The organism is Streptomyces sp. NPDC094147 (assembly GCF_044764265.1).
Classification (GTDB): domain Bacteria; phylum Actinomycetota; class Actinomycetes; order Streptomycetales; family Streptomycetaceae; genus Streptomyces.
Genome location: NZ_JBIWHT010000013.1, coordinates 1 through 56,020 on the forward strand (window position 1 = coordinate 1; position 56,020 = coordinate 56,020).

50 protein-coding genes and 1 pseudogene (1 of these 51 cut by a window edge) are annotated in these 56,020 nt (G+C 71.6%); 14 read left to right on the plus strand and 37 right to left on the minus strand.

The features are described from left to right. The 15 genes from ACIQ8J_RS20235 to ACIQ8J_RS20305 all read right to left on the minus strand — a co-directional run. Positions 1–176 (minus strand): flavodoxin-dependent (E)-4-hydroxy-3-methylbut-2-enyl-diphosphate synthase (locus ACIQ8J_RS20235; protein WP_403273845.1); only part of this gene is annotated, 176 nt, incomplete at its 3' end. A 4-nt stretch (positions 177–180) separates the two neighbouring features. Then, positions 181–1,203, minus strand: a complete 1,023-nt coding sequence (hpnH, locus tag ACIQ8J_RS20240; RefSeq protein ID WP_403273813.1) for an adenosyl-hopene transferase HpnH — start codon at positions 1,201–1,203, stop codon at positions 181–183. A gap of 5 nt (positions 1,204–1,208) precedes the next feature. Beyond that, a complete protein-coding gene (locus ACIQ8J_RS20245) occupies positions 1,209–1,856 on the minus strand; it encodes a 1-hydroxy-2-methyl-2-butenyl 4-diphosphate reductase (RefSeq protein ID WP_403273811.1) in 648 nt (215 codons plus the stop codon). Next, positions 1,856–3,850, minus strand: coding sequence for a squalene--hopene cyclase (gene shc / locus ACIQ8J_RS20250; RefSeq protein WP_403273808.1), 1,995 nt, complete (start codon positions 3,848–3,850; stop codon positions 1,856–1,858). The genes ACIQ8J_RS20245 and shc overlap by 1 nt, the downstream gene beginning before the upstream one ends. Before the next feature lie 107 nt (positions 3,851–3,957). Continuing rightward, on the minus strand, positions 3,958–5,067 hold the full coding sequence (locus ACIQ8J_RS20255; RefSeq protein WP_403273806.1) for a polyprenyl synthetase family protein: 1,110 nt from the start codon (positions 5,065–5,067) through the stop codon (positions 3,958–3,960). Then, positions 5,064–6,437 carry a hydroxysqualene dehydroxylase HpnE gene (gene hpnE, locus ACIQ8J_RS20260; RefSeq protein WP_403273842.1) on the minus strand — a complete coding sequence of 458 codons (1,374 nt, stop codon included), beginning with the start codon at positions 6,435–6,437 and terminating at the stop codon, positions 5,064–5,066. Before hpnE ends, ACIQ8J_RS20255 begins: the two co-directional genes overlap by 4 nt. Before the next feature lie 145 nt (positions 6,438–6,582). Further along, positions 6,583–7,533 (minus strand): presqualene diphosphate synthase HpnD, encoded by a 951-nt coding sequence (gene hpnD, locus ACIQ8J_RS20265; RefSeq protein WP_403273804.1) that lies wholly within the window; start codon positions 7,531–7,533, stop codon positions 6,583–6,585. Continuing rightward, entirely contained in the window at positions 7,530–8,423 is an 894-nt protein-coding gene (hpnC, locus tag ACIQ8J_RS20270; protein WP_403273800.1) for a squalene synthase HpnC, read from the minus strand. The genes hpnD and hpnC overlap by 4 nt, the downstream gene beginning before the upstream one ends. Positions 8,424–8,842: 419 nt before the next feature. Further along, positions 8,843–9,658, minus strand: coding sequence for an ABC transporter ATP-binding protein (locus ACIQ8J_RS20275; protein WP_403273797.1), 816 nt, complete (start codon positions 9,656–9,658; stop codon positions 8,843–8,845). Further along, complete coding sequence (locus ACIQ8J_RS20280) at positions 9,645–10,526, minus strand: ABC transporter permease (RefSeq protein WP_403273795.1); 882 nt, start codon at positions 10,524–10,526, stop codon at positions 9,645–9,647. Before ACIQ8J_RS20280 ends, ACIQ8J_RS20275 begins: the two co-directional genes overlap by 14 nt. 71 nt (positions 10,527–10,597) lie before the next feature. Then, positions 10,598–11,470, minus strand: coding sequence for a glycosyltransferase family 2 protein (locus tag ACIQ8J_RS20285; protein ID WP_403273840.1), 873 nt, complete (start codon positions 11,468–11,470; stop codon positions 10,598–10,600). A gap of 8 nt (positions 11,471–11,478) precedes the next feature. Further along, positions 11,479–12,258 (minus strand): CDP-alcohol phosphatidyltransferase family protein, encoded by a 780-nt coding sequence (locus ACIQ8J_RS20290; protein WP_399052145.1) that lies wholly within the window; start codon positions 12,256–12,258, stop codon positions 11,479–11,481. Further along, positions 12,236–13,297, minus strand: coding sequence for an iron-containing alcohol dehydrogenase family protein (locus ACIQ8J_RS20295; RefSeq protein WP_399052146.1), 1,062 nt, complete (start codon positions 13,295–13,297; stop codon positions 12,236–12,238). The genes ACIQ8J_RS20290 and ACIQ8J_RS20295 overlap by 23 nt, the downstream gene beginning before the upstream one ends. After that, a complete protein-coding gene (locus ACIQ8J_RS20300; RefSeq protein ID WP_403273792.1) occupies positions 13,285–14,022 on the minus strand; it encodes a sugar phosphate nucleotidyltransferase in 738 nt (245 codons plus the stop codon). Before ACIQ8J_RS20300 ends, ACIQ8J_RS20295 begins: the two co-directional genes overlap by 13 nt. Next, on the minus strand, positions 14,019–15,824 hold the full coding sequence (locus ACIQ8J_RS20305; protein WP_403273836.1) for a DUF5941 domain-containing protein: 1,806 nt from the start codon (positions 15,822–15,824) through the stop codon (positions 14,019–14,021). The genes ACIQ8J_RS20300 and ACIQ8J_RS20305 overlap by 4 nt, the downstream gene beginning before the upstream one ends. A 397-nt stretch (positions 15,825–16,221) precedes the next feature. Here ACIQ8J_RS20305 and ACIQ8J_RS20310 point away from each other — a divergent pair, with 397 nt between their 5' ends. Both ACIQ8J_RS20310 and idi read left to right on the plus strand, forming a co-directional pair. After that, entirely contained in the window at positions 16,222–17,163 is a 942-nt protein-coding gene (locus tag ACIQ8J_RS20310; protein ID WP_403273790.1) for a cation diffusion facilitator family transporter, read from the plus strand. 118 nt (positions 17,164–17,281) lie between these two features. Beyond that, a complete protein-coding gene (gene idi / locus ACIQ8J_RS20315; protein ID WP_403273788.1) occupies positions 17,282–17,887 on the plus strand; it encodes an isopentenyl-diphosphate Delta-isomerase in 606 nt (201 codons plus the stop codon). On the opposite strand, the gene ACIQ8J_RS20320 is transcribed toward idi, so the two are convergent. Further along, the gene (locus ACIQ8J_RS20320; RefSeq protein ID WP_403273786.1) at positions 17,862–18,362 is read right to left on the minus strand and encodes an ATP-binding protein; all 501 of its coding nucleotides are present in this window, start codon (positions 18,360–18,362) and stop codon (positions 17,862–17,864) included. The two genes, idi and ACIQ8J_RS20320, sit on opposite strands and share 26 nt — an antisense overlap. Positions 18,363–18,497: 135 nt before the next feature. Continuing rightward, positions 18,498–19,175 carry an HdeD family acid-resistance protein gene (locus ACIQ8J_RS20325; protein WP_403273784.1) on the minus strand — a complete coding sequence of 226 codons (678 nt, stop codon included), beginning with the start codon at positions 19,173–19,175 and terminating at the stop codon, positions 18,498–18,500. Between the two features lie 74 nt (positions 19,176–19,249). Between ACIQ8J_RS20325 and ACIQ8J_RS20330 the strand changes: the two genes are divergently transcribed. After that, positions 19,250–20,017, plus strand: a complete 768-nt coding sequence (locus ACIQ8J_RS20330; RefSeq protein WP_403273782.1) for an enoyl-CoA hydratase/isomerase family protein — start codon at positions 19,250–19,252, stop codon at positions 20,015–20,017. On the opposite strand, the gene ACIQ8J_RS20335 is transcribed toward ACIQ8J_RS20330, so the two are convergent. The 3 genes from ACIQ8J_RS20335 to ACIQ8J_RS20345 are packed head-to-tail and all read right to left on the minus strand — an operon-like array spanning position 19,989 to position 22,330. Then, positions 19,989–20,627, minus strand: coding sequence for a DJ-1/PfpI family protein (locus tag ACIQ8J_RS20335; RefSeq protein WP_403273780.1), 639 nt, complete (start codon positions 20,625–20,627; stop codon positions 19,989–19,991). The two genes, ACIQ8J_RS20330 and ACIQ8J_RS20335, sit on opposite strands and share 29 nt — an antisense overlap. 54 nt (positions 20,628–20,681) lie before the next feature. Next, positions 20,682–21,329, minus strand: a complete 648-nt coding sequence (locus ACIQ8J_RS20340) for a DJ-1/PfpI family protein (protein ID WP_403273777.1) — start codon at positions 21,327–21,329, stop codon at positions 20,682–20,684. Between the two features lie 38 nt (positions 21,330–21,367). Then, complete coding sequence (locus tag ACIQ8J_RS20345) at positions 21,368–22,330, minus strand: GlxA family transcriptional regulator (RefSeq protein WP_403273775.1); 963 nt, start codon at positions 22,328–22,330, stop codon at positions 21,368–21,370. A 123-nt stretch (positions 22,331–22,453) separates the two neighbouring features. On the opposite strand from ACIQ8J_RS20345, the gene ACIQ8J_RS20350 reads away from it, so the two are divergent. Together ACIQ8J_RS20350 and ACIQ8J_RS20355 are read left to right on the plus strand one after the other, a co-directional pair. Next, complete coding sequence (locus tag ACIQ8J_RS20350) at positions 22,454–23,317, plus strand: hypothetical protein (protein WP_403273773.1); 864 nt, start codon at positions 22,454–22,456, stop codon at positions 23,315–23,317. Between the two features lie 66 nt (positions 23,318–23,383). Further along, the gene (locus tag ACIQ8J_RS20355) at positions 23,384–25,828 is read left to right on the plus strand and encodes a Tex family protein (protein WP_403273771.1); all 2,445 of its coding nucleotides are present in this window, start codon (positions 23,384–23,386) and stop codon (positions 25,826–25,828) included. Between the two features lie 79 nt (positions 25,829–25,907). Here ACIQ8J_RS20355 and ACIQ8J_RS20360 read toward each other — a convergent pair whose 3' ends face one another. The 5 genes from ACIQ8J_RS20360 to ACIQ8J_RS20380 all read right to left on the minus strand — a co-directional run bounded on the left by ACIQ8J_RS20360 (position 25,908) and on the right by ACIQ8J_RS20380 (position 32,192). Further along, positions 25,908–27,236, minus strand: coding sequence for a glycosyltransferase (locus ACIQ8J_RS20360; protein WP_403273769.1), 1,329 nt, complete (start codon positions 27,234–27,236; stop codon positions 25,908–25,910). Positions 27,237–27,339: 103 nt separating this feature from the next. After that, positions 27,340–28,467, minus strand: coding sequence for a non-hydrolyzing UDP-N-acetylglucosamine 2-epimerase (gene wecB, locus ACIQ8J_RS20365; RefSeq protein ID WP_403273767.1), 1,128 nt, complete (start codon positions 28,465–28,467; stop codon positions 27,340–27,342). Between the two features lie 190 nt (positions 28,468–28,657). Then, complete coding sequence (locus tag ACIQ8J_RS20370; RefSeq protein WP_403273765.1) at positions 28,658–29,350, minus strand: response regulator transcription factor; 693 nt, start codon at positions 29,348–29,350, stop codon at positions 28,658–28,660. Beyond that, on the minus strand, positions 29,347–30,474 hold the full coding sequence (locus ACIQ8J_RS20375; RefSeq protein WP_403273762.1) for an ATP-binding protein: 1,128 nt from the start codon (positions 30,472–30,474) through the stop codon (positions 29,347–29,349). The genes ACIQ8J_RS20370 and ACIQ8J_RS20375 overlap by 4 nt, the downstream gene beginning before the upstream one ends. Positions 30,475–30,554: 80 nt before the next feature. Beyond that, positions 30,555–32,192, minus strand: coding sequence for an ABC-F family ATP-binding cassette domain-containing protein (locus tag ACIQ8J_RS20380; RefSeq protein ID WP_403273759.1), 1,638 nt, complete (start codon positions 32,190–32,192; stop codon positions 30,555–30,557). A gap of 241 nt (positions 32,193–32,433) precedes the next feature. On the opposite strand from ACIQ8J_RS20380, the gene ACIQ8J_RS20385 reads away from it, so the two are divergent. Further along, positions 32,434–33,228: a thioesterase II family protein gene (locus ACIQ8J_RS20385; RefSeq protein WP_403273757.1), complete on the plus strand. Its 795-nt coding sequence runs from the start codon at positions 32,434–32,436 to the stop codon at positions 33,226–33,228. Between the two features lie 82 nt (positions 33,229–33,310). Next, positions 33,311–34,252, plus strand: coding sequence for an FAD-dependent oxidoreductase (locus ACIQ8J_RS20390; RefSeq protein ID WP_403273754.1), 942 nt, complete (start codon positions 33,311–33,313; stop codon positions 34,250–34,252). Position 34,253: 1 nt separating this feature from the next. Here ACIQ8J_RS20390 and ACIQ8J_RS20395 read toward each other — a convergent pair whose 3' ends face one another. Both ACIQ8J_RS20395 and ACIQ8J_RS20400 read right to left on the minus strand, forming a co-directional pair. Next, on the minus strand, positions 34,254–35,531 hold the full coding sequence (locus ACIQ8J_RS20395) for a M14 family metallocarboxypeptidase (protein ID WP_403273752.1): 1,278 nt from the start codon (positions 35,529–35,531) through the stop codon (positions 34,254–34,256). Beyond that, a complete protein-coding gene (locus ACIQ8J_RS20400) occupies positions 35,528–37,531 on the minus strand; it encodes a Xaa-Pro dipeptidyl-peptidase (protein WP_403273750.1) in 2,004 nt (667 codons plus the stop codon). Before ACIQ8J_RS20400 ends, ACIQ8J_RS20395 begins: the two co-directional genes overlap by 4 nt. Positions 37,532–37,732: 201 nt before the next feature. Between ACIQ8J_RS20400 and ACIQ8J_RS20405 the strand changes: the two genes are divergently transcribed. Together ACIQ8J_RS20405 and ACIQ8J_RS20410 are read left to right on the plus strand one after the other, a co-directional pair. Continuing rightward, positions 37,733–39,265 (plus strand): M1 family metallopeptidase, encoded by a 1,533-nt coding sequence (locus ACIQ8J_RS20405; protein ID WP_403273747.1) that lies wholly within the window; start codon positions 37,733–37,735, stop codon positions 39,263–39,265. 136 nt (positions 39,266–39,401) lie between these two features. Further along, positions 39,402–40,427, plus strand: a complete 1,026-nt coding sequence (locus tag ACIQ8J_RS20410) for a LacI family DNA-binding transcriptional regulator (protein WP_403273744.1) — start codon at positions 39,402–39,404, stop codon at positions 40,425–40,427. A 23-nt stretch (positions 40,428–40,450) separates the two neighbouring features. Here the strand turns inward: ACIQ8J_RS20410 and ACIQ8J_RS20415 are convergent, their stop codons facing one another. Both ACIQ8J_RS20415 and ACIQ8J_RS20420 read right to left on the minus strand, forming a co-directional pair. After that, the gene (locus ACIQ8J_RS20415; protein WP_403273742.1) at positions 40,451–41,329 is read right to left on the minus strand and encodes an oxygenase MpaB family protein; all 879 of its coding nucleotides are present in this window, start codon (positions 41,327–41,329) and stop codon (positions 40,451–40,453) included. A 251-nt stretch (positions 41,330–41,580) separates the two neighbouring features. Continuing rightward, entirely contained in the window at positions 41,581–42,054 is a 474-nt protein-coding gene (locus tag ACIQ8J_RS20420; RefSeq protein ID WP_403273741.1) for a hypothetical protein, read from the minus strand. Positions 42,055–42,473: 419 nt separating this feature from the next. Here ACIQ8J_RS20420 and ACIQ8J_RS20425 point away from each other — a divergent pair, with 419 nt between their 5' ends. Continuing rightward, entirely contained in the window at positions 42,474–43,523 is a 1,050-nt protein-coding gene (locus ACIQ8J_RS20425; protein WP_403273834.1) for an alpha/beta hydrolase, read from the plus strand. Positions 43,524–43,698: 175 nt separating this feature from the next. Next, positions 43,699–44,670 (plus strand): ricin-type beta-trefoil lectin domain protein, encoded by a 972-nt coding sequence (locus ACIQ8J_RS20430; RefSeq protein ID WP_403273738.1) that lies wholly within the window; start codon positions 43,699–43,701, stop codon positions 44,668–44,670. 85 nt (positions 44,671–44,755) lie between these two features. On the opposite strand, the pseudogene ACIQ8J_RS20435 reads toward ACIQ8J_RS20430, so the two are convergent. Both ACIQ8J_RS20435 and ACIQ8J_RS20440 read right to left on the minus strand, forming a co-directional pair. After that, a pseudogene (locus tag ACIQ8J_RS20435) lies at positions 44,756–45,192 on the minus strand (VOC family protein). Beyond that, on the minus strand, positions 45,162–45,686 hold the full coding sequence (locus ACIQ8J_RS20440) for a cupin domain-containing protein (RefSeq protein ID WP_403273736.1): 525 nt from the start codon (positions 45,684–45,686) through the stop codon (positions 45,162–45,164). The pseudogene ACIQ8J_RS20435 and the gene ACIQ8J_RS20440 overlap by 31 nt, the downstream one beginning before the upstream one ends. Positions 45,687–46,272: 586 nt before the next feature. Between ACIQ8J_RS20440 and ACIQ8J_RS20445 the strand changes: the two genes are divergently transcribed. Continuing rightward, positions 46,273–47,007 carry a MerR family transcriptional regulator gene (locus tag ACIQ8J_RS20445; protein WP_403273733.1) on the plus strand — a complete coding sequence of 245 codons (735 nt, stop codon included), beginning with the start codon at positions 46,273–46,275 and terminating at the stop codon, positions 47,005–47,007. An 83-nt stretch (positions 47,008–47,090) separates the two neighbouring features. Here the strand turns inward: ACIQ8J_RS20445 and ACIQ8J_RS20450 are convergent, their stop codons facing one another. The 4 genes from ACIQ8J_RS20450 to ACIQ8J_RS20465 are packed head-to-tail and all read right to left on the minus strand — an operon-like array spanning position 47,091 to position 52,850. After that, positions 47,091–49,265, minus strand: coding sequence for a 3-hydroxyacyl-CoA dehydrogenase NAD-binding domain-containing protein (locus ACIQ8J_RS20450; protein WP_403273731.1), 2,175 nt, complete (start codon positions 49,263–49,265; stop codon positions 47,091–47,093). A 38-nt stretch (positions 49,266–49,303) separates the two neighbouring features. After that, the gene (locus tag ACIQ8J_RS20455) at positions 49,304–50,518 is read right to left on the minus strand and encodes an acetyl-CoA C-acetyltransferase (RefSeq protein WP_403273728.1); all 1,215 of its coding nucleotides are present in this window, start codon (positions 50,516–50,518) and stop codon (positions 49,304–49,306) included. A 42-nt stretch (positions 50,519–50,560) separates the two neighbouring features. Then, positions 50,561–51,703 (minus strand): acyl-CoA dehydrogenase family protein, encoded by a 1,143-nt coding sequence (locus ACIQ8J_RS20460; protein ID WP_403273725.1) that lies wholly within the window; start codon positions 51,701–51,703, stop codon positions 50,561–50,563. Between the two features lies 1 nt (position 51,704). After that, a complete protein-coding gene (locus tag ACIQ8J_RS20465; protein WP_403273722.1) occupies positions 51,705–52,850 on the minus strand; it encodes a CaiB/BaiF CoA transferase family protein in 1,146 nt (381 codons plus the stop codon). Between the two features lie 274 nt (positions 52,851–53,124). On the opposite strand from ACIQ8J_RS20465, the gene ACIQ8J_RS20470 reads away from it, so the two are divergent. After that, entirely contained in the window at positions 53,125–54,306 is a 1,182-nt protein-coding gene (locus ACIQ8J_RS20470) for a saccharopine dehydrogenase family protein (protein WP_403273719.1), read from the plus strand. A gap of 25 nt (positions 54,307–54,331) precedes the next feature. On the opposite strand, the gene ACIQ8J_RS20475 is transcribed toward ACIQ8J_RS20470, so the two are convergent. Next, the gene (locus ACIQ8J_RS20475) at positions 54,332–55,036 is read right to left on the minus strand and encodes an endonuclease V (protein ID WP_403273717.1); all 705 of its coding nucleotides are present in this window, start codon (positions 55,034–55,036) and stop codon (positions 54,332–54,334) included. Between the two features lie 73 nt (positions 55,037–55,109). Here ACIQ8J_RS20475 and ACIQ8J_RS20480 point away from each other — a divergent pair, with 73 nt between their 5' ends. Then, positions 55,110–55,409: a YciI family protein gene (locus ACIQ8J_RS20480; RefSeq protein ID WP_403273715.1), complete on the plus strand. Its 300-nt coding sequence runs from the start codon at positions 55,110–55,112 to the stop codon at positions 55,407–55,409. Between the two features lie 18 nt (positions 55,410–55,427). On the opposite strand, the gene ACIQ8J_RS20485 is transcribed toward ACIQ8J_RS20480, so the two are convergent. Beyond that, a protein-coding gene (locus ACIQ8J_RS20485; RefSeq protein WP_403607910.1) for a WD40/YVTN/BNR-like repeat-containing protein crosses the window boundary here: on the minus strand, positions 55,428–56,020 show its 3' portion. It continues 460 nt past the right edge of the window; 593 of the gene's 1,053 nt are visible here — the last part of the coding sequence; its start codon lies beyond the right edge, outside the window — the gene reads right to left on this strand; the stop codon is at positions 55,428–55,430.

A 56,020-nucleotide genomic window follows, 5' to 3' on the forward strand; every position in this document is an offset into this window, starting at 1 on the left:
TGCAACGTCGCCCCGATGTCCGACGTCCGCGTCGTCGTCATGGACTGCACCGAGACGGGTGCGTCCCCGCCGACCGCCACCGACCCGACCTGGATGCGCCGCGAGGTGCGGCGCACCGCCAGCGGCCGGGCCGGCAGCGCGGGGAGCCCCAGGGAGACCGGCTCTCCGAGGCCCATCACGTCACCCGCGGTTTCCCTGGACGGTCTCGCGGACCGCCCGGAGCGACTCCTTCAGCGACCCCATGGTCACGAGCACGGCGGTCGGCTCGTAGCCGCAGTGCGCCATGCAGTTCGCGCACCGGTCGTCCTTGCCGCGGCCGTACTTGTCCCAGTCGGTCTCCTCGACCAGCTGCCGGTACGTCGGCACGTACCCGTCGCTCATCAGGTAGCAGGGTCGCTGCCAGCCGAAGAGCGAGTAGTTGGGGATCGCCCACGCCGTGCACGGGAAGTCCGCCTTGCCCTCCAGGAAGTCCAGGAAGAGCGGCGAGTGGTTGAGCCGCCAGCGCCCGCGGTTGCCGCCGGCGAACGCCTTCTTGAAGAGCTCCCGGGTCTGCTCGACACCCAGGAAGTGCTCCTGGTCGGGTGCCTTCTCGTAGGCGTAGGCGGGCGAGATCATCATCTCGTCCACCTTGAGGTCGTCATTGAGGAAGTTGAGCACCTCGATGATCGTCTGCGGGGTGTCGGTGTTGAAGAACGTCGAGTTGGTGGTGACCCGGAAACCCTGCCGCTTGGCCTCCTTGATCGCCGCCACCGCCTCGTCGAACACACCCTCCTTCGCCACCGACTCGTCGTGGCGCTCGCGCAGCCCGTCGATGTGCACGGCGAAGGCGAAGTACGGCGACGGCTTGAAATCCTTGAGCTTCTTGCGCATCAGCAGGGCGTTGGTGCACAGGAAGACGTACTTCCTCTTCGCCACCAACTGCCGCACGATCTCATCGATCTGAGGGTGCATCAGTGGCTCGCCGCCCGCGATGGAGACCATCGGCGCACCGGACTCAAGGACCGCTCCGACGGCCTGCGCCACTGGCATGCGCTGCTTCAGGATCCCGGCCGGATGCTGGATCTTTCCGCAGCCCTCGCATTTCAGATTGCAGGCGAAGAGCGGTTCCAGCTCGACGATGAGCGGGAACTTCTCACGCTTGCGCAGCTTCTGTTCAAAGAGATAGGTCCCGACCCTGATGGACTGGCGAAGCGGCATGGCCATCTGGCTCACCTCCTGGGGAGCAGCAAAGAACGGTGCCATTCAAAGAAAGCGGGAAGGACGGCACGAAGAACGCGGAAGGCTGATATTCCACCGCGAACCGTGCCAATCCGGACGAGTTCATGTTCTGGAGCGTCCACGACCACCCGTACGGCCGCAACCGGGCGCGGTCCGGCCCGCTGGGCGGCCCACAGCGTGGCGGCGGACTCCATGTCCACCGCGATGGCCCCGGTCGCCCTCAGATCGGCCCGCTCGGGGCCGCGTACGACGTGGTCGGAGCCGGTGAGCGGGCCGGTGTGGACGGTGCGGCCCGGCAGTGCCTCGGCGAGCGCCTTGGCGAGCACCTCGGTGTCGGTGCACAGAGTGGTGCCCCGCGGGTCGCGGGTTTCCTCGGCGACGACCAGGTCCCCGGGGTGCATCCCGGGGGCGAGGCCGGCGCAGAAGCCTGAGGCGATGACCACCGCGTCGCGGTTCGCGGGCGCGCCCAGCGTGCGCGCGACGGCCCGCTCGGCGGCCCGGGGTCCCATGCCGCTGCGCAGCACGGTCACCGGGGCCTCCGCGCCGGCGCGGGCGGCGCCGCGCAGCGCGAGCCGCTCGATGGTGAGCGCACAGGCGATCACCAGCGGCACGGGCTGCGGGGCCTGGGGTGTCTCCATCAACTCCCCTTGGTGCTGTTGAGGGAGAACGGTTCTCCATGGACGTAGCGCCCCAGCGCGGTCAGCGGGAACACCTGCCGGTAGAGGTGGTAGTTGATCGAGAAGTCCCAGGGGAATCCGGTACCGGTGAAGTACGGCTCGTCCCAGGAGCCGTCCGCGCGCTGGTTCTCGGCGAGCCAGGCGATGCCGCGCTCGGCCGCCTTGCCGTCCCGCTCCCCCGCGGCCAGCAGCGCGAGCAGCGCCCAGGCGGTCTGCGAGGCCGTCGAGGGGCCGCGGCCCATCCACTCGGTCTCGCCGTACGAGCGCAGGTCCTCGCCCCAGCCGCCGTCGTCGTTCTGCACGGATTCCAGCCAGCCCACCGCGCGGCGGATCGCCGGGTGCGAGGCGGGGATCCCGGCGGCGGTGAGCGCCGGCACCACCGACCCTGTTCCGTATACGTAGTTGACGCCCCAGCGGCCGAACCAGGCGCCGTTGGCCTCCTGTTCGGCGAGCAGCCACTCGATGCCGCGCCGGGTGCGCGGATCATGGGACCTGCCCTCGAAGGCGAGCATCTCCACGACGTGGGCGGTGACATCGGCCGAGGGCGGGTCGATGACCTCGCCGAAGTCGCAGAACGGCAGCCGGTTGGGGAAGGCGCTGGTGTTGTCGGCGTCGAACGCGCCCCAGGCGCCGTTCTTCGACTGCATGCCGAGGCTCCAGCGCACCCCGCGGGCGATGGCTGCCTCGGCCTGCTCCGGCTGGGGGTGCTGGACCCGGCGCAGCGCCAGGATCACTTCGGCCGTGTCGTCGATGTCCGGGTAGTTGTCGTTGTGGAACTCGAACGCCCAGCCACCGGGGGCGAGTTGGGGCCTGCGCACGGCCCAGTCGCCGGGCCGGGTGATCTCCTCGCCGAGCATCCAGTCGGCCGCCTTGACGAGGGCCGGATGGTCGGCGGGTACGCCCGCGTCGGCGAGCGCGATGGTGGCCAGGCAGGTGTCCCACACCGGCGACTGGCAGGCCTCGATCATCCGGGCGCCGTCCTCGCGCCACACCGCGAACCGGTCGAGAGAGTCCAACCCGGCCCGCATCACCGGGTGTTGGAGGTCGTAGCCCAGCAGGTGGAGGGCGATCACGGAGTACACGGCTGGCGGCTGGATGCCACCCCAGCAGCCGTCGTTCTCCTGGCGCTCGACGATCCAGCGGGCGGCGCTGCGCATCGCGGCCCGGCGCAGCTTGCGGGGGGCCACCTTGCGGTAGGCGTGCAGCACCGTGTCGAGCCGCTGGAAGGCACCGTTCCAACTCGCCACCGGTGCAAGGGGTTTGGCCGGATTGGGGGTGCGGGCGTCGGTGTGCAGCTCATCCAGCGCGAAGGGTGCGGGCCGTACCGGGCGCTTCGCGGAGACCACGGTCAGCGGCACGATGGTCTGCCGGGCCCAGCAGCCGAAGTCGTAGATGTTGAGCGGGACCCACTTGGGCAGGAAGATCAGCTCGGGCGGCAGTTCGGGCAGGTCGTCCCACTTCCACCAGCCGAACAGCGCCAGCCAGATCCGGGTGAAGACCCGGGCCTCGGCGATTCCGCCCTTCGCTCTGATCCAGGCGGAGGCGCGCGCCATGTGCGGGGCCTCGGGCAGGTCTCCGGCGAGCCTGAGGGCGACGTACGCCTCGATGGTGGTGGAGAGCTCCCCCGGCCCGCCGAAGAACGTGGCCCAGGTTCCGTCGTCCCGCTGCTCGCCCCGGATGAACAGGGCGGCCGCCTGGACGGTCTTCTCGTCCTGCACCCCGAGGAACTGACGCAGCAGCAGGTCCTCGGCGTCCATGGTGACGTTGGTCTCCAGGTCGCCCTTCCACCAGCCCTGGGCGTCCTGCCTGTCGAGCAGGTGCTCGATGCCGCGTTCGGCGGCCTGCCGGGCGGCTTCGAGCACCGCGTCCGCGCCGGGTGTCGTCCCGGTTGGTGCACTGGCCGCGGCGGCCCGGGGCCGCGGGGCCCCGGTGCTTCCGTCGGTCGTCGCTGTCATGGCTTCCCCTTCGTGCAGTAGCTACTTCTGCTGTGCTGGGGTCTCCGTCGGAAGGGGCCCGGTCTCCCGGGCCCTTCCGGCGACTGCGAGTCATATGGGAATAGTGATCATCTCTTTCGTACGACGACGAAGTCCGCCAGCGCGGTGAGCTGCGCGCGGATCCTTTCCGGCATGTCGACAGCGCCGAGCGCCTCGATCGCGATGGCGTGCTGCCTGCGGGCCTCCTGAGAGGTCCACTCGCGGCCGCCGGCCTCCTCGATCAGGGCCGCCCGGGTGGCGAACTCCGCCTCGGAGAAACTGTCGAAGTCGTTGCTCTTGGCGTCGGCGGCGAGCAGCTGGCCGAGCCGTTCGGAGGCCGGGCCGCCCGCGGCGAGGGCCGCGACGACCGGCAGCGACTTCTTGCGCTGGCGCAGGTCGCTCCAGGTCTGCTTGCCCGTGGCGTCCGGGTCGCCCCAGATGCCGAGCAGGTCGTCGACGGCCTGGAAGGCGAGGCCGAGGTGGTAGCCGTACGCCTCCAGGGTGTCGGCGGTCCGGTCGTCGGCGCCGCCGAGGACCGCACCGATGGAGACGGCGCAGGCGAGCAGCGCGCCCGTCTTGTTGCCCTCCATCTCCAGGCACTCCTCGACGGTGACCCGCTCGCGGTGCTCGTAGGAGATGTCCTGGGCCTGACCGTCGATCAACTTCCGCGTGGCGGTGGTGAGTCGGCGGGTGGCACGGCCGGCCTCGACCGTGCCGAGTTCGAGCAGGACCTCGTTGGCGAGGGCGAACAGGGCGTCGCCGACGAGGATCGCCTGCGCCGGGCCGTGCACCTTCCACACCGTGTCGCGGTGGCGGCGCTGCTCGTCGCCGTCCATCAGGTCGTCGTGCAGGAGCGAGAAGTTGTGTACGAGTTCCACCGCGACCGCGCCGGGGACGCCGACCTCGGCGGCGGCGCCCGCCGCCTCCGCGGAGAGCAGGGCAAGCGCGGGCCGTACGGCCTTGCCGCCGTCGCCGTCCGCCGGGCGGCCCTGGGCGTCGATCCAGCCGAAGTGGTAGGCGGCGACGGTGTCCATGGGAGCCGCGAGCCGGTCGACGGCCGCGCGCAGCTCCGGCGTCGACAGCGCGCGCCCCCGCTCCAGCAGGGCGGTGACGTCCACGGTGTCCACAGCCGGATTCGCCGAAGCCGAAGGCACAGTCGGCACAGTCTCTCCTCTTGTTCCAGTACTGCTAACAGTCATGCCGCCTCCTGAAGCGGATGAACATGGGGGCGGCCGAGGGCGGAGAGAGCGGCGCCGGCGGCGCTGAATCCGCTGCGCACAGCGCTCTCCATGGTCGCGGGCCAGCCGGTCGCGGTCCACGCGCCGGCCAGGTACAGGCCGTCCGCGCGGGTCCGCGCCGACGGCCGCAGCCGTCCGACGCCGGGGGTGGGGGCGAACGTCGCTGTCCGCTCCCGGGTGACGAAGAAGTCGAGGATCTCCGCGCCGCGCGCCGCGGGCAACAGCTTTTCCAGCTCGGGGAGATAGCGTGCGCGCAGTTCGGCCACCGGCAGCTCGATCTCGTCCTGCGCGGCCGACTGGGAAATGGCCAGATACTGACCGCCGCCCCGGAGCCCCGAGGAGTCGGTCCGGTCGAAGACCCACTGCACCGGGGAGCCGAGCGCGGCGAAGAACGGCTGCCGCAGGACCTTGCGGTCGTACACGACATGGACGTTGAGGATCGGGGCGGTGCCGATGTCGAGCAGCCTGCCCGGATCGTCCAGCGCGCCGTCGGGCAGCAGGTCGTACGTCTCCCTCTGCGGTACGGCGAGCACGACGACCTCGGCGTCCAGCGTCTCGCCGGCCACCCGCACCTGCCAACTCCCGCTCTCCGTACGGGAGATGGACTCGGCCTTGGTGCGCGTCTCGGTGCGTACGCCCGCCGAGTCGAGGGCCTTGCGGGCCAGCGTGTCGTGGAGTTCGCCGAGCGGCACACGGGCCCAGCCGATGTCGGCGGCGCCCGGCTCGGAGAGCAGTCCGGTCTTGAAGACCATGGCGGCGAGGCCCAGCGAGGCGTGCGGCGCGGTGGCGTTCAGGGTCGCCACGCCCACCAGGTCCCACAGCGCCTCGATGGTGCGCGGGGACTGGCCGTGCCGCCCCAGCCAGGTCGCGAAGTCCACGCCGTCCAGGGCCGGGTCGGTGGGGTCGAGCCGCTTGAGCGCGAGTGCGGCGCGCCCGACGGAGGCCCGCTCGGCGAGCGAGAGGTGCGGGTAGGTCGCGAGGCTCCTGGCGAGGTGCAGCGGCACGGGCAGGGCGGTGCGGCGCAGTCGGCCGAGCCGGGGGCCCCTGGGGTGTGCCACGTCGAGGACGGGGACGTCCAACCGGGCCTGGACCGGGGCCAGTTCGGCTCCGCCGACCCGGTCGAGGAACCACCGGTAGCCGGTGCAGCAGCGCAGGTAGACGTGCTGGCCGTTGTCGACGGTGAGGTCGCCGCGCCGGAAGGAGAACGCGAGGCCGCCGAGGCGCGGCCGGCCCTCGATCAGGGTCACGCTCAGCCCCGCGTCGGCCAGTTCGAGCGCCGCGGTGATTCCGGCGAGTCCGCCGCCGACGACCACCGCGCGTCCGGGCTGCATCCCGCTCACGCGCCCTCCCCTCCGGCCGCGCCGGCGCGGGGCGCGCGGCAGGCCGATGCAGTCAGGGACGCGTCAGGCCGCCTCGAAGTTGCACGCCGGGCCTGCGTAATCGCGCTCAGCCCATCGTCCAGGGGTGCGTCGGGCATCAGGCGCGCCTCCTGGCGGTCTGCCGGGAGACATACCGGGTGTCGAGACCCGAAAGGCCGCGTACCGCGACGTACGCCTTCTCCCGTCCGGGCAGCGAGACCCGCCCGCGCAGAACCGCCTCCGGGTCGCGCTCGATGCGGTCGAGGAGGCGCCGGTAGATTCCGGCCATGGCGGCGACGCAGGCGCCGCTGCGCCGGTCCAGCATCGGCAGCAGCCGGTAGCCCTCGGCGAACAGGGCTCGGGCACGCCGTACTTCGAAGTGGACGAGGCCCGCGAAGTCGGAGCCGGCCGGCGGCACCGGGCCGTGGAAGCCCGCCGAGCAGCCGAACTTGGCGAGGTCGTCGGAGGGGAGATAGGTTCGTCCATTGCCCGCGTCCTCCCGAACATCCCTCAGGATATTGGTGAGTTGGAGGGCGAGCCCCAGCGTATCGGCGTACTCTGCGGCGCGTTCGGTGCCCGGTGCGCCCTGCTGCGTACCGAAAACGCCCAGGGAGAGCCGGCCGATGGCGCCCGCGACACACCGGCAGTAGGCCTTCAGGTCGTCCCAGGTCTCGTAGCTCTCGCCGTGCACGTCCATCAGGACGCCGTCGATGAGCTCGTCGAGCCCGCCGAGCGGCACCGGAAAGCGGCGCGCCGTGTCCGCGAGCGCCACCGCCACCGGGTCGGTGTCGTCCTCGTCGACCTCGCCGTCCCGGATGCGCCCGAGCAGCGCCCGGGTCTCCTCCAGGCGCGTCTTCTTGGCGTCCGCCGCCAGCGTCCCGTCGCCGATGTCGTCGACCCGGCGCGAGAACGCGTACAGCGCCGACATCGCCTGCCGTTTGTCGGCGGGCAGCAGCCTGATGCCGTAGGCGAAATTGCGCGCCTGCTGCCCGGTCACCGCCTCGCAGTAGCTGTATGCGGCCTGTACCGGTGCGGACACGGGTGCCTGTGCCTCCACGGTCCGGCTCACCCCTCTCTACGCGCTTCTCGCAAGACGGCTCCCACCTCGCGCAGCAGGCTGGGCTTGGTGGGCTTGGGCGGTCCCGGGAGTACGTCGTGGCCGGCGGCAGCGACCGCGTCGAGCGCGGCGCGTCCTCCGGCCACGAATCCGGCCAGCAGCAGCTTGAGTCTGCCGTGGACGCTACCCACCAGGGGGGTGCCTTCATTCAGCAGCGACCCGGCGCGTTCCGCTTCGAACGCGACCAGGGCACGCACCGAGGCGCTCCCTCGGGGGGCGGCCAGATCGGCCTCCGTGACGCGGAACCGCGCCATGTCCTCGGCGGGGAGATAGATCCGGTCCCGGCCGAGGTCCTCCTTCACGTCCTGGAGGTGTTCGACGATCTGCAGCGCCGTGCAGACCTCGTCGGAGCGCCGGACGCGCTCCGGGCTCGTGGTGCCGGTGATGGCCAGCACGAGCCGGCCCACGGGGTTGGCCGAAAGCTCGCAGTAGGCGAGCAGTTCCCCGTACGTCTCGTAGCGCCGGACCTGCTGGTCCTGGCGGTTGGCCGCGATCAGCCCGAGGAACGGCTCGGGGGTCAGTGCGCGGCGGCGCACGGTGGGCTGGAGGGCCTTGAGCAGCGGGTGGTGCGGGGTGCCGTCGAAGACGCGGCGCAGATCCGTCTCGAAGGCGTCGAGCAGCAGCAGCCGGTCGTCCGCGTCGGCGGGGTCCACGCCGAGGTGGCGGGCGTCGGCGCCGCCGGGGGCGAGGTCGCCGTCACCGATGTCGTCGACGAGGCGGGCGTAGCCGTAGACGGCCATCAGGTCGTCGCGCCAGGCACGCGGCAGAAAGAAGGGGGCCACCGGGAAGTTCTCTTCCGTGGCCTTGTCGAGCGTGGTGCGCGAGGAGGATCCGGTGCGCACGTCCCGGACTCGGGTCACCGGGTACCGCCCGGCACGGGAACGGCGGCCGTCCCTTTGAGCCGGAGATCTTCCGTAGCCATGGCCGTCACATCTCCCGTTCTACACCGCCGACCCAAAACATCCTATTTCGGACACGCCGCCTGACCTCCCCGGACGGGGTGACCCGTCTCGCGGGGCGCCCGGGGCGTATTACCCCACTTGCCGCGAATCAGCACCGGTACAGCTTACGTTGTACAACGGCCGACAACACGCCGGGGTGTTGAGAGCATTACAAGAACACTCCAATCCGGCCCAACCTTCCCCGCACACTGGCAACTTGACGGGATCTTGACCCTCGGGCCACACCCTAGGACGCGAAAGCCCCCGCCGGGGTTGATCGACAGGGGCTCCGGTTGTGCGGTCCGGAAAATGACTGTGCGTCAGCGGCCGGATTCCTTCTGGTACGCCTTGACGACCTCGTCGGTCGGCCCGTCCATGAGGAGCTCGCCGCGCTCCAGCCAGAGCACCCGGTCGCAGGTGTCGCGGATGGAGCCGATGCTGTGGCTCACCAGGAAGACGGTACCGGCGTGCTTGCGCAGCTCCCGGATCCGCTCCTCGGAACGGATCTGGAACTGCCGGTCACCGGTGGCCAGCGCCTCGTCGATCATCAGGACGTCGTGGTCCTTGGCCGCGGCGATGGAGAACCGCAGCCGGGCCGCCATGCCGGAGGAGTACGTCCGCATCGGGAGCGAGATGAAGTCGCCCTTGTCGTTGATGCCGGAGAAGTCGACGATCTCCTCGTAGCGCTCCTTGACCTCCTCGCGCGACATGCCCATGGCCAGGCCGCCGAGGATCACGTTGCGCTCGCCGGTCAGGTCGTTCATGAGCGCCGCGTTCACGCCGAGCAGCGAGGGCTGGCCGTCGGTGTAGACCCGCCCGCTCTCCGGCGGCAGCAGACCCGCGATGGCCCGCAGCAGCGTCGACTTGCCGGAGCCGTTGCTGCCGATCAGACCGATCGCCTCGCCACGGTACGCGGTGAACGAGACGCCCCGTACGGCGTGCACCCGGCGCATGCCCCGGGAGGCGCCGCCGGTCTTGTCCCGCTTGACTATGCGGCTCAGGGCGGCGGTGGCGCTGCCCCTTCCGCCGCCGCCTCCGTTGACGGTGTACACGATGTGCACGTCGTCGCAGATGACGGTGGGAATGCGCGCGTCGACCGCCGCATCGCGGTCGTTGATGTCCTCAGCCACGGCCATACCGCTCTTCAGCCTTCCAGAAGTACACGAATCCCAGTCCCCCGACGACGACCGCCCAGCCGACCGCGAGGGCCCACACGTGCGGGGGCAGCCCGTGGCCGCCGTAGCCGTCCATCAGGGCGTAGCGCGCCAGGTCCATGTAGACCGCGGCGGGGTTGCACTGAAGGATGTCCTTCAGCCAGTGCGGCTTGCCCTTGAGCACGGTGCTGAGGCTGAACATCACGCCGGACGAGTACATCCACGTACGCATGATGAACGGCATGAGCTGCGCGAGGTCCGGCGTCCTGGCGCCCAGGCGCGCGAAGATCAGCGCCAGGCCGGTGTTGAAGACGAACTGCAGCGCGAGCACCGGGATGATCAGGGGCCAGGTCATGCCCGGCATGAAGCCGGACGAGACCACCACGATCATCAGGACGATCATGGAGAACAGCAGCTGCTGGAGCTGCTGGAGTGCGAAGGAGACCGGCAGCGAGGCGCGCGGGAAGTGCAGGGCCCGCACCAGGCCCAGGTTGCCCGAGATCGCGCGTACGCCCGCCATCAGCGAGTTCTGCGTGAAGGTGAACAGGAACACGCCGGTCACCAGGAAGGGGATGTACGCGTTCGCGTCGATGCCCCGCTTCGCGTTCATCAGAACACCGAAGATGAAGTAGTAGACGAGCGCGTTCAGCAGGGGCGTCGCCACCTGCCAGATCTGGCCGAGCTTCGCCTCGCTGTACTGGGCGGTCAGCTTGGCCGACGAGAAGGACAGGATGAAGTGGCGCCGACCCCACAGCTGCTTGATGTAGGCGATGAGCTGGGGCCGCGCCCCGCTCACCGACAGCCCGTGCTGTGCGGCGAGGTCCGCCGGGGACAGGGTTGTGTCACTCACAAGTGAAAACTTTCGTGTTCATGAAGTACGCCCGATGGTCTCGGAGCCGAGACTTCTCAGAGCCGAGCCTCTCAGATGACGGGAGGACGGCCCAGCCGGGTGAGCCTGAAGACCGTACGCCACTTCATGGGGCGGCGCGGTCCGCAGGGCGTCGTCCAGCCCTCCTTGAAACCGCCGAACCACGCCTTCAGCGCGGGCCCCGACGGCTTGCGGGCGAGGGTGAGCAGCAGCCAGACCCCGAGGTAGACGGGGACCAGCGGCGCGGGCAGGTTGCGCCGGGCGAGCCAGACCCGGTTGCGGGCCACCATCCGGTGGTAGACCGCGTGCCGGGACGGCGCGGTCGCCGGGTGGTGCAGGACCATGTCCGCGCGGTAGTCGATCATCCAGCCGGCGTCCAGCGCCCGCCAGGCCAGATCGGTCTCCTCGTGGGCGTAGAAGAAGTCGTCGGGCAGCCCGCCGACCTCCGCGAACACCTTGGTGCGCACGGCGTTGGCGCCGCCGAGGAACGTCGTCACGCGCGAGGAGCGCATCGGGTCGGCGGCGCGCAGCCTCGGGACGTGGCGGCGCTGGGTGACCCCGGTCTCCGGGTCGGCGATGCGGAAGCTGATGATGCCGAGCTCCGGGTCGGCCGCGAAGGCCTGCCGGCACAGCTCGGCGGTGTCCGGGTTGGCGAGCAGCCCGTCGTCGTCGAGGAAGAGCAGCACATCGGCCTGCGCGCCCGACGGGCCGAACGCCTCGATGCCGACGTTGCGGCCGCCCGGAATGCCCAGGTTCTCCGGCAGTTCCACGGTGCGTACGCCCTCGGGGACGTCCGGAACCGGGGCGCCGTTGCCGACCACGACGACCTCGATCCGGTCGCCGTCCTGCTTGGCGACCGAGTCGAGCAGGGCCCGCAGCTCGGCGGGGCGGTTGCCCATCGTGATGACGACCGCGCCGACCTTCATGGGGGCGCTCACTTCAGCCTGCTCGAAGCGAGGATCGACACGAGGTGCAGCAGCGTCTGAAGGAGCGCGATGCCGGCGAGCACCGCGACGCCCAGGCGCGAGAAGTACAGGTCGCCGCGGATCTGGTCCACGACCGCGAGGACCAGGATCAGCAGGGACGCCTCGATGCCGAGGACCAGCCGGTGGAACTTCAGCGCGGCGGCGGCCCTGCGGGCGAGCGCCATGCCGGAGGAGCGCGGCTCGGCCGCCGCGTCCTTGACCAGCGGCAGCCCGCCCTGGTGCCGGGCGACGCCGACCAGGTCGGTCTCGGCCTTGATCAGGATCGCGCCGAGGGCGGCGAGCGTACCGAGGAAGGCCCACAGCCAGTCGATCCGGCCGGAGCCCCACAGGTCGGCGGCGCGCAGGCCGAAGCCGACCAGGACCGCCGCGTCGCACAGATAGGCGCCGACGCGGTCCAGGTACACCCCGGAGAGCGAGAACTGCTTCTTCCAGCGGGCGACCTCGCCGTCGACGCAGTCGAGCAGCAGGTAGAGCTGGACGGCCACGACGCCGAGGACGGCACCCCAGATGCCCGGGACGAGCAGGGCCGGGGCGGCGAGGACACCGCAGAGGGTCATCAGGTAGGTCAGCTGGTTCGGCGTGACCTTGGTGGTGACCAGGCGGCGGGTGATGCGCAGGGAGATCTCGCGCATGTACAGGCGGCCGCCCCAGTGTTCTCCGCTGACCCGGTCCTTCACACCCGCCGGGTGCACGACCGGGCGGAGCTCAGCTACGGATGGTCTTGGCATAGTCGGCGTACGCGTCCCTGATCTGGTCGGTGGACAGGTCGAGGTGCTCGAGGATGGTGTAGCGGCCGGGGCGGGTCTGCGGCGCGAACTCGACGGCGCGCACGAACTCGTCGTCCGTGAAGCCGATTTCACTCGCGAGGACCGGCAGCGCGTGCCGGCGCAGCACCTCGGCCATCAGCGCGGACTGCTCGGGCGCGCCGCGCAGGTGCATCGCGAAGGCCGCGCCGAGGCCGCACTGCTCGCCGTGGCTGGCGGCCCGCGTCGGGAAGAGCAGATCGAAGGCGTGGCTGATCTCGTGGCAGGCGCCGGAGGAGGGCCGGGTGTCGCCGCTGATCGACATGGCGATGCCGGACATGACCAGGCCCTCGGAGAGGGTGACCAGGAAGTCGTCGTCGCCGACGCTGCCGGGGTGGCGCAGCACCGCTTCGCCGGCGCTGCGCGCCATCGCCGCTGCCAGGCCGTCGACGGGCTCGCCGGTCTCGCGGTGCGACAGCTCCCAGTCCGCGATCGCGGAGAGGTTGGAGATCGCGTCGCCGATGCCCGAGCGCACGAAACGCGCGGGCGCGTCCCGGATCACGTCCAGGTCGATCAGGATGGCGATCGGGGTGGGCACCCCGTAGGAACCGCGGCCGTTGTCGTTGTCCAGGGTGGAGACCGGCGAGCAGATGCCGTCGTGCGAGAGGTTCGTCGCGACCGCGACCATGGGCAGCCCGACCCGGGCCGCCGCGTACTTCGTCACGTCGATGATCTTCCCGCCGCCGAGCGCCACCACGGCGTCGTAGCGCTTGCCCCGCATCGCGTCGGCGAGCTTGACCGCCGCGTCGATGGTGCCGCCGTCGACGGGGTACCACTCGGCGCCGGGCAGCAGCGGGGCGAACTGCTCACGCAGCTTCAGGCCGGAGCCGCCGCTGATCGCGATCGCCAGCTTGCCGTTGGCCGAGATGCGCTGGTCGGCGAGGACGACCGCCAGGTCGTCCAGTGCCCCCCGCCGGATGTCCACGACAACCGGCGAGGGGATGAGCCGAGTCAGTACTGGCACGCGATCTCACGGCCCTTCGCCAGGTCGTCGTGGTTGTCGATCTCGACCCACGAGACCTCGCCGATGGGCGCCACGTCGACGGTGAAGCCGCGGTTGACGAGCTCCTGGTAGCCGTCCTCGTAGTAGAGGTCGGGGTCGCGCTCGAAGGTGGTCTTCAGGGCGTCGGCGAGCTCCTCGGCGGCCTCGGCCTCGATGAGCGTGACGCCGATGTACTCGCCGGTCGCGGTCGCCGGGTCCATCAGCTTGGTGATGTGCTGGACACCCTTGCCGTCGGCGGTGATGACCTTCATCTCCTCGTCGGCGAGGTGCTTCACCGTGTCGAGGGCGAGGATGATCTTCTGGCCGTCGCCGCGCGCGGCGAGCAGCGTCTTCTCGACGGAGACCGGGTGGACGGTGTCGCCGTTGGCGAGGATCACACCGCGCTTGAGGACCTCACGGGCGCACCACAGGGAGTAGGCGTTGTTCCACTCCTCGGCCTTGTCGTTGTCGATCAGCGTGATCGCGACGCCGTACTTGGCCTCCAGGGCCTCCTTGCGCGCGTACACGGCCTCCTTGCGGTAGCCGACGACGATCGCGACCTCGGTGAGGCCGACCTCGGCGAAGTTCTTCAGCGCGATGTCCAGGACGGTGGTGTCACCGTCGACAGGCACGAGGGCCTTCGGGAGCGTGTCGGTGTAGGGGCGCAGACGCCGTCCGGCACCGGCTGCCAGTACGAGGCCAATCATGCTGTTTCTCCTTCGTCATGTACGGCAGGTGCTCCGGAGGACACCCAGAAGCGGATGGACTCCACGAGCACCACGAGCGCGATGGCCGCCGCGAGGGCGGTGAGCGCCAGGGTGAAGTCTGTGTCTCGCGTGGCGAGGACGGCGGCGAGCACCGCCACCACGAGCGTGCGGCCCTCGTGGCCGCCGATCAGCCGCACCAGCCACAGGGGCGGCGCGCCGGAGCCGCCCTTGATGCGGTAGACCGTGTCGTAGTGATGGTAGGCGACTGCGGCCACCAGCCCGAAGGCCGCGGGCAGCGCCCCGTCCACCCCGGAGCGGGCCGCCAGGACCAGGACCGTGCAGTATTCGGCCACTCTGAACAGCGGCGGAACGAGCCAGTCGAGGGCGCCCTTGAGGGGCCGGGCGACGGAGATGCCCGACAGGATCGCGTAAAAGACGGCGGCGACGATCATCTGGCGGCTGCCGACCGGCTGCGTGAGCGCGGTGGTGATGAGGGCCACGGCGCCGACGGCGGCCACCACGGGGGCTCCCGGCACCCGGGGCGCCTTCGCGGCGACCAGCTGCGCGAGCGGCCCGCTGTCCGCGAGGTCGGCGAGTGCTTGAGCTGCCCGGTCGGTGCAGGTGGCCCGGCGGGTCAGCGAGCGCAGCACCCGGCCGGCGGTGGTGTAGCAGGCGGCGAACGCGCAGCCGATGAGCAGCGCGTAGAAGACGATGCGGGGCGTGCTGACGGCGGTCAGCACGGCGATCATCGCCCAGCGCTCGCCGATCGGCAGCACGATCATGCGGCGCACCCAGACCGTCCAGCCCACCGAGTCGAGCTTGTCGGAGAGGGCGGCGGTGGGGCTGGTGTTCGCGGTGGCGTCAGTGCCCACGACGTGCGCTTCGTTGAAGGAGAAGTCCACGACGTGGCGGCAGGTCTGGAGCACCATGGCGCCGAGCGCGAGGGCCCACACGTCATCGCCGCCCCGGGCCGCGCCGAGCGCGAGCCCCGCGTAGTAGGCGTACTCCTTGGCGCGGTCGAAGGTGGCGTCGAGCCAGGCGCCCATCGTCGAGTACTGGAGCGAGTAACGGGCGAGCTGCCCGTCGGTGCAGTCCAGGACGAAGGAGAAGATCAGCAGCAGTCCGGCCGCGACATAGCCGCCGCGGGTCCCGGTCGCCGCGCAGCCGGCCGCGATCAGCGCGGTGATCAGCGAGGCGGTGGTGACCTGGTTGGGGGTGAGTCCCCGGCGGGCGCACCAGCGGGCGATGTAACGGGAGTACGGGCTGATGAAGTGGGTGGTGAAGAAGCCGTCGCGGGACTTGACCGCGTTGCGCAGGCGTACGGCCTCGTCGTCCACGGCGGCGACGGCCCGGCTCGCGGCGGCCGCGGCGGCCGCGTCGGCGGGGACGGTCGCGACCAGCGAGCCGAGCTCGGGGCGGTGCACCGCGACGCCGTCGGCCTCGATGGCCGCGGCGATGTCGTCGGCGAGCACGGAGGCCGTACGGACCCGGTCGTCGGGCCCCACCGGCGCGCCGGCCAGGGCGCGGTCGAGCGCCGGGCGTGCCTCGGCCTGGACCGTCAGCGCGCCGGGCACGGCGGCCGCCGGGAAGCGGGGGTCGGTCAGCGCGAGGCGCAGGGAGTGGAGGTGACCGAGGAAGCGCGGGTCGACCAGCGCGACCCGTTCACCGGCCGGCACCTGGGCGAGCAGGGCGGACACGTCCTCGGGCCGCTGGGCGGAGCGGACGTCGAAGCCCAAGGAGCCCAGCTCGGGTCCGAGCTGCGACCCGGGGACCGGCAGACCGGTCAGGATGGCGGTCGACAGTCGAACTCACTCCTTGGACGGGCAGTACGGATGCGCGGCGGCTGGCCCGGCACGGGGCGGGCGGCACGTCGGCAGAGGCTATCGGATGCACGGAACCGGGAATTCACTGGCCGTTCGCGCCCGAACGGGCCCGGCGGCGCCCGCCGCGGGGCGCCGTGACCATCATTGTCGATCAAGGCCGCAGCCCACAAACCGCGTACCGCGCGCGCTGTGGGCCCGACCGTGCGGCCGGGCCCGCGATGATCTCTGCGGCGCTCTGACCTGCGAGCATTTCCGCAGGTCAGAGCACATGACAACGGTGTTCAGTCCCGTGTTGCAGATACCCCCTACCCGTAGTTCACTGACCCCTCGTACACAGATGTCACCATCGAACGAGACCGAATCCGGGAGGGCCTTCATGGGGGCTGGGCACGACCACGGACACACACACGGCGGGCCGCCGCCGACCGGCACCGCCGCCGCCGCGTACCAGGGGCGGCTGCGGATCGCGCTCGGCATCACACTGACCGTGATGGTCGTGGAGATAGTCGGCGGTCTGCTCGCGGACTCGCTCGCGCTCGTCGCGGACGCCGCGCACATGGCGACGGACGGCCTCGGGCTCGCGATGGCGCTGCTCGCCATCCACTTCGCCAACCGGCCGGCCGGCGGGAACCGCACCTACGGATACGCCCGCGCCGAGATCCTCGCCGCGCTCGCCAACTGCCTGCTGCTGCTCGGGGTGGGCGGCTACGTCCTGTTCGAGGCGGTCTCCCGGTTCGTGGAGCCCGCCGACACCGCGGGCGGCACGGCCGTCGTCTTCGGTCTGATCGGCCTGGTCGCCAACTCGGTGTCGCTGTCCCTCCTCATGAAGGGTCAGCAGGACAGCCTCAATGTGCGCGGCGCCTTCCTGGAGGTGCTCTCCGACGCGCTCGGCTCGGCGGCCGTCGTGGTCGCCGGTCTGGTGATCATGACCACCGGGTGGCAGGCGGCCGACCCGATCGCCTCGCTGGCGATCGGCCTGATGATCGTGCCCCGTACCGTCAAGCTGCTCCGCGAGACCCTCAACGTGCTCCTTGAATCGGCTCCCAAGGGGGTCGACATGGGCGAGGTGCGGGCGCACATCGTGGAGCTGCCCGGCGTCGAGGACGTACACGATCTGCACGCGTGGACGATCACGTCCGGGATGCCGGTGCTCTCGGCGCACGTGGTGGTCAGCCAGGAGGTCCTCGACACGGTGGGGCACGAGAAGCTGCTGCACGAGTTGCAGGGGTGCCTGGGCGATCACTTCGATGTCGAGCACTGCACCTTCCAGCTGGAGCCCGGCGGCCACGCCGAGCACGAGGCCAAGCTCTGCCACTGACCCTCCGCGGTTCCCGGCGCCCTTCGCGGGGCAGGGACATGCGGGTGCCCGTGGAAGTGCGGACACGCCGCTTTTGTACGGCAGACTGGGCAGCCGAGGACCGAAGCTAAGGATGGTTATGCCGAGCACACCAGCCACCACGGCGAACAACTCGTCGAACGGGACCACGGGCGCAGCCGCGGAAGAGATCATGCTCGAACTGGTCGACGAGAGCGGCAACACCATCGGAACGGCGGAGAAGCTCTCCGCCCACCAGGCGCCAGGTCAGCTGCACCGGGCGTTCTCCGTCTTCCTCTTCGATCCGGCGGGCCGGCTGCTGCTCCAGCGACGGGCGCTCGGCAAGTACCACTCCCCCGGCGTCTGGTCCAACACCTGCTGCGGCCACCCCTACCCCGGCGAGTCCCCGTTCGCCGCGGCCGCTCGGCGGACCTATGAGGAGCTGGGCATTTCGCCGACGCTGCTCGCCGAGGCGGGCACGGTCCGCTACAACCACCCGGACCCGGAGTCGGGCCTGGTGGAGCAGGAGTACAACCACCTCTTCGTGGGCCTCGTGCAGTCGCCGCTGCGGCCGGACCCCGAGGAGGTCGGCGAGACGGCGTTCGTGACGCCCGAGGAGCTCGCCGAGCGGCACGCCCGCGCCACGTTCTCGGCGTGGTTCATGACGGTGCTCGACGCGGCGCGGCCCGCGGTCAAGGAGCTCACGGGGCCCGACGCGGGCTGGTGATCCCCGGCAGTGGGGCCAGCGGGAGTGCGGCCCAGACGATCTTTCCGCCGTTCGCGGTCTGCTCGACGTCGCACACCCCCCCGGTCTCCTCGGTGATCTCCCGCACCAGGAGCAGGCCCCTGCCGCCGGTCTGGGCGTAGTCGGCCTCCAGGGCCTTGGGGCGGTAGGGGTGGTTGTCCTCGACGGCGACCCGGATCCACTCGGCGCCGATCGCCACCTCGACGGCGACCTGCGGAGAGAGCAGCGCCGCGTGTCTGACCGCGTTGGTGACCAGCTCGGAGACGATGAGGAGCAGCCCCTGCACGAGCTCGTCGTGCGCCGGTACGCCCTGGCGGGCCAGCAGGTCGCGCACCGCGTGCCGGGCCTGCGGGACGGAGGCGTCGACGGCGGGGGCGGTGAACCGCCACACCCCCTCGTACGACCGGGGACCGGCCAGAGCGGCGGGGTCGGGCGGCAGGCTCCCGCGGATCTCCATGTTCCGGCACCCACCCTCGCGGCTCGACTGCACACCCGTCTAGTGAAGAGTGTCGGGAGTGCGTTGGTCCGGACCGGCCGACTGAACAGAAGTCAGCACCAATCGCCGCTTTTTGCTCCCCGATGCCAGGGAAAGTCACTTCTCCATGGGGTTCTGATCCTCGCCTGAGGGCTTTGGCATGGCTTGCGGGGGTGTCGGAGACATCGGAGGTGTGCGTTCCCCGGCCTCCGCGGGGGCCGCCGCTTCATTCACCAGCGTGACGATTCTGCGTCCGCCCACTCCGATGGCGATCAGACCGAGTCCGTCGAAGAGCAGGGCGAGCGAGAAGAAGAAGCCGATGACGTAGCGGCTGTTGCTCGGCCAGCTCCCGAGCACCAGCACGCCGAGCAGCAACCCGAACGCGCCCTGCACCAGCGTCCAGCCGAACTGCGGCCCGCGCACCACCGCACTGCCCACCAGGCGGAACACTCCGCCGGTCAGGAACAGCAGGGCGGCGAACATGGTGAGCGCCTCCGCGCTGCCCTCGGGCCGGCGGATCACCACCACGCCCGCGGCGAGGTTCAGCGCGGCGACGACGACACCGAGCCAGAAGAAGCTGGACCCGCGCGACTGGATCGCGTGCGCCAGACCGACGACGCCGCCGACGAGCAGCAGCCAGCCGAAGAGCAGCATGGTGGTGAGGGTCGCGAATTCCGTATAGGCGAGGCCCACGAGACCGGCCACGACCAGGATCACACCGAGCAGGGCGAGCCGTCCGAAGCTGCGGCTCAGTTTTCTGCCTTCATGCCCGACGTGCTGAGTCCGTTCGGCCATCGGCGTCTCCTCACAGATCCGCGTGCGGCCCCCTGACGATCATAGGTTCCGGGTCCCCGGATAGCATCCGGCGCATGCAGCCGCAGCTGGAGCAGAGCCTTGACCAGGGCGTCGCCACCGTCGTCATCAGCAACCCCGCCAAGCGCAACGCGATGACGTCCGCGATGTGGCGGGCGCTGCCGCCGCTCCTGGCGCGCCTGGCGGCCGACCCGGACGTACGGGCGCTGGTACTGACCGGGGCCGGGGACACCTTCTGCGCCGGGGCGGACATCTCCTCGCTGCGGGAGCCCGGCGAAGACCCCAAGTCCCTCGCGGTACGGGCCGAGGAGGCCCTGGCGGCCTTTCCGAAGCCGACGCTGGCCGCGGTGCGCGGCTACTGCGTGGGCGGCGGCAGCCAGCTCGCGGCGGCGTGCGATCTGCGGTTCGCGGAGGAGGGCGCGTCGTTCGGTATCACTCCCGCGAAGCTCGGCATCGTCTACCCGGCCTCCTCCACCCGGCGGTTGGCCGCCCTGGTGGGACCCGCGACCGCCAAGTACCTGTTGTTCTCGGGCGAGTTGATGGACACCGGGCGGGCGCTGCGGACCGGGTTCGTGGACGAGGTGCTGCCTGCGGGCGAACTGGCCGGGCGGGTGGCCGAGTTCACCCGCGTACTGGCGTCGCGTTCGCAGCTCACCCAGGCGGCGGCGAAGGAGTTCGCGGACGGCGGGACCGGCCGGGAGGCCCACTGGGCGGAGCAGGCGCGCGGCAGCGGCGACGCCGCGGAGGGGGTCGCCGCCTTCCTGGAGCGCCGGGCTCCGCGCTTCACCTGGCGGGTCAGTCCTGAGGGAAGCCCTTCGTCCTGAACTGCTCCACGAGCTCGGCGGGCGCCTTGTCGGGCGAACCCGCGTCGTAGGGCGGCTGCGGGTCGTACTCGATGAGGAGCTGTACGGCCTGCGCGTACCGGTCCCCGGCGATCAGGCCGAGCAGCGTGAGCCCCATGTCGATGCCGGAGGAGACACCGGCCGCGGTCACGTACTTGTGGTCGAGCACGACCCGCTCGCCGGTCGGCGTGGCGCCGAGGCCGCGCAGCCCGTCGAGGGCGAGCCAGTGCGAGGTGGCTCGGCGCCCGTTCAGGAGCCCGGCGGCGGCGAGCAGCAGCGAGCCCGTGCACACCGAGGTGGTCCACGTCGACGTGACGTCGGCGGCGCGCAGCCAGTCGATGAGCGGCCCGCCCGCAAGGTGCGGTTCGACGGCCTCGGGCGGGGCGCCCGGCACGATCACGATGTCGGGCCGGGCCACCTCGGCCAGGGACTTCTCGGCGACGAGCGTGAGACTCCCGCTGTCGTTGCGTACGGGTCCGGCCTGCTCGGCGACGAACACCGTCTCGGCACCGGGGAGCCGGCTGAGGGTGTCATAGGGGCCCACCGCGTCGAGCGCGGTGAAGCCGGGGTAGAGGACGATGGCTATCTGCATGAACTGCCTTTCGGGACAGGAGAGTTGACTGACGGGCCGGAGTCCTTGCCGCGGTCAGCGGCCGGCTTTGGTGCGAAAGCGGCTCGTGCCGCGGAGCTCCTCGACCAGATGGGCCGGGGCCCTGTCGGGCGAACCCGCGTCGTAGGGCGGCTGGGGGTCGTACTCGATGAGGAGCTGCACGGCCTGGGCCCGCTCGTCGCCTGCGATCCGGCCGAGCAGGGTGAGCCCCATGTCGATGCCGGAGGAGACACCGGCGGCCGTGACGTACTTGCCGTCGGTCACGACGCGCTCGCTCGTGGGCCGCGCACCGAACGTCGCGAGGTGGTCGAGGGCGAGCCAGTGCGAGGTGGCCCGGCGGCCCTCCAGGAGCCCTGCCGCGGCGAGCAGCAGGGAGCCGGTGCACACCGAGGTGGTCCAGGTCGATCCGGCGTCCACGGCGCGCAGCCAGTCCAGGACGGCCGCGTTGTCCATCTGCGCGTCCTGTCCGGGGCCGCCGGGCACCACCACGATGTCCGGCCGCGGGACTTCGCCGAGCGTGCGGTCCGCCAGGATGCCGAGGCTGCCCCGGTTGTCGTTGCGCACGGGTCCGGCCTGCTCGGCGACGAACACCGTCTCGGCACCGGGCGTGCGCCCCAGGATCTCGTACGGTCCGACGGCGTCCAGGGCGGTGAAACGGTCGTACAGCAGGATGGCGATCTGCATGGGCTGCCTTTCGACGGGCTGGGCAGACGTGACGGGGGCTATACGGAGGTGGGGCGGAAGCGGCGGCGGTATTCGGCGGGGGCCGTACCGAGGCTCTTGACGAAGGCGCGCCGCATCGCCTCAGGGGTGCCGTAGCCGGACGCGCGGGAGACCTCCCGCACGCCGTCCGGGGTCTCTTCGAGGAGGCGCCGGGCATGTTCGAGGCGGACGCGCTCGACGTAGCGGCCGGGTGTCGTGCCGGTCTCGGCGTGGAAGGCGCGGGCGAAGTGGCGCGGTGAGAGCCTGGCCCGCCCGGCGAGCGCCTCGACGGACAGATCGCCGTCCGGATGCTCGGTGATCCACTGCTGGAGCTCGCGCAGCGGCTCGCGCCTGGCCGTCTGCGCGGCGAGTTGCGCGCTGAACTGGGCCTGATTGCCGGGGCGGCGCAGGAACACGACCAGATTGCGGGCGATGGCCAGGGCCGCTTCCCGGCCGTGGTCCTCCTCCACCAGGGCGAGTGCGAGGTCGATCCCCGCCGTCACCCCGGCGGAGGTGGCGATGCTGCCGTCCCGTACGAAGATCGGGTCCGGGTCGACGCGCACCGCCGGGTAGCGGCGCGCCATGTGGTCGCAGGCCACCCAGTGCGTGGTGGCCCGGCGCCCGTCGAGCAGCCCGGTCTCGGCGAGCAGCAGCGCGCCCGTACAGACCGAGACGAGGCTTGCGGCGCGCGGGCCGTGCACCCGCAGCCAGTCGATCAGCCGGGGGTCGGGGCGGCGGGTGCCCTCGCCGCCGGGGACGAGCAGGATGTCCGGCGGCTCGGCGTCCGCGAGCGCGGAGTCGGCCATGAGGCGCAGCCCGCAGTGCGAGGAGACCGGGGCTCCGTCGAGCGAGGCGAAGCGCAGCCGGTAGGCCGTGGGGTCCCCGAGGAAGTGGCCCGCCCCGGCGAACACCTCGGCGGGGCCGGTCACATCGAGACTCTGGACGCCGTCGAAGAGGACGACGAGCACGGAGCGCTTCTTCATGCCCTCCATCCTTGGCCTGCGCCGCGATGGCCGCAATGACGAGAATCCCACCTATCCTGCCATCGCCACATCGTGCCGCCCCGCCTCTTCACGGCGTACCGACCAGTCGGTAACGTGCCGGGTATGAGTTCTCTCCCGCCGCGCGCCGGACGCCACTGCCACAGCCCCCTCAACTCGCTGCACGCCACGGTCTACTTCTCGCCGGACTTCACCAAGGAGCTCGCCGGGCTCGGCGTCGAGGACCCCAGCGCCGCCTACTTCGCGGGGCGCGCGGCCGCGATGGGCGCCGTGGGCCCCGGTGTTGTGGCGGCCACGTTCTACAACTTCCGCCACGAGCTGATCGCCCGGCACCTGCCCGCGGTGTGGCGGACCGCCTCCCCCGAGGCCGTCCTGGCCGCGCGCCTGCGGGCCGTCGACAACACGCTGCGCCGGCTGCTCGGCGAGGAGGCCGTGGCCTCGGACGAGATGGCCGAGTCCGCCCGCCTCGCGCTGCGCGCCGCCGAGGGCTGCACCCGGCACGCCCGGCCGCTGTACGCCGCGCACGCCGATCTGCCCGTGCCGGAGCAACCGCACCTCGCGTTCTGGCACGCGACGACCCTGCTGCGCGAGCACCGGGGCGACGGCCACCTCACCGTCCTGCTCGACCTGGGCCTGGACCCGCTGGAGGCCCTGGTCAGCCACACCGCGACCGGCAAGGGCATGGCGCCCCGCTGGATCCTCGCCACGCGCGGCTGGCAGCGGTCGGACTGGGACGCGGCCGCCGGGCGGCTGCGGGAGCGCGGACTGCTCGACGCCGAGGGCGAGTTGACGGAGGCCGGGGTGACGCTCCGCGCCGAGCTGGAGGACCGCACCGACCGCCTCGACCTTGCCCCGTACGAACTCCTCGGCGAGCAGGGCGTGACCCGGCTCACCGAGCTCGCCAAGGGGTTCCTCGTGACGGCGGCCCTGGCGGGCGGCTTCCCCGCGGACCTCATCGGCAAGGGCTGATCGTCGATTGTCGGTGCCTCCTGCCACAATGGCGCCCCAGGCTCAGCGAGAAGGCGGTACGGCAACGTGACGACGTCCATCGAAGGCAGGATCGCCGAGGAACTCGGCGTACGGGAGCGGCAGGTGAAGGCCGCCGTCGAGCTGCTCGACGGCGGGTCCACCGTCCCGTTCATCGCGCGCTACCGCAAGGAAGCGACCGAGATGCTCGACGACGCGCAGCTGCGCACGCTGGAGGAGCGGCTGCGCTACCTGCGGGAGCTGGAGGATCGGCGCACGGCGGTCCTGGAGTCCGTACGGGAGCAGGGCAAGCTCACCGAGGCTCTGGAGGCGCAGATCCGGGCCGCCGACACCAAGGCCCGCCTGGAGGACATCTACCTGCCGTTCAAGCCGAAGCGGCGCACCAAGGCGCAGATCGCGCGCGAGGCGGGCCTGGAGCCGCTCGCCGACGGCCTGCTCGGTGATCCGTCGGTGGAGCCGCTCGCCGCGGCGGCCGCGTTCGTGGACGCCGACAAGGGCGTCGCCGATCCGGCGGCCGCCCTGGAGGGCGCCCGCGCCATCCTCGCCGAGCGCTTCTCGGAGGACGCCGACCTGATCGGCGAGGTGCGCGAGCGCATGTGGTCCAAGGGCCGCCTCGCGGCGAAGGTGCGCGAGGGCAAGGAGGAGGCGGGCGCCAAGTTCGCCGACTACTTCGACTTCACCGAGCCGTTCACCGCGCTGCCCTCGCACCGGGTGCTCGCCATGCTGCGCGGCGAGAAGGAAGAGGTCCTCGACCTCGTCCTGGAGCCCGAGGAGCCTTCGGCGGAGCCGGGCCCCTCGACGTACGAGAACATGGTGGCGCGCCGTTTCGGTGTCGCCGATCGCGGCCGTCCCGGTGACAAGTGGCTCGCGGACACGGTGCGGTGGGCCTGGCGCACCCGCATTCTGGTGCACCTCGGCATCGACCTGCGGCTGCGGCTGCGTACCGCCGCGGAGGACGAGGCGGTGCGCGTCTTCGCGTCGAACCTGCGGGACCTGCTGCTGGCCGCCCCGGCCGGCACACGCGCCACCCTCGGTCTGGACCCCGGTTTCCGTACCGGCGTGAAGGTGGCAGTGATCGACGCGACGGGCAAGGCCGTGGCGACGGACGTGATCTATCCGCACGTCCCGGCGAACAAGTGGGACGAGTCGCTGGCGAAGCTGGCCCGGCTCGCCCAGGAGCACGCGGTCGAGCTGATCGCCATCGGCAACGGCACGGCGTCCCGCGAGACGGACAAGCTCGCCGGTGAACTCATCGCGAAACACCCGGAGTTGAAGCTCTCCAAGGTGATGGTGTCGGAGGCGGGCGCTTCGGTGTACTCGGCTTCGGCGTTCGCCTCGCAGGAGTTCCCGGACATGGACGTGTCGCTGCGCGGCGCGGTCTCCATCGCCCGGCGCCTCCAGGACCCGCTGGCCGAGCTGGTGAAGATCGACCCGAAGTCCATCGGCGTCGGCCAGTACCAGCACGACCTGTCCGAGGTGAAGCTGTCGCGCTCGCTCGACGCGGTGGTCGAGGACTGTGTGAACGGCGTGGGTGTGGACGTCAACACCGCGTCCGCGCCGCTGCTTTCGCGGGTCTCGGGCATCGGGTCGGGTCTCGCCGAGAACATCGTGGCGCACCGCGACGCGAACGGCCCCTTCCGTTCGCGCAGGGCCCTCAAGGACGTGGCGCGGCTCGGCCCGAAGGCGTACGAGCAGTGCGCGGGCTTCCTGCGGATCCGCGACGGCGAGGACCCGCTGGACGCGTCCAGCGTGCACCCCGAGGCGTATCCGGTGGTGCGGCGGATGGTGAAGACGGTGGGCAGCGAGGTCGCATCGCTGATCGGCAACACCGGGGTGCTGCGCTCGCTGCGGCCCGATGACTTCGTGGACGAGTCCTTCGGTCTGCCCACGGTCACGGACATCCTGCGCGAGCTGGAGAAGCCGGGGCGCGATCCGCGTCCGGCGTTCAAGACGGCCGTCTTCAAGGAGGGCGTCGAGAAGATCGGCGACCTGGCGTCCGGGATGGTGCTTGAGGGGGTCGTCACGAACGTGGCGGCGTTCGGCGCGTTCATCGACATCGGTGTGCACCAGGACGGGCTCGCACATGTCTCGGCGCTGTCGAAGACGTTCGTGAAGGACCCGCGCGATGTGGTCAAGCCGGGCGACATCGTCAAGGTGAAGGTCCTCGACGTCGATGTGCCGCGCAAGCGGATCTCGCTGACCCTGCGGCTGGACGACGACGCGGCGGCGCCGGGCGGCGCGCCCAAGCGGGAACGCGGCGAGCGGGGCGGCCAGGGCCGGAGCCAGGGCGGCCGGCCTCCGCAGCAGCGCCAAGGGCAGAGTCAGGGTCAGGGTCAGCAGCAGCGCCGTGGAAACGGCGACGGCGAGGCCCGTGGCGGCAGTCGGCAGGGCGGCCAGGGCCGCGCCTCGGCCCCGGCTCCCGCCAACAGCGCGATGGCGGACGCCCTGCGCAAGGCGGGCCTGCTCGACCCGAAGGGCCGCGGCGGCCGCTGAGCACGGGCCTGCGACGAGGGGCGGGCGCCGCGTCAACCGGCGTGCGCCCGCCCCTCGTTGGCCTGTTACGGGGGGGGTGTCAGGCCTCCAGGGCAACCGGGCCCGTCGTGACCGGCTCGGCGTTGCGCCGAGTCTTGGCCCAGCCGGTGCGGCCGCGCAGACTGCGCGCGAATCCGCGCGCCGAGACCACGAACAGGTGGTACGCGTACAGCCACAGCGCGAGGCCCCAGAGGAGCGCCGTGAGCCGGGAGGCCTCGGGGGCGTGGTCGCGCCGGTAGACCGGGCCCCACAGGACGAACGGGCCGATGGAGAGCGCCGCCAGGACCAGCGTGAGCGGCCAGACCGCGAGCGAGCCGAGTCCGCCGAGGACCAGCATCGCGGCGCACAGCACGAGCGTGAGCAGGTGCGCGACGGGCTGGAAGAAGGTGTACAGCGTCTCCAGGACGCCCGCGCCGGTGTACTGGCGCGAGGAGACGATGCGGCTCGCGTAGCGCACGCACTGGAGGTTGCCCTGGGCCCAGCGGGTGCGCTGGGTGAGCAGGCGTCGGATGTGCGGGAGGCCCTCCTGGGAGACCCAGGTGTCGGCGATGTGCGTGATGCGGTAGCCGGCGAGGATCATCTGGAGGCCCAGCTCGTAGTCCTCCAGGAGCGCGCCCCGCTGCCAGGGGCGCCGCTCGGCGGCGGCGATCCGGTCGAGCGCGGAGAGCCGGGTGAACTGGCCGTTGCCGCCGAGCCCCACGGAGCCGGTACGGCCGCGGAGCAGCTGCATGCCCGCGTTGGACACCGAGAACTCCATGTCCTGGACGCGGACCAGGAGCCGTGCGAAGGCGTTGGCCAGGCGGCCCCGGCCGGGCAGCGGGCGCTCGTCGTCGACATTGCGCATCCGTACGCCGACCTGGACCCCGCCCACCTCCGGGTCGGCGAACGCGGCCGGTCCCGAGACGAGTTCGAGGGCGCGCGGGTCGAGCCTCCCGTCGGCGTCGACCACGCACACCACGGTCCGGTCGCGGTCCGCCCCGGCCGGCAGGAAGTCGCCGAGCTGCTCGTAGGCGGCGTTCAGGGCGTCGCCCTTGCCGGTGCGCGCGTCGGGCCGCACCCGGCGTACGAGGTGGACGCGCCGGTCGTCCTCGGCGAGGGCGGCGACGATGAGGCCGGTCCGGTCCTCGCTGTCGTCGTCGATCACCCACACGTGCGCGCCGGGAAAGTCGGCGCGCAGCTGGGCGACGGTGGTGGCGACGACGGCCTCCTCGTCCCGGCAGGGCACGAAGAAGTGCCAGTCCAGGGCGCCGGGGTCGCCGGGCTCGGTGCGCGGACGGCCGAGGTAGGCGCGGCGGGCGCCGGCCCAGTAGAGCAGGAAGCAGCCGAGGAGGAAGAAGGGGAAGAGGAAGAGCAGGAGGCTGTTGGGCATGGCGGGGTCCTTGGCGGTCGTTTGCCGGGCGGTGAAGCGCCCCTTGGGGCGCGGGGAACTGCGCGACCGGCCACGGACAGCCCGCGGCCGGTCGATGGCCCCCTCAGGCAACGGCCGCGTATGCCTCCCGCGCCGCGAGCCCGGCCAGCAGCGCGATGATGCGCCGCGAGGCGAGGCCGTCGCCGAAGGGGCTGGGCAGTGCCGCGAGCCGGGCCCGGCCGGGCGCGCCTTCGGCCAGTATCCGGCGGGCCGCCCGCCCCAACTGTGGCCCAGGACGCGCCAGTTCGGCGAAGTCGGCCATCGCCTCGGGGCGCTCGGTGGAGTTGCGTACGACGACGAGGGGGCGCCCGAGGACCGTGACCTCCTCCTGGACGCCTCCGGAGTCGGACACCAGCAGGGCCGCGTGCTGGGCGAGGGCGAGGAAGGCGCGGTAGCCCAGCGGCGGGGTGACGAGGAGGGGTTCGAGGAGTCCGGCCAGGTCCGCGGCGTCGATGCGGGCCCGGGTGCGGGGGTGCAGGGGAAGGACCACCGGCAGTTCGGCGGCGAGGGCGGCGAGTTCGCTGAGGACGGCGCGCAGCGCGGCCGGGTCGTCGGTGTTCTCGGGCCGGTGGACGGTGGCCAGGACGTACTCGTCGCTGGTGAGTCCGTGTCGCTCCAGCTCGGCGAACCGCTGGGCGCTGGTGGGGAGTTGGCCGCGTACGGCCTCGACGACGGTGTTGCCGGTGACTTCGATGCGGCCCGCGGGGATGCCTTCGGCCAGCAGGTTGGCGCGGTTCTCGGGGGTCGCCGCGCACAGCACGTCCGCGATCCGGTCGATCAGCACCCGGTTGTGCTCCTCGGGCATGTTCCAGTCGTGGCTGCGCAGGCCCGCCTCGACGTGCACGAGTGCGATGGCCCGCGCGTTGGCGGCGAGCGCGCCGGCCAGTGCCGCGTTGGTGTCGCCCTGGACGACGACGGCGCGCGGCGGCTCGGCGGTGAACACCGCGTCCAGCTGGGCCAGGGCGGCGGAGATCTGGACCGCGCGGGGCTCGCCGCCGATGCCGGTGAGGTAGGTCGGCTCGGGGATGCCGAGGTCGGTGAGGAAGCGGCCGGAGAGCTCCTCGTCGTAGTGCTGCCCGGTGTGCACGACGTGTGCGGCGGGCCCGAGGAGGCGGATCAGCTCGGTCAGCTTGACCAGCTCGGGGCGGGTGCCGAGGACGACGGCGATGCTGCGGGGCGGCAGGGCGGGCACACGAACTCCAGGAACGGACCGGCGGGACGCCCATGAGGGTGTCCGCTGTCCGTTGCGCCCCCGGATGGCCTTCGGTTGCCCGACGGTTGCGATGGCGGCAACCGGACATTCCCGGGCCTTTCGACCGGCTCCGGCCGGGACCTTGGCCCTCTGGGCGCCGGGCCCTTCAGCCCGTGCGGGGCTCCTCGCGTCAGGATTCCCGGTCGCCGCGGTAGCGGTAGCCGAGGCCGCGCACCGCTTCGAGGGGGTCCGATTCGAGGCTGCCCGCGGCCTGCTGGAGCTTGCGGCGTACGCGCAGCACCGCGAATTTCACCCGCTCGCGGCCGATGCCCTGGGGATCGTCCCAGACCTGGTCGAGCAGCTGGTCGGTGGTGACGACGCGGCCCCGGTTGCGTACCAGCACCTGGAGCAGCCGGTACTCGATGTCGCTGAGCCGGACCTCCTCGCCGCGCCAGACCGCGGAGCGCCGCTCGGGCACGAGCCGCAGGGCCTCGTCGTGGGTGGCGCCCGCCCAGCGCGCGGGCGCGGCGCGGCGCAGGAGCGCCTCGACCCGGGCGAGCAGCTCCTCGTTGCCGAACGGTTTGGGCAGGTAGTCGTCGGCTCCGGCGCGCAGGCCGCGCACCCGGTCGCTCTCGGCGCCGCGCGCGGTGAGCAGCAGCACCGGAAGATCGGTCATGTCGCGGGTGCGTTCCAGCACCTGCCAGCCGTCGAGTCCCGGCAGGCCGATGTCGAGGACCATCAGGTCGGGGCCGTCCGCGAAGAGCCGCCGCAGCCCCTCGCGGCCGTCCGCGGCGGGCACCACCTCGTACCCGGCCCGGGTGAACAGGATGCGCAGGGCCATCGCCACGTCGGGGTCGTCCTCGACCACCAGGATCCGCGTCACCGCCCTGCTCCTTCGGCGGGCGGCCCTGCCACCGGGAGCCGGATGCTGAAGACCGCTCCCCCGCCGTCCGCTTCCGAGACGGTGAGTTCGCCGCCGTGCCGGCGCACGATCTCGCGGCTGATGGTGAGGCCGAGGCCGGTGCCGGGGAAGCCGCCGGTCCGGGCGTTCGGGGCGCGTACGAAGCCGGAGAAGATCTCTTCGCGGTACTGCTCGGGCACGCCGATGCCGGTGTCGGCGACGTCGATGTGCCACTGCTCGCCGTCCGGGGCCGCGTCGATGTCGATGCGGCCGCCGGGAGGGGTGAACTTGGCTGCGTTCTCAAGGAGGTTGGCCAGAACGTGCTCCAGGCGGTGCTCGTCGCCGTGGAGCAGCGGTCCCTCGGCGCAGCGCAGCACCACGAACACACCGGCCTGCGAGGTGGTGGACATCCGGTCGAGGACCGCGTGCTGGAGCATCCGCGCGATGTCCACCCGGCCGAACTCCAGCTTGAGCTGCGGGCTGCGCAGCCGGGCGGTGTTCATGAGGGTGGTCATGACGCGTTCCATGCGTTCGGCGTTGCGCCGGATCGCGGCCAGGAAGTCGCGCTGGTCGGCCTCCAGCGGGCCCGATGCCGGGTCGGCGAGGAGCTCGCAGAAGCTGAGGATGGAGGTGAGCGGGGTGCGCAGGCTGTGCGAGGCGAGGGCGAGGAATTCGTTGCGCTGCCCGGCGAGCTCGCTGAGCGCCGCGTTGTCGCGCTGGAGCGCGTGCTCGCGGCGCTTGTCCTCGGTGATGTCCTCGGCGGTCCACAGCGAGCCGAAGGGCACGCCGTCCGCGCCGTAGAGCGGCTCCACGTCGCGCCGGATCACGCGCCCGTCGGTGAGCGGGATCTCGGCGGCCCGGTGGATGTGCCGGGCGGCGATGGCGTGGGTGGTGTCGACGATCCAGGAGGGCCGTTCGGCGAAGGTGTCGCACACGGCGTCGACCACCGGTCCGAGCGGTGCGCCCGGGGTGTGGTCGACGCGGCCTTCGAGGGCGAACATGTCGGTGAATCGCCGGTTGACGGCGATCACGATCTCGTCGCCTCCTTGAACGATGGCCGCCCTGGGCAGCGCGTCCAGGACGGCCTGAAGTCGGTCGCGGTGCACCCGACCACCGTACGCTCGGGCCATCGGATATTGCTGACGCGAAGGCACTTGTCGACGCCGAGGGCCAGGTCCGGGCGGTGTCAGTGCTCGGTGACCTTTCCGTCCGCGACTTCCAGGCGCCGCGTCGTGTGGACCGCGTCGAGCATCCGCCGGTCGTGGGTGACCAGGAGCAGGGTGCCGGTGTACGAGTCGAGGGCGGACTCCAGCTGCTCGATGGCGGGGAGGTCCAGGTGGTTGGTCGGCTCGTCCAGGACCAGGAGGTTGACTCCGCGGCCCTGGAGCAGGGCGAGCGCCGCTCGGGTGCGCTCGCCCGGGGACAGCGAGGCCGCGGTGCGCAGCACGTGGTGCGCCTTGAGGCCGAACTTGGCGAGCAGGGTGCGGACCTCCGCCGGTTCCGTGTCGGGGACCGCGGCGCAGAACGCGTCGAGCAGACTCTCCGTACCCAGGAACAGGCCGCGCGCCTGGTCGACCTCGCCGACGACGACGCCCGAGCCGAGCGAGGCGTGGCCCGCGTCCAGCGGGAGCCGGCCGAGGAGGGCGGCGAGCAGGGTCGACTTGCCGGAGCCATTGGCGCCGGTGATGGCGACACGGTCGGCCCAGTCGATCTGGAGCGAGACGGGACCGAAGGTGAAGCCGTCGCGGTGCACCTCGGCGTCGCGCAGGGTCGCGACGACCGCGCCCGAGCGGGGTGCGGCCGCGATCTCCATCCGCAGCTCCCACTCCTTACGGGGCTCGTCCACGACGTCGAGGCGCTCGATCATGCGCTGCGTCTGGCGGGCCTTCGAGGCCTGCTTCTCGCTGGCTTCGCTGCGGAACTTCTTTCCGAGCTTGTCGCTGTCGGTGGCCTTGCGGCGGGCGTTCTTGACGCCCTTGTCCATCCAAGAGCGCTGCATCTGGGCGCGGCCTTCGAGGGCGGAGCGCTTGTCGGCGTACTCCTCGTAGTCCTCGCGCGCGTGGCGGCGCGCGGTCTCGCGCTCTTCCAGGTAGGCCTCGTAGCCGCCGCCGTAGAGGTTGATCTGCTGCTGCGCGAGATCGAGTTCGAGCACCTTGGTGACGGTGCGGGCGAGGAACTCGCGGTCGTGGCTGACGACGACCGTGCCGGCCCGCAGCCCCTTCACGAACGCTTCGAGCCGCTCCAGGCCGTCCAGGTCGAGGTCGTTGGTCGGCTCGTCGAGGAGGAAGACGTCGTACCGGGACAGGAGCAGCGAGGCGAGGCCCGCGCGGGCGGCCTGGCCGCCGGAGAGCGCGGTCATCGGCTGGTCGAGGCCGGTGGTCAGGCCGAGCGACGCGGCGACCTCCTCGGCCCGCTCGTCCAGGTCGGCGCCGCCGAGCGCGAGCCAGCGCTCCAGGCTGTCGGCGTACGCGTCGTCGGCGCCGGGCGCCCCGTCGACCAGGGCCTGGGTGGCGGCGTCCATCGTGTCCTGGGCGGCGGCGACCCCGGTGCGGCGGGCCAGGAACGCGCGGATCGTCTCGCCGGGCCGCCGGTCGGGCTCCTGCGGGAGGTGGCCGACGGTCGCGCCGGGCGGGGAGAGCCGCAGCTCGCCCTGTTCAGGGGTGTCGAGCCCGGCGAGCAGGCGGAGCAGGGAGGACTTGCCCGCGCCGTTGGGTCCGACGAGGCCGATGACGTCGCCGGGGGCGACCACCAGGTCGAGCCCGGCGAAGAGGGTGCGGTCGCCGTGGCCGGCGGCGAGGTCCTTGGCGACGAGGGTTGCAGTCATGAGGTGACCGATCCTAAGCGGTCGCCGGGCACGCGCCGAGCCCCCGTCGGGCCAGGTGCCGGCGGCCCCACCACGCCTCGGCTCGCACCGCCGCTCCGGAAGATGCCGCCGCGGCCCGCCGACCCCCTTGGCGACGGGTCCCCACCTCCGTCAGGATCGGCCGTGACGCACGCCCCAGGGACGGCCGACTCCCTGGCCCACCGTCCGACCGCACCAGCTCCTTCCTGGAGGTCTCCGCACCATGAACACTGCCGTGTCGCCCCGCTGGCTCGTCGGCGGGGTGCCGCCGCGTCCCGCCGCCCCCAAGCTCTACTGCTTCGCGCACGGGGGCGGTTCGGCCACGGAATACCTCCGCTGGGCCGCCGACCTGCCGGGCGTCGAGGTCCAGGCCGTGCAACTGCCCGGCCGCGGTTCGCGGTTCGGCGAGCCGGGGTTCGCCTCGATGGAGGCGCTGGTCGCGGCGTTCCTCGCCGAGGTGCCGCTGAGCCGGGCGCCGTACGCTTTCTTCGGGCACAGCCTGGGGGCGCTCATCTCGTACGAGATCACCCGCGCCCTGCGGGCCGCCGGCCGCCCACTGCCCGCCCGCTTGATCGTCTCCGGCTTCCCCGCGCCGCACCACCGCCATGAACGGGCCTCGGACCCGCTGCACCGGCTGTCCGACGACGAGCTGATCGAGCGGGTGGCGAGGATCCACGGCGGCATCCCGCAGGAGGTACTGGACTCGGCGGAGCTGCGGGAGCTGGTGGTCGGCCCGCTGCGGGACGACTACCGCGTTCTGGAGACGTACTCCTGGCGGGAGGCGGAGCCGCTGCCCGTGCCGATCACGGTGTTCGGCGGCCGGGACGACTCGATCGCGGCCGAGCGGCTCGACGCCTGGCGCGAGCACACCACGGGTGAGGTGACGGTACGTCACTTCCCCGGTGGCCACTTCTACTTGCACGCCGATCCCGCCCCGGTGCTGAGGGCACTGACCGAAGCGCTGGAGAGGGTCGGCTCACCGGACGGCGGTCGGCCACCGCACTCGGACCGCTCCTGACGGCCGACCGCCCCGGTCGCGCCGGGCGGCGCTCGCGTCGCCGTCCTCGCCGAACGGGCGGCGCTGTGGGTACCGTCCCGCCATGAGCAGCGAAGTGATCGTGGTGGGCGGCGGGGTCATCGGGCTGACGACGGCGATCGTCCTGGCCGAATCGGGGCGCCGGGTGCGGGTGTGGCGCGGGGAGCAGGCGCGGGGCACGGCCTCCGCGACGGCCGGGGGGCTGTGGTGGCCGTACCGCATCGAGCCGGAAATCCGCGTCGGCGCCTGGGCGTTGGCCTCGCTCCGGGTGTACGAGGAGCTCGCCCGGACGCCGGAGGCGACCGGGGTGCGGCTGGTCGAGGGGCTGCACGCCGGGACCGGGCTAGACGGTCTCGGGCCGTGGGCGGCCGAGGTGGCCGGACTGCGCCCGTGCCCGCAGGGGCTGCGGGCCAGGCTCCCGCTGATCGACATGCCGGTCCATCTCCAGTGGCTGGAGCGGCGGCTGGCGGACGCCGGGGGCACGGTGGAGACGCGGGAGATCGAGCGCCTTCCGGATGCGCCGGTCGTGGTCAACTGCACGGGCCTGGGCGCCCGGAATCTCGTACCGGATCCCGAAGTGCGGCCGGTACGGGGTCAGTTGGTGGTGGTCGAGAATCCGGGGATCCGGGACTGGTACACCGCGGTGGAGCACGGCGGCTCGGAGACGACCTACTTCTTCCCCCAGCCGTACGGGCTGCTCCTGGGCGGCACCGCCGAGGAGGACGACTGGAACCCGGCGCCCGATCCGGCGACGGCCGAGCGGATCATCGCGCGCTGTGCGCTGGTGCGCCCCGAGATCGCCGGGGCGCGCGTGCTCGCCCACCGGGTGGGGCTGCGCCCGGTACGGGACTCTGGGGTGCGCGTCGAGCGCGAACCGGCTCCGGACCGTGGGGTGTTGGTGCACAACTACGGACACGGTGGCGCCGGGGTGACGGTGGCCTGGGGCTGCGCGGAGGAGGCGGCGGCGCTGGCCGCCTCCTCCTCCGCGCCCCCTTCTTCCGGCTGACTCAGCAGCGCTCGACGGGCTCGGCCTCGGTCAGCGCGTACTGGGCCCGCGCGTCGAGCAGCAGCGGCACCAGGGCGCGCAGCGACTGGCGCAGCGGAACGAGGGCTCCCCCGTCGGGCGTCCGCTTCAACTGGACGCCGTGCAGGGTGAGTTGCTCCTTGACCTGTTGGTACTGGGCGGGGCTCAGGCGGTAGCCGCACGGTGGATCGCGGAGGATCTCCGCGGGTGTCGGGGGCGCGTTGTCGGCGCCTGCGAGGTAGACCGGCCCTTGGTCGCGGTATCCGGCGACGCGGGCCGCGCCCGTGGCCGCCTCGACGGCTCCCCGACGCTCCGCCACAAACGTGAACAGTCCGTCGAGACCAGTCAGTTGGGAGTCGACGCGGCGTCGGTTGTTTACCGCCGGATCGGCCTTCTCCGCGTCGGTCATCGCATCCGAGCGGCTCTCGATGAGCAGGGCGACGGCGTGTTTGATGCCCGCCGTGTTGCGCAGGATCCGTTCCTGGCCGTCGCCTGCGACCTGCTTGACGGGGGCGCCGGTGGCCGGGTCGGTCCAGATGCCGTAGGTGCCGGTACGGTAGCCCGCCTCCCGCGCGGCCGCGCGGACGTAGTCGCCGGACAGGTTCTGCGCCTCCTGGTGCACCTTGCGAGAGGTGTTGAGGTTGCGCGGCCAAAGGTCGAAGAGGTCCTTGTCGTAGTACTTGGGGGTGGCCCGGTACTCGTGCAAGTCGTAGACGACATCGGGGTGTTGGTCACGCATCACCGTGGCCGTGGCCCGCGCCTCCGCGGTCTTCAGGGCGATGTGGTCGCGGTTGATGTCGGCGCCTTGGGAGTTCTCCCGGGTGTCGGCGGCCCGGCCGTCGGGGTTGGCGGTCGGGATGACCAGGACGGTGGTGCGCTCCAGGAAGCGCAGCGTCGTCCGGTCCTTGGCCAGCGCGAGGTCGCGGATCGTGGTGAGACACGCCTCGCGTCCTGCCGGTTCGTCACCGTGCTGACTGCACACGAGAAGCACGGTGTCCGTGGTGTGCCCGCCGCCGATGCGCACCTCTTGCAGCGGACGGCCCTGCCGGGTGGTGCCGATCCGGTACACCGAGGTCCGCTCGCTGAGCCGGTCGACCGCGGCGAGGAACGCCTGCTCCTCCGGCTGGCTGGTCCAGCGCGCCCCGTCGCTGTTCTCGAAGCCGGTCCGGGGCACGGTGGAACTCGCCGCGGCGGGCGCGGTGACCAGGGGGACGGCGAGCGCGGCCGCCGTCACCCCCAGCAGCACCAGACGTGCTTTCACCGGCGGACGTCCCCCGGCAGCCGCTGCGTCATGCGCGGAACCGGAACGCCCTTGGGCGCCACGAAGTTGCCCGCCCCGAGCTGCGGACGCGTACCGGAAGTGGCCCGCACGAACGCCCAGGGGCCGCCCACGAACGGCACCTTCGCCGCCGTGCGCGCCAGGTCCACCGTGAGGGTCGGCCTGCTCGCCGGCGCATTGATGAGGCCGTTGTCGGTGCCCGCGACGATCAGCGCGAGCCGGTGTCCGGCCGGGACGACGTGGTCGGTGGCGGCCAGGTCGAGCGTGATGGTGTACGGCTTTCCGGGGGTCAGCGGGACGCCCTTGGTGGCGGAGGCGTAGTGACCGAGGTCGGCCCAGCCGCGGCTGAAGACGGTGTAGCCGACGTCCTTCTTGTCGGCCGAGGTCGTCAGGAAGCAGGAGCTGTCACCGGCCGTGCTCGCGCCCCAGCAGGTGCGGTCGGTGCCGGTGACGATGCCCTCGCCCGCCCCTGCGTAGTTGCGGATCGTGTCGGGCCCCAGGTCCACGAGGACCGCCGACAGGTAGGCGCTGCTGGTCGTCGGCGTCGCGGTGACGGTCACCTTGGACGAGCCGGACACTCGCAGGTCCTTGGTGAGCGGCTGGGTGGTGAAACCCGCCTTGTCGGGCGTCGACTTGTCGATCTGGGCGGCCCAACTCGTCTCGTCGAGGGCCGGGTTGTCGGTGAACGTCGAGGTGGTTCCGGCGGGCGCGGGGCTCAGCGCGAGCCCGCCGACCCCGGCGGCGGGGCCGCTCACCGGATGCACCGTGGTCGCCGCGGTGCCGGCCGGCGGCCACACGCGGTCGGTGCTCCACTGGTCGGGGTGGCGCTCGATGTCGGCCATGGGGCGGCGTTCGATGCCGTTGTCGTAGCCGAGCAGGTAGTGGTCGAACCACTGGTGGAGGGTGGCCACCCAGTCGCTGCGCCGGTAGTCGAACGGGTCGACGTGGCTGGTCTGCGACAGCCAGATCTTCCGCTCGACCCCGTTCGCGGCGAGCGCGTCCCACCACTGGCCGAAGTTCTTCGTACGGACGTTGAGATCCTGCATGCCGTGCACAACGAAGACACTGGCCTTGACGTTGTCGGCCTGGCGGACGTAGTCGCGTTCGGTCCAGAGATTCGTCCAGTCGCCGCTGCGCGGGGAGCCGTCGACGAGCTTCTTCTGCACCGCGGCGCAGTGCGCCTGCGCGTCCGGGCTTTCGACGTAGCCGGCGAGGTCGGCGGGGCCCCCGTCGTAGAGCTGGGCGCCCTTGGCGAAGTAGTAGTCGTACCAGGACGAGATGGCGCTGATCGGCACGATCGTCTTGAGGCCCTCGACGCCGGTGGCGGCCACCCCGTTGGCTATGGTGCCGTCCCAGCTCTTGCCGATCATGCCGGTGCGGCCGTTGGTCCACCCGGCGGTGGCGCGCTCGCTGCCCGTCCGCGTGGTGTAGGCGCGGGCGCGGCCGTTCAGCCAGTCGATCACGGCCTTGGCGGACTGGATGTCGGAGCGGCCGCCGACGTCGACGCAGCCGTCCGAGCGGTTGGTTCCGGCCAGGTCCACGCCGACGAAGGCGTAGCCGCGCGGCACGAAGTAGTTGTCGTAAAAGAGCGGCATCTGGACGACGTCGCCGTTCGCGTCGTACGTCTTGAGCTGGCTCTCGTTGCCGCGTCCGCAGCACGAGTAGTAGGGGCTGGCGTCCATGATGACCGGTATCTTGCGGCCCTGCTGAGCGGGCTCGCGCGGCCGGACGATGTCGACCGCGACCCGGTCGCTCTTGCCGTCCCCGTCACCGTCCAGACCGGTGTCCACCCAGACGGCCTCACGGATGGCGTTCTCGTACGAATAGACCGGCTGGCTCTCCCGGACATGGGCCGCCTGGGCGCCCGCCGGGGCGATCAGCACCGCGGCCAGGGCGGCCACGGCCGCGAAGACGAAGGATCTGAGGGGGCGCGACCTGTTGGATCGTGTCCTGAGGCGGGTGCCCCGCGTGCGTATCGACATGGGCGGACGGTACTCCGGTCAACTCCCGCGCAAAAGAGGGTAGTCGAGAAACCAAAGCGACCGAAGCCGTACAAGTCAACATGTCGGCCGAATGGCGATCGTGTGACAGCAGGGGCCATGGACATGACCGGAGCGGGAAGGGCTGAATAGGGTCCGAAGAGATCGTTCACCCCACGACGACCCTTACGACTTGGAGCTTTTGTGCACCGCAAAATCATCGCCCCGAGCGTGCTCGCCGCCTCCCTGCTGCTGGTGATCCCGGCATCGGCCGCGGACTTCACTCCGGGCGCCCCGGGCATCGGCGACCCCTACTACCCGACCAGCGGCAACGGCGGCTACAACGTCTCGCACTACGACCTGAGGCTCAAGTACCAGCCGAAGACCGACCTGTTGGAAGGCACGGCGACACTGCTCGCCACCACCCAGCAGGACCTGTCCCGCTTCAACCTGGACTTCGGGCTCGCCGTCAGCGAAGTGCGGGTGAACGGCGCCAAGGCGACCTTCGCCAAGTCCGGCAGCCATGAGCTGGAGATCACTCCGGCCACCCCGCTGCCGAAGGGCCGGTCCATCACCGTGGTGGTGAAGTACGCGGGCAAGCCCTCCGAGCTGAAGGTCGACGGCTGGACGGCCTGGCAGCGCACCCCGGACGGCGGCGTCGCCGCCCAGGAGCCGGACTCCGCCGTGTGGTGGTTCCCGTCCAACGACCACCCGCTGGACAAGGCCACCTACGACGTGTCGGTCAAGGTCCCGGACGGCACCCAGGCCATCAGCAACGGCGTGCTGCAGGGCCAGAGTTCGAAGCTCGGCTGGACGACGTACAACTGGCGCTCCAACAAGCCGCAGGCGTCCTACCTCGCCACGCTCGCCGTCGGCAAGTTCGACATCACGACCGACAAGACCGCGAGCGGACTGCCGGTCCTCAACGCGTACAGCAAGGATCTCGGCGACAACGACGGGGCGGCGCGCGCCAGCGTCGAGCGCACCAAGGACGTCGCCGAGTGGCTGGAGAGCGTCTTCGGCACGTACCCGTTCAACGCGCTCGGCGGGTACGTCCCGAACGTGCCGAGCCACTTCGCCCTGGAGACGCAGACCCGCCCGTTCTACAGCCCCGCGCAGTTCGCCAAGGGCGCCAACGTCTCGGTGGTCGTGCACGAGCTGGCGCACCAGTGGTACGGCGACAGCGTCTCGGTCAAGGGCTGGAAGGACATCTGGGACAACGAGGGCTTCGCGTCCTACGCCCAGTGGCTCTGGTCGGAGAAGGAGGGCGAGGGCACCGCGCAGGAGCTGGCGGACTGGGTGTACGCGCAGCACCCGGCCGACGACCCGTTCTGGAAGGTGAAGCCGGGCGACCCGGGGCCGGACAACCAGTTCGACGCCGCCGTCTACGACCGGGGCGCGCTCGCCATCCAGGCGCTCCGCAACACGGTCGGCGACGCGTCCTTCTTCAAGATCCTCAAGGGCTGGCCGACCGAGCACGCCTACGGCAACGCGGCGGTGGGCGACTTCGTGAAGTACGCCGAGAAGGTCTCGGGCAAGCCGCTCGCGGAGCTCTTCGACACCTGGCTCTTCCAGCCCACCAGGCCTTCCAACTCGGCTGCGGCGAAGGCGAAGTTCACGGCCTTCTCGGGCGTCAGCGGAGCACAGCCGGGCAGGTCGGCCCACACGGTGAAGCCCGTCGAGCCGAAGTCGTGGAAGCAGATCGCCGCGACGCGTTCGGGGCACGCGGGGCACTGAGGGGAGCGGCGCGGGGGAGGTGAGCGGGGAGAGCGGGCGCGCTCTCCCCGCAGCGGGCAGGGCTCTTCCGCCCGCCTCCCCCGCGGGTCCGGCACCCGATACGCTGGCCCGGATCCGCCGATGAGGAGAACTCGCCTTGACCGAGCAGTACTTCGGCACGCGTCCCACCCTCGAAGCCGTCGCGGCGCGCGCCGGTGTCTCCCGGGCCACCGCGTCCCGGGTCGTCAACGGCGGTACCGGGGTGCGCCCGCCCCTCGTCGACAAGGTGCGCCAAGCGGTCGAGGAACTGGGCTACGTCCCCAACCCTGCGGCCCGTTCGCTCGTCACGCGCCGCACCGGCGCGGTCGCCGTGATCGTCGCGGAGCCGGAGACCAGGTTCTTCTCCGACCCCTTCTTCTCCCAGCAGATCCGCGGCATCAGCAGGGAACTCACCGCGCACGACACCCAGTTGGTGCTCCTCCTGGTCGAGGGCCCCGAGGACTACGGGCGGGTGTCCCGCTATCTGACGGGTGGTCATGTCGACGGGGCGCTCGCCTTCTCACTGCACGACGAGGACCCGCTGCCCGCGATCACCCGGGACGCCGGGATGCTGACGGTCTACGGCGGCCGGCCGGGCTGGCCCACGGATGTTCCCTACGTCGATGCCGACAACCGGGGCGGGGCGCGCCAGGCCGTACGCCATCTGCTCTCGATCGGCCGCGGGCGCATCGCCCACATCGCGGGCCCGCTCGACCAGACGGCTTCGACGGACCGCCTCGACGGTTACCGGGACGTCCTTCCGGAGGCCGATCCGACGCTGGTGGCCGAGGGGGCGTTCACGCCGGAGAGCGGGGCCCGCGCGATGGCCGAACTGCTGGCGCGCCGCCCGGACTTGGACGCCGTGTTCGCCGCCAACGACCTGATGGCTTCGGGTGCGCTGCGGGTGCTGCGGGAGCGCGGCAGGCGAGTGCCCGAGGATGTCGCACTGGTCGGCTTCGACGACATGGCCTCGGTGGCGGAGGCGACCGACCCGCCGCTGACGACCGTGCGCCAGGAGATCGAGGAGATGGGCCGGCTGATGGCGCGCCTGCTGCTGCGCGGACTCGACCAGGGCGGCACCGAGGCGGCCCCGCCCGCCCCGGTGATCACCCCGACGACACTGATCCGACGCGCTTCGGCGTGAGGTCGGTGGTCAGCGGTCAGCGGTCAGCGGGATCGCACCCGGCCGCCCGCCGAACGCCGGAACTCCGCCCTGGCCCTGCGGGCGAGCGGCAGAAAGCGCAGCCGCTCCGGCAGTACGGGGACCACGGCCCGCACCACCCGGCCGAAGCGGCGCAGCTTCCGCTCCTGCTCGTCCGTCCAGTCGAGCCCTATCGCCTCGCGTGCGTCCGGCGGCATGAATCCGATGGTGACGAACCGCCTGAAGCGCGCGAAGGGCGGAAGCAGCACCGGCCAGAGCGCTCTCAGGAGCAGCCGCAGGAGCAGCGGACCGCGGTCGGGGGGCGGGAGGGGCCGGTCGGTGGCGACCAGCTCCTCGACCACGACGTTGCTGCGGATCTCGTCGGCGAGGACCTTGCGGTAGTAGGGCCAGAACTCCTCGATGGTCTGCGGCATGTCCCGGTCGTGGATGCCGAGGATCCGGCCGACCTGGAGCCACTCCGCGTACAGCTTGCGGTGCTGGGCGTCGGTGAACGGACGGCCGAGGTACTGCTGGGCGTGCGCGTAGACGGGGTATCCGGTGGCGTGCACCCACGCGTAGTAGGCGGGCGTGAGCGCGTGGTAGCGCCGGCCGGTGGCGTCCGTGCCCTGGATGGTCTTGTGCAGCTGACGGAGTCGGCGCCCTTCCTCGGCGGCCCGGTCGCCTCCGTACACCCAGAGCTGCAACGAACGCAGGGAGCGCTCTCCGCGGCCCCACGGGTCGGTGCGGAACACCGAGTGCTCGTCGACGCCCGCACCGACCGCGGGGTGCGCGACCTGCATGGTGAGCGCGGCGGGCAGCGTGAGGAGCATTCGGATGTCCCCGGCGAGGCTCCACAGCACGCCGCCGGGCGGCGGCGGCACGGGTGCGGCGTCGCGGCGGTTCATGGGTGGGCTTCCTGGGGCTGACGGGGTCTGTGGTGCTGCCGGGTCTATAGGTGTTCCAGTATGCGATCACCCAGGGCACGACGGCACGCCGCCCAGGTCACAGAGCATGCGGGACCCAGCTCACAGAGCACACGGGGCCCAGGTCACAGACGGAGCGACTCCGAATTACACGCCGCCCGAGCCCGTCCGGGCTGCCCGCAGCGACGCCCCCGGCGCGGTCGGCTCGCCGGGGGATGTTCCTGCGGTCCGGCTCAGCGCTCGGCCGGGGCCGGGAGGGCCTCGCCGAGGATTCGGCCGGCCAGCTCGGTGGCCAGGACGTTCACGTACGGGCGCAGCTCCGCCTCGGCGGCGGTGCGGGCCGCGGCGATGTCCGCGGTGCCGGCGGCGAGGATCTCGTCCCGCTCCCGGACGCCCTCGGCGCGGGCCTCGGCTATCGCGGCGGTGCCGTCCTCCTTGGCCTGCTGCCTGATGCGGGCCGCCTCATGGCGCGCGTCGGCGAGCTCGGCCTCGTACTGCGCGCGCACCTCGGCCGCCTCCGCGAGCACGGCTTCGGCCTCGTGCGTACGGCCCGTGGTGAGCGCCTCCCGCTCCTCCAGCGTCCGCTTGATGCGGGGCAGCAGGACGCCGGCCATCACCCAGAAGCAGAGCGCGAACAGCACCAGGCCGATCAGGAGATCCGGCACCGTGGGATTGAGCGGGCCCACATCGATGGGGAGGAGATTCACGCCTGGCACCTTCTCTCTCACACGCGCCCGGGGCTCATGCGGCCTGAGCTGTCGTTCTCCAGATCGTACGACAGGGGTACGACAGCGAGTGCGGGGAGGTTGCCTCCGGTCGGATGCGGCTGCCGTTCGGTGCCCGACGGTCCAATCCCCCAGCGCGCGAAGGGGAGTTCACGGCCGGGGTTCAGCGGTGGCTGGATTAGAACGTTCTTATAGAAAGGCGTTCTAGATCTGGCTATCGTGCGCGGCAGGCGCCGCGGCGCTCCCGTCCGGGTGTGGCCGACCGCAGTCCAGTAACCAGTTCCGCAGGGGGGGAGATCTCCGATGACGCTCCGTACCGACCAGAGACGGATCCTCGACGGCGGGGGTACGCCGTGAAGGCCGGGCGGGGCGGGGGCAGACCTCGGCCGGGGTTCTTGCGCCTGAAGGCGGCGGTCGCCGCGGTGGGCGCCGCGCTCCTCCTGCTGGGCGCGCCTCCCGCACACGCCGACGCCCCGGCCCCGCCGACGATGGCCGACGGGTTCGGGCTGACCCAGACAGGCGCGGCCACCGGCACCGCCACCAACTTCGTGATCACCGTGAAGACGGCCCAGGTCGCCGGGGAGCACCACATCCGGATCCTGCTGCCCGCCGACTACGCGGCGAACCCGGCCAAGCGCTACCCGGTGTTCTACTTCCTGCACGGCGCCTCCGACGATCCGGCCAACCCGTACTTGGCCTATCCCGCCCTCACCGCGGCCACCTCGATGATCACGGTGATCCCGGACGGCGGCCTCCGTGGCTGGTACGCCGACTGGCTCGACCAGAACACCGCCGCGGGCGCGCAGAACTGGGAGAGCTTCCACATCAACCAGGTGATCCCCTTCGTCGACGCCAACCTGCGCACCCTCGCGACCAAGCAGGGGCGGGCCGTCGCCGGGCTCTCCATGGGCGGCTTCGGCGCCCTGCACTACGCCCAGCGCCATCCGGACCTGTTCAGTCAGGTCGCCACGTTCTCCGGCGCCGACGACCTCTCGGTGGACCACATGGTGATGCGGGGCGCGGTCGTCGCCACGCTCACCAATGCCGGTGCCCCGCTCTGCGGCTCCAGTTCCCCGACCTGTTCCCTCAACTTCGGCCCCACGGTGTCCAGTGACGCGATCTTCGGCTCGCCGTATCCCGTCTTCAACGCCGACTGGCGCTGGAACGAGGCCGACCCGTCCACACACATGGGCGCGCTGGCCGGCCTGGGCATCGCGATCTACACCGGCAACGGCAACGGCGATCCCTCGAACATGGAGTTCTGGGCCCAGTCGGCGGCACAGCACGCCAAGGACCACCTCGACGCCCTCGCCCACCCGTACCACTACGTGGACTACGGCAACGGTGCCGGCTGGGGCTCCCACTGCAACGGCGGCCACGAGGGCGGCTGTTGGGCCCAGGACCTCGTGGACTACGTACCGCGTCTGGAAGCGGCGTTCGCCTCACCCTGACCCGCCCGTCGTCGTTCGTTTCAGCCTCACCCTCCAAGGGACCCCGAGAGACAAGGACACACCCATGTCATTGGCCACGAACCACCCCCCGAGACACCCGGTCCCCTGCCTGCGGATGATCGCCGTCTTAGTGGCGACCTGCTGCGTGGCTCTGGGGATCGCACTGTCCCCGTCCATGACGGGCACCGCTCACGCGGACGGGACCTGCGGCAACCCGGTCCAGTGCGCGAACTTCACGTCGTTGAGCAACGGCCGCGCGCTCGACGTGCAGAACGGCTCGCTCAATGACGGGGCCTTCATCGTGACCAACTCGGCGCCCGGCTACCACGAGTCCTGGCGGCTGAACGTCAACGCGAAGGACTCCTCGTTCACCATCGTGAACAACGCGACGGGCAAGTGCATCGACACCGGCTGGCCGGCCCTGCGCCAGCAGACCTGCAAGGGCCAGTCGAGCCAGCGGTGGTACCTCCAGCCGGTCGCGGGGACCGCCAACTCGTACCTGATCCGCCACGAGGACGACGACCAGTGCCTGGACCTCACCGCCAGCGCGCAGTACGACGACGCCTGGACCGGTCTGTCCGTCTGCCACGGCGGGCAGAACCAGCAGTGGAGCGCGCCCGACGGGGCCCGGAACCTGGCCGTCGACCACGCCGCCACCCGGTGCCAGAAGGACACCTCCTCCTGCTCCTGGGCCGTGAAGAACGAGGCCCCCGCCGCTCCCCTGCCGACGACGTGCGCCTCCTCGGTCTGGTTCAACAACACCAGCGGCACCATCTCGCAGGCCTTCTCGGTGACCAATGAGACCGGCTGGTCCAACCAGATCGGCAACACCATGTCGGCCAACTTCGGCACCGGCAACCTGCCCGGAGTGTCCGCGAACGTCACCTCCGAGCTCTCCTTCCAGAGCACCTGGAGCGGATCGACCAGCGTCAACAACAGCGTCACCGTGCCCGTGCCGTCCAAGAACTACGGCTGGGTGACCCTGTCGGTGCTGGCGCGGAAGGTCACCGGCACCTGGACCTTCGACGCGCACGGGTTCCCCTGGACCGCCGACGACACCGTCACCGTCCCGCTGAAGGACGACCCGAGTGGTGGCGCGACGATGTACATCGCGAACACCAGCACCACCTTCACCTCCTGCGTCTGAACCAACTCTGCCCGGCCCAACGGCAGTTGCCGACCGGGCCGGGCCATGAAAGGGCTCAGGGCCCCGTGGGGAGATGTCGCGCCTCTCAGGTGAACTGGCCCCAGGTACGGGCGCACAGGACGAGGCGGTAGCCGTCCGGGTCGGTGATCGTCGCGCCGTGCTCGTCCCGGTACGTGTTGCGCGCGGGGACCCGGGTGCCGCCGGCGGCGACCGGTCGGGTGATCAGGGCCTCGCCCACCGGGGTCCCCAGGTAAGACCACGAACAGGTCGTCCACGGTCGGGGTGGGTTCCAGCGGACGCTCGGGGTCGTGCGTCAACTTGAAGTGCCAGGACCCGCCGGGCGGGCCGACCGTGAGGAGGCCGTGCTCGCCCGGGATGCGCTCGGTGGTGCGCCACAGGACTTCGAGCCCGAGGCCGTCCACGTAGAAGCGTTCCGCGGCGGTGAGGTCCCGCGAGGGGCGGGCCCACCCGGACGTGAACGGCGCAGTCGATCAGGCCGAGCGCTCCAGGGCTGCACGCCATGCGGGGCTGTCGACGTAGTGGTTGTCGAAGCGCTCCGCCGACTCGGCGATCTCCTTCGGGTCGGCCTCGCCGCGCATCACCCGGCCGAGCAGACGCAGGTAGTCGAACCGGCCCATGCCGGGGGTGAACACGAACAGGACGTCCGCCTCGGCACCGGGCGCCGCGGCGAAGGCGTGCGGGGTGTGCGGCGGCACCGCCAGGAAGTCGCCCGCGTTCAGGACGGTGACCTCGTCCCCCACCAGCACCTGCAGGGACCCGCTGATCACGAAGAACAGCTCCGTCGCCTTGGCATGGAAGTGCGCCGGCGCCCCGACGGCCCCTTTGCTGAAGGTGGACCGGTAGCTCGTGAACCCGCCGGCACCAGCGGCGTCCGAGTCGGCCAGCAGGGTCATCACGCTGCTCGGGTCGGCACAGGTCTCGGCGTCCACGTGGCGGGTCAGCACTGCCGGGAGAGCGGTATCGAGCGTGGTAGCGGGGTTGGTTTCCTCAGTCATGATCATGACTCTACGGTCCGAAGTGCTCCACACACCAGGCCATTCCGGCACCGGAGAACTGGGCCAATTACTCGGTACAACGGATGCCTGACCGGACCGGCCACGGATGGGGAAGCCTGGCCGTCCGGGCCGCGGGAACCGCCTGCCTCCGGCCACGTCAGCGCGGGCGACCTCTGCACCGCGGTCGAGACGGGCCGCCTTTACCGGGTCTGGGCACTGATCGGCTTCGGTTCCAACCTGGTGGCCTCGCAGCCCGGCTCCGACGCATCACCGCAGCCCCTGCGCGCACTCGACTTCCAGGTGCACCTCGACCTGTTGCACAACCTGCAAAGCAGCACGACGTTTCCCGGCGGCCGGCACCGGTCACCGCAGTTGTTCTCAACTCTGCGTAAGTTGATCGGTCGCTGCCGCCAGTTCGCCGACTCTCGTGACCATCCGCCAACCATCGCGAACGGTCACAGCGACCTCCCCCGCCACCGACCAGGCCCCCGGGCACTTTCACAACTGTGGTGAGACAGCAATACTGTTGCACCGGATCGGCCGCGCACACCGGCGGCCGGGGACACCGGGGAAGCGAGGCAGTGCCATGGCGACGGAGACCGGGGAGCCGACCCTCACGGTCGACGAACTGGCCGCGCGGGCCGGCGTCACCGTGCGCACCATTCGCTTCTACAGCACGCGCGGGCTGCTGCCGCCGCCCGTGATCGGGCCGCGCCGCGTCGGTCACTACGGTCCCGCGCACCTGTCCCGGCTCGCCCTCATCGAGGAGTTGCAGCACCACGGGATGACGCTGGCGGCGATCGAGCGCTACCTCCAGCAGCTTCCGCACGACCTGAGCGCGCACGACCTCGCCATCCACCGCGCCGTGGTGGCCTCCTGGGCCCCGGACTCCGCCGACGACGCGACCCGCGCCGAACTGGAACGGCGGGCGGGCAGGGCGCTCTCGGCCGACGACATCGACCGCCTCGCGGCGATGAACGTCCTGGAGCGGGTGCCCGGTTCGCCCGACGCCTTCCGCGTGGACCCGGGGCTCCTCGCGCTGGGCGTCCAGCTCCTGGACGTACCGATCGCACACGAGACGATCCTGGCGGCGCGCACGGTGGTCCTCGAACACACCCGGGCGGCGGCGAAGGAGCTCACCCGGCTGTTCCAGGACGAGGTGTGGGGGCCGTACCGGGAGCGCGAGCGCGACCCGGAGGCCGTGGAGGCGATGAAGTCGCTCTCGGCCCACATGCAGCCCATGGTGGTCCAGGCCCTGGTGACCGCGTTCCAGCGCTCCCTCAAGGAGGAACTGCGCGCCCGGTACGCGGACGAGCCCTGAGCGGGCGGGCGCCTGCCGAGCCTCCCCGCGCGAACCGGAGGGGCGGCGCCGGCCGAGTACCTCCCGGCCGGCGCCCCCTCACCTCACGCGTCCCCGAACCTCTCCCCCTTCTCCGCCTTCTCCACGAGCAGCGCCGGCGGCAGGAAGCGCTCTCCGTAGCGTTCCGCCAGTTCGCGGGCGCGGGCCACGAAGCCCGGCAGTCCGCCCTCGTACCCGTTGATGTACTGGATGACGCCGCCGGTCCAGGCCGGGAAGCCGATGCCCATGATCGAGCCGATGTTGGCGTCGGCGACCGAGGTGAGGACGCCCTCCTCGAAGAGGCGCACCGTGTCCAGGGACTCGGAGAAGAGCATCCGCTCCTTCATGTCCTCGAACGGGATCTCGTACCCGGGCTTCGTGAAGTGCTCGCGCAGGCCCGGCCACAGCCGGCCCCGCTTGCCGTCCTCGCCGTACTCGTAGAACCCGGCGCCACCGCTGCGGCCGGTCCGGCCGAACTCGTCCACCATCTTGTCGATGACCGCGTCCGAGGGGTGGCCGGGCCAGACGCCGCCCGCTTCCTCGATGGCGCGCTTCGTCTCGTTGCGGATCTTGCGCGGCAGGGTCAGGGTCAGCTCGTCCATCAGGGACAGGACCTTGGCCGGGTAGCCGGCCTGCCCCGCCGCCTGCTCGACGGACGCGGGCTCGATGCCCTCGCCGACCATGGCGACGCCCTCGTTGATGAAGTGCCCGATCACCCGCGAGGTGAAGAATCCGCGCGAGTCGTTCACGACGATCGGCGTCTTCTTGATCTGGCGTACGAGGTCGAACGCGCGGGCCAGGGCCTCGTCGCCGGTGCGCTCGCCCTTGATGATCTCGACCAGCGGCATCTTGTCGACGGGCGAGAAGAAGTGCAGGCCGATGAAGTCGACCAGCCGGGAGACGCCCTCGGCCAGTGAAGTGATGGGCAGCGTCGAGGTGTTGGAGCACAGCAGCGCATCGGGCTCCACGATGTCCTGGATCTCCTGGAACACCTTGTGCTTGAGCGAGGGGTCCTCGAAGACCGCTTCGATGACGGCGTCGCAGCCCGCCACCGCCTGCGGGTCGGCGGTCGGCGTGATGCGGGCGAGCAGCTCGTCGCGCTTGGCCTCGGTCGTACGGCCCCGGGAGAGCGCCTTCGCGAGGAGCTTCTCGGAGTACGCCTTGCCCTTCTGGGCGGCTTCGAGCGACACGTCCTTCAGTACCACGTCGAGGCCGGCCCGCGCGCAGGAGTACGCGATGCCCGCGCCCATCATCCCGGCGCCGAGGACCGCGACCTTGCGGACCGGGCGCGCCTCGATGCCCTTGGGGCGGCTGACACCGGAGTTGACTGCCTGGAGGTCGAAGAAGAACGCCTGGATCATGTTCTTCGAGGTCTGCCCGGTGACCAGCTCGGTGAAGTAGCGGGCCTCGATGGTCAGTGCGGTCTCGAAGTCGACCTGCGAGCCCTCCACGGCGGCCGCGAGGATGTTGCGCGGCGCCGGGTAGGGCGCGCCCTGCAACTGCTTCTTCAAGTTGGCGGGGAACGCGGGCAGGTTGGCGGCGAAGCGGGGGTTGGACGGCGTACCGCCGGGGATCTTGTAGCCCTTGACGTCCCAGGGCTGCTGGGACTCCGGGTGGGCGTCGATGAACGCGCGCGCCTTGGCCAGCATCTCCTCGGGCGTGGCGGCGACTTCGTGGACGAGGCCGTTCTCCAGGGCGCGCTGCGGGGAGTACTGGGTGCCCTGGAGCAGCACCTTGAGCAGGGCGTCCGTGATACCCATGAGGCGCACGGTACGGGTCACTCCGCCGCCGGCCGGGAGCAGGCCGAGCGTGACCTCGGGGAGGCCGATCTTGGAGCCGGGCGCGTCGAGCGCGACGCGGTGGTGCGAGGCGAGCGCGATCTCGTAACCCCCGCCCAGGGCCGCGCCGTTGATGGCGGCGACGACCGGCTTGCCCAGGGTTTCGATGCGGCGCAGCGAGTTCTTGATGGCGGTGCCGGTGTCGAAGGCCTGCTGGGCGAGCTCGGGGCCGACCCGGATCATGTCCTTCAGGTCGCCGCCCGCGAAGAAGGTCTTCTTGGCGGAGGTGTAGATGATGCCGCGAATGGAGTCCTTCTCGGCCACGGCGCGCTCCGCGACGGCCGCGATGGAGTCCTTGAAGGCCTGGTTCATGGTGTTGGCGGACTGGTTGGGGTCGTCCAGTACGAGGGTGACGACACCGGTCTCGTCCTGTTCCCAGCGGATGGTGGTGCTCTCGGTCATGGCTCGGATTCTCCGTATGAGGGTGCCGGGAAGGACGGTCAGAGACGCTCGATGACGGTGGCGATGCCCATGCCGCCGCCGACGCAGAGCGTGGCGAGGCCGTAGCGCAGGTCGCGGCGCTCCAGCTCGTCCACGAGGGTGCCGAGGATCATCGCGCCGGTAGCGCCGAGGGGGTGGCCCATGGCGATGGCGCCGCCGTTGACGTTGACCTTGTCGAGGCTGAGGCCCATGTCCTTGACGAAGCGGAGCACGACCGCGGCGAAGGCCTCGTTGATCTCCACGAGGTCGATGTCGTCGATGGTCAGTCCGGCCTTGGCGAGCGCCTTGCGGGTGGCGGGCGCGGGGCCGGTGAGCATGATGGTGGGCTCGGATCCGGAGACGGCCGCGGAGACGATGCGGGCCCGCGGGGTCATGCCGTAGCGCTCGCCGACCTCCTTGGAGCCGATGGCCACGAGGGCCGAACCGTCCACGATTCCGGAGGAGTTGCCCGCGTGGTGGACGTGGTCGATCTGCTCGACCCAGTGGTACTTCTGCAGGGCCACGGCGTCGAAGCCGCCCATGTCACCGATCGCGGCGAACGAGGGATTGAGGCCCGCCAGGGAGTCCGCCGTGGTGCCCGGACGCATGTGCTCGTCGTGGTCGAGGACGACGAGGCCGTTGCGGTCCTTGACGGGGACGACGGAGCGCGCGAACCGGCCGGCCTTCCACGCCTCGGCGGCCCGCTCCTGGGAGAGCGCGGCGAACTCGTCCACGTCGCGCCGCGAGTAGCCCTCGATGGTGGCGATGAGGTCGGCACCGATGCCCTGCGGGGCGAAGTTGGTGTCGAAGTTGGTCATCGGGTCGGCGAACCAGGCGCCGCCGTCGGAGGCCATCGGGACGCGCGACATGGACTCGACGCCGCCCGCGAGCACCAGGTCCTCCCAGCCCGAACGGACCTTCATGGCAGCCATGTTGACCGCTTCGAGGCCGGAGGCACAGAAGCGGTTCTCCTGTACGCCGGCGACCGTGTCGGGCAGCCCGGCGGCGATCGCCGCGATGCGGGCGATGTCGGAGCCCTGGTCGCCGACCGGGCCGACGACGCCCAGCACGATGTCGTCGATGGCGGCCGGGTCCAGGCCCGGGAAGCGCGCCTGGATCTCGTGGATCAGGCCGACCACGAGGTCGATCGGCTTGGTGCCGTGCAGGGCTCCATTGGCCTTGCCGCGTCCGCGCGGGGTGCGGATCGCGTCGTACACATACGCTTCGGTGCTCAACGTCAGCAGCCTTTCCGATGAGGGTGGTTCTTGAGAGCGGTATCAGCCGAGCAGGGAGCGGCCGATGATCTCCTTCATGATCTCGGTCGTGCCACCGTAGATCGTCTGGATCCGGCCGTCCGTGAAGGCCTTGGCGACCCGGTACTCGGTCATGTAGCCGTAGCCGCCGTGCAGTTGGAGGCAGCGGTCGGCGACGCGCTTTTGCAGTTCGGTGGCCCACCACTTGGCCATCGAGGCGTGCACGGCGTCGAGTTCGCCGTTGGAGTGGTCCACGATGCAGCGGTCGAGGAAGGTGCGGGTGACGGCGCACTCGGTGGCCATCTCGGCGATCTCGAACCTGATGTGCTGGAGCTTGGCCAGCGGCCGGCCGAAGGCCTCGCGCTCCTTGACGTAACTCGTGGTGATCTCCAGGAGGTGTTCGGCGGCGGCGATTCCGGCGACCGCGATGCCCATCCGCTCCTGGGCGAGGTTGGTCATGAGGTGGATGAAGGCGCCGTTGAGCTCGCCGAGGAGGTTGTCCTTCGGGACGCGTACGTCGTGGAAGAACAGCTCGGCCGTGTCCTGCGACTTCTGCCCGATCTTGTCGAGGTTGCGGCCGCGCTCGAAGCCTTCGGCGCCGCGCTCGACGACCAGGAGTGACAGGCCCTTCGCGCCGCCCTCGGGAGTGGTCTTGGCGACCACGACGACCAGGTCGGCGAGGATGCCGTTGGAGATGAACGTCTTGGAGCCGTTGAGGAGCCAGTGGTCACCCTTGTCCTCGGCGGTGGTGCGGATGCCCTGGAGGTCGGAGCCGGCGCCGGGTTCCGTCATGGCGATGGCGGTGATCAGGGAGCCGTCGCAGAATCCGGGCAGCCAGCGCCGCTTCTGCTCCTCGGTGGCGAGCCCGGTCAGATAGGGGCCGATGATGTCGTTGTGCAGGCCGAGCGCGAGTCCGGCGGCCCCGGCCCGGGTGAACTCCTCGGCGAGCACCGCGCTGTAGCGGAAGTCGGCGTTGCCGCCGCCGCCGTACTCCTCGGGCACGGCGAGCCCGAGGAGCCCCTGCCGGCCGGCCGCGAGCCAGGCCTCGCGCGAGACGATGCCGTCCTTCTCCCACTGCTCGTAGTGCGGCAGGACCTCCTTGGCGAGGAAGGTGCGTACGGTCTCGCGGAACGCCTCGTGCTCGGCGGTGAAGATCTGCCGTTTCAACTCAAGCCTCCTGTACGGGAGTTGCCGGATGGTCGATGAGCTCCGGCAGGTCCCAGTCGCGGGCGACCTCCGCCGTGTGGGCGCCGGGCAGCGCGGGGGGCCGGTGGATCGATCCGGGGGTGGCGGAGAAGCGCGGCGCGGGCGCGGGCTGGGTCATGCCGCCGTGGTAGGTGAAGGTGCCCCGGGCCGCCAGGTGCGGGTGGCGGGGCGCTTCCGTCAGGGACAGGACGGGCGCGACACAGGCGTCCGAGCCCTCGAAGACGGCCGTCCACTGGGCGCGGGTGCGGGTGCGGAAGCGTGCGGCGATGGTGGTGCGCAGCTCGGCCCAGCGCGCGAGGTCCTTGCGGGCCGGGGCGGCGTCCTCGATGCCGAGGAGCCGGATGAACTCGTCGTAGAACTGCTGCTCCAGGGAGCCGACCGCCATGTACTGGCCGTCGGAGGTCTCGTACGTGCCGTAGAAGGGGCAGCCGCCGTCGAGGAGGTTGGCGCCGCGCCGGTCCTGCCAGCCGCCGGCCGCGAGCATGCCGTGGATCATCGTGGCGAGGTGCGCGCTCCCGTCGACGATCGCGGCGTCCACGACCTGCCCCGCTCCCCCGGTCCGGACGTGCTGGAGGGCGGCGAGCACGCCGATGACGAGGTAGAGCGAGCCGCCCGCGTAGTCGCCGACGAGGTTGGCGGGGACGGTGGGGCCCTCGTCCGGCTTGCCGATCATGTTGAGGGTGCCGGTGATGGCGATGTACGCGATGTCGTGTCCGGCCCGCTGGGCGAGCGGCCCGTCCTGGCCCCAGCCGGTCATCCGCCCGTAGACCAGCCGGGGGTTGCGGGCGAGGCAGTCCTCGGGGCCGACGCCGAGGCGCTCGGCGACGCCGGGCCGGTAGCCCTCGATGAGGATGTCCGCGCGCTCGACCAGGTCGAGGACGCGGGCCGGTCCCTCCGCCGCCTTCAGGTCGATGATCACGGAGCGCTTGTTGCGGTTGGTGAGGTCGTACGCCGGATCGATGGCGAGTCCGGCGCCGCCGGGGCGGTCCACGCGCACCACGTCGGCGCCGAGGTCGGCGAGGAGCATGGCGGCGAACGGGCCCGGCCCGATGCCCGCCAGCTCGACCACGCGCACCCCGGCCAGCGGGCCGGTTCCTGTCGCTGTCATCAAGCCCCCAGCACTGTGACACAACTGATGTAACATCAGTGATGCTAAGAACACGTTCCACTCCGCACAAGCCCCAGCGAGCAAGCGCTTAGTGCGATGGAGTGGCGTTCGGGCGCCGGTTGCCCCGATACGCCGGGCTTGCCCAGCACCTTCCCCGCCTGTGACCACGGCAGTGGCACGCTCCCGGGCTGCCCGCAGCGCGGACGCACGCTAGCCTCTGCAACCGGCATCAGCCGACAGCGGCACCAGGCAGCAGAAGTGCGGAGGCACAAGGGTGGAACGGTCGAAGCGGGATTACGACATCGTGCTGTTCGGCGCGACGGGTTTCGTCGGGTCGCTGACCGCCGAATACCTCGCGGCCCACGCACCCGCGGACTGCCGGTGGGCGATCGCCGGCCGCAGCCGCGCCAAGCTGGAGCGGCTGCGCGAGCGGCTCGCGAAGATCGACCCGGCGTGCGCCACGCTCCCGCTCGTCACCGCCGACTCGACCGACCCCGCCTCGCTGCGCGCGCTCGCCGGATCGGCGCGGGTCGTCGCCACCACGGTCGGCCCCTACGTCTGGTACGGCGAGGGCCTGGTCGCGGCCTGCGCCGAGGCGGGCACCGACTACCTCGACCTGACCGGCGAGCCGGAATTCGTGGACACGATGTACGTGCGCCACGACGCGCGGGCCCGCGAGACGGGGGCCCGTCTGGTGCACTCCTGCGGTTTCGACTCGGCGCCGCACGACCTCGGGGTGCTCTTCACCGTGCGGCAGCTGCCGTCGGGGGTGCCGCTGCGCATCGACGGCTTCGTACGGTCGAACGCGACCTTCTCCGGCGGGACCCTGGCCTCGGTGCTGACCGCGCTCGGCCGTGGTGCGCAGACCGCGCGGGCCGCCCGGGAGCGCCGGCTGCACGAGCCGCGCCTGGTGGGGCGCCGGGCCCGCGCCCCGATCGGCGCACCGCACTTCAGCAGGGAGACCGACGCCTGGGCGGTGCCGCTGCCCACCATCGACCCGCAGGTGATCGCCCGTTCCGCGGCGGCCGACGAGCGGTACGGTCCCGACTTCCGCTACCGGCACTTCGCCGCGGTGAAGCACCTCCCGGTGGCCATCGGCGGGGTGGCCGCGGCGGGCGCCGTCGCCGCCGCCACCCAACTCCCGCCCGCGCGCGACTGGTTGATGAGCCGCTATGAATCGGGACGGGGTCCGGACGAAGCCCGGCGCCGGCGCAGCTGGTTCACGGTCCGGTTCGTCGGCGAGGGCGGCGGTCGGCGGGTCTTCACCGAGGTGTCCGGGGGCGATCCCGGCTACGACGAGACGGCGAAGATCCTCGCCGAGGCCGCACTGAGCCTCGCCTTCGACGAACTCCCCGAACTCGCAGGCCAGTTGACCCCTGCCACGGCGATGGGCGAGACCCTGATCGAGCGGCTGCGGGCCGCCGGAATGCGCTTCCGGGTGGCCGGCACCCGCTGATCCGACCCTGAGGCGGAGCCCTGCGTCAGCGGGCGGTGTCGACCGCCGCCTTCAGGGCCCGGCGGCACAGTGAGTCGGCGAGCCGGGTGGACTCGGGGAGGCGGTAGCGCCCGGCCAGTTGGAGGGTGTGCGCGCAGGCGTTGTCGAGGCTCACCTTGTGGCCGACCGAGACGAAGACGGGCTTGACCGCGTCCTGGGTGCGCAGGGCGCGGCCGACCTCGGTCCCGTCGTCGGCGAGCAGCGGGGAGCTGTCGCCGCGGCGGGGGCCGGGCTGCTCGTAGGTGAAGGTGAACGGGTTCTTGGCGACGCCGATGACGGGCAGCCCGGTGAGCACGCCGAGGTGGCTGGCGAGCCCGAAGCGGCGCGGGTGCGCGAGGCCGTAGCCATCGCAAATGACCGTCCCCGGGCCCGAGTTGAGCGCTTCCAGCGCGGCGAGCACGGTGGGGATCTCGCGGAAGGCCAGCAGTCCGGGAACGTAGGGGAAGGCCACCCGGCCCACCGCGGTGGCTTCCTCGACCACCTCCAGGGTCGCGGCGTCCAGCACGACGGCGGCGGCGACGACCAGGTCCCGCTCGTCGTCGTACGCCACGTCCACCCCGGTGACGAGCCCCTCGCCGGGCGGCGGCCCCGGCCGGTCGAGCACGACGCGGCCGCGCAGCTCGTCCTGTGTGGCGAGGGCGGCCGCCTCATCGGCGGGCCAGCCGTCCGGAATCCCCGTGATCATCTCCATGCCGCCAACCCTAGAGGGTGCCCGGCAGCGGCGGGCCGGGGGCGCCGGACGGGTCCGGAGTAGCCTGGTGATCATGTTCGTACTGGAGTTGACCTACACCGCCCCGCTCGCCCGCGTGGACGAGCTGCTCGACGCCCATGTCGCCTGGCTCACCGCGCACTACGCGGCGGGCACCTTCATCGCGTCGGGGCGCAAGGAGCCCCGCGACGGCGGGATCATCCTCGCCGTCGGGGACGACCGCGCGGCGATCGAGCGGCTCGCGGCGACCGACCCCTTCGTCGTCAACGACGTCTGCGCGTACCGGATCACCGAGTTCCTCGCCACCAAGGTGGCGCCCGAACTCGCCGCGTACCGGCAGGAGTTGCCGAACTAGGAAAGGGCCGGACACCCCCTAGTCGGCGAGCCTCGCCACCCGGCCCTGCTCGCCGGACGCCCAGCAGCCGCCGTCCGGGGTGCAGTCGACGGTGTCGTACGAGCCGGTGTCGACGGTCCGCCAGGTGCGGCCGCCGTCGCGGGTCAGATCGGTGCCGGTGGGCCCGACGGCGAGCGCGGCCGAGCGGGAGTGCGGCAGCCAGGCGACGCCCGAGCGGTAGGCGGCGACCGGCGTCGCGGCCTGTCGCCAGGTGCGGCCGCCGTCACCGGTGACGGCCGCGGCCGACGGTGACGCCTGGCCCGCCCGGTAGTCCCCGCCGACCGCGAGTCCGTGCGTACGGTCGCGGAAGGCGAGGCCGAAGACTCCGCGCGCCGGGTCGCCGGCCGGGATGGCCGTGTCGGCGGCCGTCCAGGTGAGCCCGCGGTCCGAGGAGTGCAGGACGCGGCCGGTGGCGCCGCCGCCGGTGGCGAGCCAGACGTCGCGCGGCCCGGAGCTCACCAGGCACTGGCCGCTCGCGGCGAAGCCCGCCTCGCCGGGCTGGGCGGCCGGCATGCCGGTGTTCGGCAGCACGTTCCACGAGCGGCCGCCGTCCGCGGTGGACAGGATGCGGT

Coding starts and splice junctions, on each gene's coding strand:
- hpnH (WP_403273813.1), bottom strand. CDS start 1,203: ATGGCCATGCCGCTTCGCCAGTCCATCAGGGTCGGGACCTATCTCTTT.
- ACIQ8J_RS20245 (WP_403273811.1), bottom strand. CDS start 1,856: ATGGAGACACCCCAGGCCCCGCAGCCCGTGCCGCTGGTGATCGCCTGT.
- shc (WP_403273808.1), bottom strand. CDS start 3,850: ATGACAGCGACGACCGACGGAAGCACCGGGGCCCCGCGGCCCCGGGCC.
- ACIQ8J_RS20255 (WP_403273806.1), bottom strand. CDS start 5,067: ATGACTGTTAGCAGTACTGGAACAAGAGGAGAGACTGTGCCGACTGTG.
- hpnE (WP_403273842.1), bottom strand. CDS start 6,437: ATGCAGCCCGGACGCGCGGTGGTCGTCGGCGGCGGACTCGCCGGAATC.
- ACIQ8J_RS20275 (WP_403273797.1), bottom strand. CDS start 9,658: ATGGCCGTGGCTGAGGACATCAACGACCGCGATGCGGCGGTCGACGCG.
- ACIQ8J_RS20285 (WP_403273840.1), bottom strand. CDS start 11,470: ATGAAGGTCGGCGCGGTCGTCATCACGATGGGCAACCGCCCCGCCGAG.
- ACIQ8J_RS20290 (WP_399052145.1), bottom strand. CDS start 12,258: ATGCCAAGACCATCCGTAGCTGAGCTCCGCCCGGTCGTGCACCCGGCG.
- ACIQ8J_RS20300 (WP_403273792.1), bottom strand. CDS start 14,022: ATGATTGGCCTCGTACTGGCAGCCGGTGCCGGACGGCGTCTGCGCCCC.
- ACIQ8J_RS20310 (WP_403273790.1), top strand. CDS start 16,222: ATGGGGGCTGGGCACGACCACGGACACACACACGGCGGGCCGCCGCCG.
- idi (WP_403273788.1), top strand. CDS start 17,282: ATGCCGAGCACACCAGCCACCACGGCGAACAACTCGTCGAACGGGACC.
- ACIQ8J_RS20320 (WP_403273786.1), bottom strand. CDS start 18,362: ATGGAGATCCGCGGGAGCCTGCCGCCCGACCCCGCCGCTCTGGCCGGT.
- ACIQ8J_RS20325 (WP_403273784.1), bottom strand. CDS start 19,175: ATGGCCGAACGGACTCAGCACGTCGGGCATGAAGGCAGAAAACTGAGC.
- ACIQ8J_RS20330 (WP_403273782.1), top strand. CDS start 19,250: ATGCAGCCGCAGCTGGAGCAGAGCCTTGACCAGGGCGTCGCCACCGTC.
- ACIQ8J_RS20335 (WP_403273780.1), bottom strand. CDS start 20,627: ATGCAGATAGCCATCGTCCTCTACCCCGGCTTCACCGCGCTCGACGCG.
- ACIQ8J_RS20340 (WP_403273777.1), bottom strand. CDS start 21,329: ATGCAGATCGCCATCCTGCTGTACGACCGTTTCACCGCCCTGGACGCC.
- ACIQ8J_RS20345 (WP_403273775.1), bottom strand. CDS start 22,330: ATGAAGAAGCGCTCCGTGCTCGTCGTCCTCTTCGACGGCGTCCAGAGT.
- ACIQ8J_RS20350 (WP_403273773.1), top strand. CDS start 22,454: ATGAGTTCTCTCCCGCCGCGCGCCGGACGCCACTGCCACAGCCCCCTC.
- ACIQ8J_RS20360 (WP_403273769.1), bottom strand. CDS start 27,236: ATGCCCAACAGCCTCCTGCTCTTCCTCTTCCCCTTCTTCCTCCTCGGC.
- ACIQ8J_RS20380 (WP_403273759.1), bottom strand. CDS start 32,192: ATGACTGCAACCCTCGTCGCCAAGGACCTCGCCGCCGGCCACGGCGAC.
- ACIQ8J_RS20385 (WP_403273757.1), top strand. CDS start 32,434: ATGAACACTGCCGTGTCGCCCCGCTGGCTCGTCGGCGGGGTGCCGCCG.
- ACIQ8J_RS20390 (WP_403273754.1), top strand. CDS start 33,311: ATGAGCAGCGAAGTGATCGTGGTGGGCGGCGGGGTCATCGGGCTGACG.
- ACIQ8J_RS20400 (WP_403273750.1), bottom strand. CDS start 37,531: ATGTCGATACGCACGCGGGGCACCCGCCTCAGGACACGATCCAACAGG.
- ACIQ8J_RS20415 (WP_403273742.1), bottom strand. CDS start 41,329: ATGAACCGCCGCGACGCCGCACCCGTGCCGCCGCCGCCCGGCGGCGTG.
- ACIQ8J_RS20430 (WP_403273738.1), top strand. CDS start 43,699: ATGACGGGCACCGCTCACGCGGACGGGACCTGCGGCAACCCGGTCCAG.
- ACIQ8J_RS20440 (WP_403273736.1), bottom strand. CDS start 45,686: ATGACTGAGGAAACCAACCCCGCTACCACGCTCGATACCGCTCTCCCG.
- ACIQ8J_RS20445 (WP_403273733.1), top strand. CDS start 46,273: ATGGCGACGGAGACCGGGGAGCCGACCCTCACGGTCGACGAACTGGCC.
- ACIQ8J_RS20450 (WP_403273731.1), bottom strand. CDS start 49,265: ATGACCGAGAGCACCACCATCCGCTGGGAACAGGACGAGACCGGTGTC.
- ACIQ8J_RS20465 (WP_403273722.1), bottom strand. CDS start 52,850: ATGACAGCGACAGGAACCGGCCCGCTGGCCGGGGTGCGCGTGGTCGAG.
- ACIQ8J_RS20475 (WP_403273717.1), bottom strand. CDS start 55,036: ATGGAGATGATCACGGGGATTCCGGACGGCTGGCCCGCCGATGAGGCG.
- ACIQ8J_RS20480 (WP_403273715.1), top strand. CDS start 55,110: ATGTTCGTACTGGAGTTGACCTACACCGCCCCGCTCGCCCGCGTGGAC.